Here is a 55700-nt window from a genome sequence, read left to right on the forward strand (position 1 = left end):
CTCTGGGGCGACTTCGCGGCTGCGGCAATTCTGTCAGGCCTGCCCATCACAGTAGTCTTCTTGATCGCGCAGAAATATCTCGTTTCAGGTCTCAGTGACGGCGCGGTCAAGGGCTGAAGCCGCCAACAACCGCACCCTGACAGGATGCCGCTGACGGTACATAAACCGCCCGTAGGCTGCATAAATGGGCGTCGTCCATCCGGCATCAATCTCTACACGGTCGGTCAGGACCGATCCCGTCGCCGTCTCTGTGACAGTCAACGTATGGTTCCACGACTTCACCGCACCGCCATATTCGTGGCTTTCAAAACGGTGCGCTTCGGGTTCAAAGACGACCAGTTCCATGTGGTAAGGCTGCGGCGGCAACTTCCCAAACAGGCGGAACGTCACATCGATCTTTTGGCCCTCAAACATAGGCTCCGTCGGTAGACCATCGAACGTCACAAGCCGCTTCGTCGCTTCAACAAATGCGTCAAAATCGGTCGCCACATCCCAAACAGCTTGCGGCGGGTGATCGTAATGGTGTGTCAGCGTGATAGTTTTGGGCATGGACGCCCTCCAACTTTACGGTGCCTTCGCGCTAAATGTGAATAGCTGCTGACCGTCCACCCGATACCCGTTGATCAACTGCGCCGCCTCTTCACCCGTCAACCAGTTCTCAAGTTCGGCGATGGCAGCCGCCGGAATATGATCAAATTTGCTGGGGCGGATCGGCAGGAAACTATATTGATTGAACAACGCCGGATCCCCTTCGAACAACAAAGCAAGATCGCCCTTGTTGCCAAATTTGATCCAACTGCCGCGATCCGACAATGTATAGGCATTCAGGCCGGATGCCGTATTCAGTGCCGCCCCCATGCCAGCGCCTACTTCCTGATACCAATCGCCAAAATCAGCCACGGACAACCCTGCCTCAGCCCATAACCCTTGTTCGGCCTTATGGGTCCCGCTGTCGTCCCCCCGACTGACAAACGGCGCTTGCGTCTGCACAATTGCGGCCAGCGCCGCCGTGGCGGTGGCCGCACCTGACACAACCGCAGGATCGGCGCTGGGGCCAATCACCACGAAATCATTATACATGATTTCCCGCCGATGCGTCGCATGTCCGTCGGCTACAAATGCTTCTTCAGCAGCCTTCGCATGCACCAAAACGGCGTCAACATCGCCCGCCTGCCCCAACCGCAAAGCCTGCCCCGTCCCTACAACCAAAAGCTGCACTTCAATATCAAGCGCCTCGTAAATGGCAGGCAGTAAAACGTCGGCCAGACCAGAGTTTTCAAACGACGTTGTCACAGCCAATTTCACGACTTCGGCCTGCGCCACAGGGGCCATCAATGCAATAAATGCAGCCGTTAAAGCTTTGCGGATCATGTCAGTAGTTCTCCGTTTAAGAATGCAGTTAATTCAGGTGTTTGCGGCGACGACATCATTGCATCACGTCCGCCCATTTCCACGACGCGCCCCCCGACCAGCAACATAACAACTGTCGCAAGCCGCCGGACTTGGCCCATGTCATGCGTGACCAAAAAGATCGTCGTGCCCGCATCATGGGTCGCCTGCAACAAACTCTCGATCTCGCGTGTCGCCGGACCGTCCAAGTTAGCGCAGGGTTCGTCCAAGAACAGAACATCCGGATCGCGGATCAACGCACGCCCCAACGCCAATTTCTGCCGCTCCCCACCAGACAATCGCGTCGCTTGCGTTTGCAAAGATGCAGTCAGGCCAATGCGGTCGGCCCATTCTGCAACCAATCGGTCACGCGCGGCCTGTTCAGTGCCAATAAGCCGCAACGGATAGGCAAGGTTTTCGGCCACACTGCGCCGCAACATGATCGGTTGTTGAAACACATAAGCTTGGCGCGCGCGCGCTGCGGCCTGTTCAATCGCCCAATCCGCCGATCCCGCACTGATCCGTTCGACCCCATGCATGATCCGCAGCAGCGTCGTCTTGCCAGCCCCATTCGGCCCGATAATAGCAGTGAAACCACCACGCGGCAGCGACAGATCAACCGGTCCCAACAAACGCTTGCCGCGCCGCCGGACCTCTGCACCCTGAAGGGTTAAAGGAAACATCTCGGCTACCATCGACGATCCCTTTCCGTGCCAGACAGCCAATGGATTGCGATATTTACGGCCAGTGCCAATCCGATCAGGACAAAGCCCAACCCAAGCGCTAAAGCAAAATCACCCTTCCCCGTCTCAAGCGCAATCGCCGTCGTCAAAACCCGCGTCGCGTGATCAATATTGCCACCGACAATCATGATCGCGCCCACTTCGCCAATCGCACGACCAAAACCAGCCAGCGCGGCGGTCAGCAAATTGCGACGACCGTCCCAAAGCAAAGTCCGAATCCGCTGCGCCTTTGTCGCGTTCATCGAAATCAGCAAATCATGATATTCCGCCCACAGATCGCGCATCGACTGATGGGTGATGGATGCAATCAAAGGGGTGATAATGATCACCTGCGCGATGATCATGGCGGACGGCGTGAACAGCAACCCAAACACACCAAACGGGCCGGATCGGGACAGCAAAATATAAACCACCAACCCCACAACAACGGGTGGCAATCCCATCAGCGCGTTGATCACCGAAATCAGCAAACGCCGATAGCGGAACCGCTGCACGGCCAGAAACGCACCAAAGGGCATCGCGATCAGACATGCAATTGCAGCGGCCGTCAGGCTCACACGCAGGGACAGAAAGCTGATTTCAAGCAGCTCCGCGTCCAACCCCACGATCAACCAGAACGCGGATGCGATGCCCGACCAAATATCAACCATTTGGTCGCTTCAGGTGATATTGTCGCATCCTACGCATCGCTTTTTGATTTCCCGCTCTTTCGGTCATCCAACTGTCTAACAGGCGCAGGCGCGTGCAAAAGCCAAGATGCGGCAAAAGAAGGCACATTTACGCTTAGGGGATCAAAATTTCGGACCTGTCGAACTGGGCAAAGTCGGTCGTGCCGTCGTCAAACACGATCTCGATATAGACACTTTCAACGGAATCGAGCGGCAATGTTGCGTATATTGGGAAATTGATCACATCGGTCAGGCCATTGGGTTGGGCGGTGTCATCATGGCACGGCTCCATCGCGACAACCGTGTCCGCAGGCGCGCCATTCACGCCATAACGGATATCCCATAGGCCACAGCGCCAGGCCAACAGATGCGAAAAGTAGAGCAAATCCTGCCCTTCGTATGCACGCACAGCGACCCAATTCGCTTTGGTCATGCCCAGAATGGGTTTAACCTCTACGGCCGTGGTGAATTGACCTGTCGGCACTTGTGGCTCGGGTTCGCGCAAGGCCGCTTCATCGCCCGACCCGTCCTCAACAACTGGCGGCAAAAGGCTGGTGGCCACGTCAGCTGGCGCATTGGGCTCAATCCCGATGGCAAGCCCGATCACATAAGGCAAAACAAGTCCAAACATCACACTACCTCATTCGTTCTTTACCGCCCAATCATCAGGCTGTCCCACATCTGCGTTCTAGGCTAAGAAGATCGAAAGACGCAGATGTGTAGGTTTATTATGGCGCAGTCACAGGCATCAGGCCAGCCATTCAATATCATGATCGTCGGGCAATCCGGGCGGCTAGAATATGAAGCGCTGTTATTTGTGGCCTCGCTGCGCGCGATGACGCCCGATTTCGCAGGTAAGATGATCGTCGTCGAGCCACAACCGGGCGACAAATGGGACCACGACCCACGGATCAGCGACGATGTACGTGCGCGTTTGATCGAACTGGGCGCAGAAGTCCGGCCGTTTGAAAGCCGCCATTTCGGGCAATCCTATCCCTACGGCAACAAAATCGAAGGCCTGCAAGCCATGCCTGCGGGCGAACCGTTTGTGTTCTTCGACACGGACACATTGGTCACAGGCGATCTGATGCAGATCCCGTTCGATTTTGATCGTCCCGCCGCGTCGATGAAACGCGAAGGCACATGGCCGCAAGAAGAGTTGTATTGGGACGGCTACACCGCGATCTGGAAATCGCTTTACGACAAATTCGGGCTCGATTTCGAAAGCAGCCTCGATCTGTCACAACCGGATGAATACTGGCAGCGGTACATGTATTTCAACGCGGGCTGGTTCTTCGGTGCGGATGCAAAGGCCTTCGGCGACAGGTTCCTCGAATATGCGCTTGCGGTGCGTGATGACGCGCCAAAACAGTTAGAAGTCCAGTCGCTGGACCCATGGCTCGACCAAGTCGTATTGCCCTTGGTGATCCATTCCTTTGGCGGCGGGCGACCGGGTCCTGAATTGAACGGCCTCGATGGCGATGCGACCTGCCACTACCGCCTGTTGCCGCTGTTCTATGCACGCGAAAGCGACCATGCGGTCGAAGTGATGGAAGCCGTTGCCGCCCCGAACAAGATCAAGAAGCTGCTCAAGCAATACGAGCCCTACAAGCGGATGGTCTTCCAAAAACGGGGCCACAAAGTACGGGCTATGTTTGACCGCAACAACCTGCCCCGCAAAGAACAGCAGATCCGCAACAAGATTAAGTCTGCAGGATTCTGGGTCCGATAGTTTGACCTTAAGGCGCGGCTGCGCCGCAATCTATATTTAGCTTTCAACGGACGCCGCGATGCGGTCCGCAGTCGTGTGTTGCGCGCGCTGCAATGCTGCATGGGGGCCAGCCCCCAAACCCCCGAGATATTTATGACCAAAAGAATTAAACCCGGATTATATTGACTCAATTAAATCCGGATAATAAAAGACATTTCAGGGAGACTTGAAATGACCACTTATACTGCATTCGACCATCATGCCGTTGTTGCCAACGGCGATATGGCTGCGATGATTGCCGCACAGCGCGAAGCCATGCCGCGCGGTGTAAACCTATTGATTTATGATGATTTGACTGGACAGGTGCGCGACGTTGATTTGCGCGACGCCCCGCCCCCATCACGTGGCCGTCCCAAGCTAGGCGTCAAGGCCCGCGAAATCACCCTTTTGCCACGCCATTGGGACTGGCTTGCCGGTCAAAAAGGCGGCGCATCTGCTGTCCTGCGCCGCTTGGTCGACGCCGAAGTACAACGATCCGCAGGCACCCGGTCCGATCACACACGGCAGACAACCACCTATGCGTTCATCTCATCAATCGGCGGCGATCTGCCGGACTTTGAAGAAGCGTCGCGGTGTTTGTTTGCCAATGACTGGATGGGGTTCGCCACGAAGATCGCTGCGTGGCCAAAAGACGTCCGCGACTACGCATTAATGCTCGCCCGCGAACAGACCTGACTTATCAGCAAAGCCTTTGATTTCAATCGGATTACCTGACGGATCCCGAAAGAACATCGTCCATTGTTCCCCCGGTTCACCCTTAAAACGGACCGAGGGGGCAATGATGAAATCGGTCTGCCGGTCTTCCAATCGTCCCGCCAACGTCGTCCATTCATCCAACGGCAAGACGATTCCGAAATGTGGCATCGGCACCAGATGATCGCCGACCTTACCCGTCGCAGCGTTGGCAAAGGGTTCGCCCAAATGCAGTGACAATTGGTGCCCGAAGAAATCGAAATCGACCCACGTGCCTGTTGACCGCCCTTCGACTGCCCCCAGTGCGCCAGAATAGAATTCTCAGGCCTCATCTAAATCCAGAACATGGAACGCCAAGTGAAATGGATGAGGCATAATTTGGTCCTTCTTTGCAGGGTGCCGTTGCGAAATCGTACATTTCACGATTAGGTGAACACAACATGATTTAGGGGAGAAAACCATGACCGACGGCCCAACATACGGCTTTGACACACTACAAATTCACGCAGGCGCACGCCCTGATCCGGCAACCGGTGCCCGCCAAGTGCCGATCTATCAAACAACCGCCTACGTGTTTCGCGATGCAGATCACGCAGCCGCATTGTTTAACCTGCAAGAAGTTGGCTACATCTATTCCCGCCTGACCAACCCGACTGTGGCCGCACTACAAGAACGTATCGCGACCCTAGAAGGCGGTGTTGGCGGCGTTTGCTGTTCATCCGGTCACGCGGCCCAGTTGATGGCGCTGTTCCCGATCATGGGGCCGGGGCTGAACATCGTCGCATCGTCCCGCCTATACGGTGGCACGATCACCCAGTTCAGCCAAACCATCAAGCGTTTCGGCTGGTCCGCGACATTCGTCGATATGGATGATCCAAAGGCAGTCGCTGCTGCCATTGACGACAACACGCGCGCGATCTTCTGCGAAGCAATTGCCAACCCCGGCGGTCACATCACTGACCTGCGTGCGATTGCGGACGTGGCCGACGATGCAGGCATTCCGCTGATTGTCGACAACACCACAGCGACACCATACCTGTGCCGCCCGATCGAACACGGTGCAACGCTGGTCGTGCATTCAACGACGAAGTACCTGACAGGGAACGGCACTGTGACTGGTGGTTGCGTTGTCGATTCTGGTAAATTCGACTGGGCTGCAAACGACAAATTCCCGTCGCTCAGCCAACCAGAGCCAGCTTACCACGGCTTGAAATTCTCGGAAACCTTCGGCCCGCTGGCGTTCACCTTCCATGGCATCGCCATTGGCCTGCGTGATCTCGGCATGACAATGAACCCGCAAGCCGCCCACTATACGCTGATGGGGATCGAAACGCTTTCCCTGCGGATGGAGCGTCACGTTGAAAACGCAATGAAGGTCGCGACGTGGCTCGAAAACGATCCGCGCGTGGACTACGTGACTTATGCGGGTCTGAAATCATCGCCATATCAGCATCTTGTCGAAAAGATCTGCCCACGCGGTGCCGGTGCATTGTTCACCGTTGCCGTCAAAGGCGGTTACGACGCCTGCATCAAGCTTGTCGATTCGCTCGAAATATTCAGCCACGTCGCCAACTTGGGCGATGCGCGGTCTTTGATTATCCACTCTGCGTCGACCACACACCGCCAGCTAACGGCTGAACAGCAAGAAGCAGCTGGTGCCGGTCCGGGTATCGTTCGTTTGTCTATAGGTATCGAAGACGCGAACGACATCATCGCCGATCTGGATCAGGCACTGGCCAAAGCCACCGCCTAACCCAATAGCCAGCCCCGCATCGTGCGGGGCTGGCTATTCGATGGCTGTCACGACCGTGATTTGGGCAGTGACATCCAACGTTCCTGCCGCGATCGGCACGCTCCGCGCTTCGGCCATTGCCATGACTTGGCCACGCTCAAATCCGCCACCGCCAGTCGCTTCAGAGATCGAAATGATCGCACTCGGCTTCACGTTCGCCGCGTCGGCATAAAGCGCCGTTTTGGAAATCGCATCGGCAACTGCAGCAATCCGCGCTTGTTCAAGCAACGGCGCTTTATCTTCAACATCGAACTGTAAGCCACTGATCTGATTGACACCTTCAGACACCAACCGATCCAGAATGCCCCCAGCTCGATCCAGGTCGCGCACGATGACCGTGACGTTGGATTGCGCGGTAAAACCGATCACTTTTGGCGGTTCGTCGTATTCGCGATTGTTGCTGTACCGCTCTGACAACCGCAGACTACTGGTCTGTATATCAGCGGGCGGCAGACCTTCGTCGGACATCACAGCCAGGACTTGGGACAAATCATCGCTCATTTCGCGAACCGCTTCACTGGCCTGATCCGCGTGCGCGACGACACCAATCATGATCCGCAAAATATCCGGTTTTGCAGTCACTGTTCCATGGCCCACCACCGTGATCTGGGGGCGTTCTTGGGCCGTCGCATGCCCCGAAAATCCAACAACCAGCAGCATCGCCGCCACAACATACATTAATCCACGCATGGAAAATCCTCTCCAAATTAGGGTTTCATTCACCCCTTGGACGTATTTGATACCGCATTCCTTGGCGCGGCTAGGCCCCGCACTTGGATTTGGCGGAATTTCGCGATAGATAGCGCGGGCGGGATAATTCCCCTTCTCGCGTATGTTGTGAACCTGTTAAGACTTTCATATGACGCCAAATTTCGCGCTTTCACTCTCCTTCGAAGGAATTCGCCTGCTGCACCGCGTAGCGGACGGCTGGGCACTGGCCGGAGAGGTGTCATTAGAAGCGCCTGATCTTGCAAGCGAAATGAAGGCCTTACGCGACACCGCTTTGAGTCTCGAACCGGACGGGTTACGCACAAAACTGCTGCTGCCGAACGACCAGATCAAATACATCGAAATCGATACGACCCGTACGTCGCTCGAGGATATTCACGGCGCAATTGATCAGGAAACACCGATCCCGCTGAATGAACTCGTGATCGATTTTGAACGGACCGGTGGCCGCACCCAGATTGCTGCGGTCGCACGTCAAACCCTTGAAGAAGCAGAATCTTTCGCAAAGGAACACGGTTTCGAACCGATGACGTTTGTCGCTGTGGCGGAGCCGCTGACATTCAGCACCGAAGTCTTCTTTGGACCGACGAAGCATTGCGTCAGCGTGGTCGGGCCCGACGTGGAAATTACCCGCGACGATAGTCCCGCTGTTTTGACAAACGTCGGCACGCTGCCCGGTTTCATGAAAACGCCAAGCCCGGCAATTCCTGATCCCACACCATCCGAAGAACCCGAACCTGCGCAAGCAGAACTGCCAATCGACGAGCCGGACTCACCGGATGCGAACGAAGACGACGTGGCAGCCCCCACGACAGACGAACTGTCCGATCAAACGGATCTGAACCCCGAAACTACCGAATCTGACGGTGTTGAACCCGAAGCAGAACCCGTGTTCAGCCGTGACAAGAAAGCCCCGCCAAAGGCAGATACCCCCACGCCCGAAGACGACGGTCCGTCTCCAGAGACAACAGACGACAAACCGGAAACGACGCCCGACGCAGAAACCGCGGACACCGAAACCGAAGAACCGGTTTTCGCCAGCCGCAGCCGGGCCGTCGAAATAACCGGAGCGCGTCGCGTACCGGACCCGACGCCTGAACCGCCAGCCTTGGCCGCACCGGACGCTAAAACGGGCGAGCAATCGCGCCCAGCGACGTCACCCAATCCTGATAAAAGCCCCATCGCGTTCTTTGCCCGCAGCGGGACTAAGAATAAAACCGATGACGTTTCAACCTCGGAACCAGATGCGCCAGCGATACCCAAACCGCTGAAGGCCGCGGATGAAACAGCCGCAACACCCGTTCCAGTAGTGGCACCCATCGCGGCTCGCCCTGCGGGCAATGCGGTTGTGACCGAACCGAAAGAACCGCGTTCAAACCCAATTGCTCCGCTTCTCGCGATGATTAAACGTCCGCAAGCCGCGCCTCCTAGCAAGGCCGACTTGGCATTGGGCGGGGCCAAAGGCAAAAAGGGTGGTGCTGCCGCGGTTGGCGGCAAGCCCAAGCATCTCGGCCTGATCATGACAGCCGCCCTTCTGGCATTCATGTTGATTGCGGCCGTGTGGGCCAGCAGCCGAATGGAAAACGGGATCGCGGGCCTCTTCAGGACGCCAACGGTTGCGGACGTGGACGAAACACCGCCTGTCGTCGTTGCGGCCCCCGCGATTGTTGATGTCGCCGCCGTTACACCGACGGAAGACGTGCCCGCAACGCCAGAACCAGCTGCTCAGCCTGTTTTCACGACGCCACCGGGAACTGTGCTAAGCCCATCAGAGGCCGCGCGCATCTACGCCGCGACAGGCGTTTGGCAACGCGCCCCACGGCTCCCCGATGAAGCACAGGCAGGCACCCTAGACGGTCTCGTTAACATTGCGACACTGCCTGCCATCACGCCAAATACGCAGCCTGCAGGCCCCGACCGCGCGGTCGCGGCACCAGACCGCACAATTCTAGCGCCAATCAACCCAACCGCACCGGACCGCAATGTCCAACGCGACGAAAACGGATTTATCCTTGCAGCTGCGAACGGCACCATCCTTCCAACAGGCGTCTGGATTTACGGTCGCAAGCCCGCGATTACGCCGCCGCTTCGGCCCACGCCAGAAGTCACGCCAGCCGCCGCCGTTGTACCTGCTGACGATGGTGCGACTGAAACAGATGTTGCAGATGCGGACACATCGGATGCTGAAACCGCAGAGCCTGTTCCGGAAACAGACGAGGCTGCCCAGCCTGAAGCCGATACTGGCGTCGCAGAGCTAGCGGATGATCAGACAACGACCTCAGAGATTGAAACGGCCAGCGTTGATCCCGAAATTTCTGCGCCCGAAGCCGACGAAACCGAAAATACCACATCCCCCGAAATTGACGAAGCCGCTGACGGCACGGTCGTTATCGCAGGTCGCCCTGCCCTGACACCGCCGCTGCGTCCGGGATCAGCGCCACCAGACGCCACCCGCGAAGACGGCGATTTGCTCGGCAACGATCCTGCACTCGCATCGTTCCGCCCGTCATTGCGTCCTGATGGCTTGGTCCCGCCACCACCACCTGAACCGTTTGCTGATCCCGCTCTTGCTGGTCTGCGCCCATCCGTGCGCCCTGCCGATCTCGCGCCCCCCGTTGTCGAAGAAGATCCTGTCGTCGCCGAAGAAACGGCGCCAGAAGTCGTACCAGAAAACCCCGATATCAGTTCAATCGTTGCGTCCATCGCCGCGGCCGCCCCGCCAAGCCAAATCGTCAACCCGACCCGCAACGCCATCGTCGCATCACCGCGTCCGGATTCGCGGCCGCGCAACTTCAGCAGCGTCGTCGCATCCGCCCAAACGCTGGCAGCACGTCAGCAACAACGCAACGCCGCAGCAGCAACTGCAGCAGCGGCCGTCCCCGCAGCACCCGTCGCCACCGCACCTGCCCGCGCGTCTGGACCAACGACTGCCACAGTTGCGCAAGCCGCGACCGTGTCGAACGCGATCCGGTTGCGCGATATGAACCTGATCGGCGTCTACGGGCGTCCGGGCAATCGGCGGGCTTTGATCCGTCTGGGTAGCGGGCGCTACGTCAAAGTCGAAGTCGGCAGCAACCTTGACGGTGGCCGCGTGACAGCGATCGGCGATAGCGCGCTGAACTTCGTTAAACGCGGGCAAACCTACGCGTTGCAGATGCCTTCGGGCTAAACCTGCAACCGCGCTGCGTCCAATCGGGCAAACCATAGAAAATCCCAGCAATCATCAACCCCATGTTCATTGGGGACTGGCATAAACGGACCGATCCCGTTAGCTCTCGAAATACATCTGATCATCTGTCCAAACGCCCGCTTGGCCCTTCACCCGCCAATCGTCCGGCCAAAATCCGTAAAGCAAAACTATGGAAAGTTTCCTGTTTCAAGCCACAATTTACCTCGGCGCAGCCGTGATTGCGGTGCCCTTTGCGGCACGCATGGGGCTTGGGTCGGTGTTGGGATATCTGGCAGCGGGCATCTTTATCGGCCCAATCACCGGTCTTGTCGGCACAGAAACCCAAGACCTTCAGCACTTTGCCGAATTCGGCGTGGTCATGATGCTGTTCCTGATCGGCCTCGAACTGGAACCGCGGGTCCTGTGGAACATGCGTGACAGGCTTATCGGCCTTGGTGGATTGCAGATCACTGTGACTACAACGCTCATCATGGGCGGCGCGATGGCGATGGGTTATGCGTGGAACGTCGCATTCGCAATCGGGATGATATTTGCTTTAAGTTCGACAGCTATCGTTTTGCAAACATTGTCTGAAAAAGGATTGATGCAAACCAACGGCGGACGCTCGACATTCTCGGTGTTGCTGACCCAAGATATCGCCGTCATCCCGATGCTCGCCATCTTGCCGCTTTTGGCGATCACGGCGACGGCAACAATTGCGCCAGACGGATCGCTGGTCCGCACCGCCGATCACGAAGACGCGCACCACGCGATGAGCCTTGTAGACGGCCTACCCGGTTGGGGCGTCACGCTTGTCACTCTCGGCGCCGTCGCGGCTGTCATCCTGACGGGAATCTTCCTAACGCGCCCTGTGTTCCGGTACATTCACCATGCGCGTCTACGCGAAATGTACACCGCTCTTGCGCTGCTCATGGTCGTATCAATCGCTGTGCTGATGTCCCTTGTCGGCCTCTCCCCTGCGCTTGGTACATTTCTGGCGGGCGTCGTGTTGGCAAACTCCGAATTCCGCCATGAACTGGAAAGCGATCTTGAACCGTTCAAAGGCCTGTTGCTCGGCCTGTTCTTTATCACCGTCGGTGCCGGCATCGACTTTGGTCTGTTTTTCCGCGAACCGGTCTTCATTCTGTCCCTCACCGTCGGGGTCATGCTGATCAAAGGCATCGTGCTTTACGGCCTTTCCGTCCTGTTCAAAATCAAAGGCAAAGACCGCTGGTTGTTCGCACTGGGCCTCGCGCAAGCAGGCGAATTTGGCTTCATCCTGATCTCGTTCTCGGGCCAACAAGGCGTGCTTAGCCCCGGTTTATCCAGCCAACTTTTACTCATCGTCGCCCTGTCGATGCTGATCACGCCGCTACTGTTTATCATCTACGAAATCGCCAGCCGACGGATCACAGACGGGCATGACATGGCCGATGATGACGTCGACGAACAAGGCACCGTAATCATCGCGGGCATCGGTCGTTTTGGACAGATCGTGAACCGACTGGTGCAATCCGCAGGCTTTTCGACGGTCGTCATCGACAACGACCTGAGTACCGTCCAGATGATGCGTACCTTCGGGTTCAAAGGATATTTTGGCGATCCAACGCGCCCCGACCTCTTGAAAGCCGCCGGTTTGGACGACGCGCGCGTTCTTGTCGTAGCCATCGATGACAAAAAAATGGCCAACACGCTGGTGACATACGCCCGTAAAACGCGGCCCGACCTGCATATCATCGCCCGCGCACGGGACCGCGTGCATGCCTATGAACTGAATGCGGCAGGTGCCAACGACATCGTGCGCGAACTCTTCGATTCGTCGCTGCGTGCGGGGCGCTATGCGCTTGAAAATCTGGGGCTGTCGGAATTCGAAGCCAACGAGGCAGAGACGTTCTTCTACGAACATGACCGCGCTGCAATTCGCGAACTGTCTGAATTCTGGAAACCGGGTGTGGCGCTGCGCGACAACGCTGAATACGTGGCGCGCGCGAAAGAACTGAACAACGATCTGGAAACCGCGCTCGCTGAAAAACAACAATCCGGCGAAGAAACCCGCGACGCCAAAAAGCGCCGCGGTGGTCGTTAGGTCTTAGGCCTCGCCTGCCGCAACGCCCGCTTCCGCGAATGTCGCCATGCCCGAATGACAGGCAATCGCACCTTTCAGAACACCAATGGCAAGGGCCGCGCCCGATGCTTCGCCTAACCGCAAACCAAGCTGCAGCAGCGGCTGTTTTCCGATACCGTCCAGCATCTTACGGTGCGCATCTTCCGCACTCAGGTGACCCGCAACCGCATGGTCCAGCGCCCCCGGCACCGACTTTTCCAACGTCGCAGCCGCCGCCGTACAAATGAAACCATCCAAGATCACGGGAATACGGTGCGCACGCGCCGCCGCAATCGCACCCGCCATCGCAGCCAATTCGCGACCGCCCAAACAGCGCAACGCCTCAAGTGGATCAGACACATCATGCAACGCCAAGCCGCGTGCAACGACATCGGTCTTACGCACAAGACCTGCATCATCAACACCCGTCCCGCGCCCCGTCCATTCAGCCGCATCGCCGCCCATGATCACCGCACCAATGGCCGCGGCTGATGTCGTGTTACCAATGCCCATCTCGCCCGTGACAAGCAAATCAGCATCCGGATCAACCGCATCCCACCCTGTGCGCAACGCCGCGATGACTTCGTCTTCGGTCATTGCAGGTGCCACCGTAAAGTCAGCCGTCGGATTATCCAGATCGAGCGCATGCACGTCCATCTTCGCCCCAAACGCTTGAGACAACTGGTTGATCGCAGCACCGCCATGTTCAAAATTTGCAACCATCTGCACGGTCACTTCCGGCGGGAACGCCGACACGCCCTGCGCACAAACGCCGTGGTTGCCAGCAAAGACGATGACTTGCGGCTTTTCAAGCGACGGCTTGTCTGTGCCGCGCCATCCCGCATACCAAATCGCAAGATCTTCAAGCCGCCCCAATGCACCTGGCGGCTTGGTCAACTGACCATTGCGGTCCTGTGCCGCCGCCGTTGCAGCGGGGTCCGCATCAGGTGCTGCCGCCAAAACAGCGCGAAATTCAGCAAGGGTAGAAAAAGAAGCGGACATGAGGACCTCGTTGCAACATCGTTTGCATCTGTCTAACGATCACGGGGCAGATGGAAAGATCGTAAAAGGAACATACCGTGGCAAATCGCGACATGAGCCTCATTCACTGGCATGACGTTCCGGCAGCTGCGGGGCTTTTGACACGGGTACCTGTGCAGGTGAACACCGATCTGGCGATACAGCGCGGGCCATTGGCGGCATGGGCTTATCCCATCGTCGGATTGAAGATCGCGGTTGCCATGGTGGTCTTGGGCCTATGCGCTGGTTGGGTCGGCATCGCGCCACCCATCGCGGCGGGCCTTATGCTCGCGCTCAGCGTCATTCTGACAGGTGCGATGCACGAAGACGGTCTTGCCGACAGCGCCGACGGCCTGTGGGGCGGTTGGGACAAAGCCAAGCGGCTCGAAATCATGAAGGACAGCCGCAATGGGGCCTACGGTGTTCTGGCACTGGTGTTGTCGATGATCATTCGCTGGGCCGCACTTACAGCAATCGTGCAAACCGACCACTGGATTGCGGCATTGATCGCTGTGGCCATGCTCAGTCGTGCGGCGATGGTCGCGTTGATGACCGGCCTGCCCAACGCGCGCGACACCGGCCTAAGCCAATCCGTCGGACGCCCTAAACCTGTCACGGCGTGGCTGGCCATCGGCGTCGCGACACTGGGCGCGTTCTTCGCCTTGGGTCTAACGGCGGGCACGTTACTGATCGTCGCGGGTATCACCGCCAGCCTATGGGCCGGTATCGCGCACCGCAAAATCGGCGGGCAAACCGGTGATATCTTAGGGGCAACTCAGCAACTGACCGAAATCGCTTTGCTGATCACATTGTCCGCTATCCTTTAGCAGCCCATCGCAGCGGCAAAACTGTCGCGACCGGCATGCGGCCCGATATCCGTTGCCGTCAATTCACCGTCAAAACGCACCGCCAAAAGCCGCGACCAATTGCCCGTCGCCACGATCATTTCGGGGCCATCACCACAGTCACGGATACCGCCCGCGATATCAGCTTCACCGATCCGGTGGTTGGTCATGTCAGCGGCTGCGGCCACTTCGGTGAAATCACCATTATCATACCGCCAAACACGTAACGTCTTGGCCAGATGGGGACGGTCGATAAAGGCAACTTCGACCAATCCGTCGCCGTCTATATCAGCAGCCCCGACAGGGGAATACCAACGGTTCGACCGACCAATATGCGGGGTCGCAGCAACCAATTCACCCGCACCGTCGTAAATCGAAATCCGGGCGCCTTCGGTCATCTTCGTCTCGACGACCATCACTTCATGCGTGCCGTCCATATCAATATCAATAAGGCGTGGAGCGACGTCTTCAAAAACATGCGTTTCCGGCAACCGCAGCGTCACCTCCGCCCCGTCAACAGTCATGACCAATGCGCCGAATTCAATCGCATCGCCCAGAATGCCGTGGGCATAGCGGGTGGTCGGTTCTGTGTAGCGGGCGGCAGTCACGTCGGCGTTTGCGGCCCCTGAAAGGGCCGCAAGACATGCTGCAATGGTCAGACGACCCAGCATTTAGATCTGCTTTTCTGGCATCTGCACACGCAGACCGTCCAAAGCATCCGTCACCTTGATTTGGCAAGTCAGACGCGATGTTTCTGCGTTCGGTTCATACGCGAAATCAAGCATGTCTTCTTCCATCGCGTCCTTTGCAGGCACCTTTTCGACCCAAGCAGGGTCAACATAAACGTGGCAAGTTGAACAGGCACATGCACCGCCGCAATCGGCCTCAATCCCTGGAATGCCGTTATCACGGGCACCTTCCATCACGGTCAGACCGTTTGCCACGTCAACGACATGCTCTTTGCCGCCGTGCTCAACATAAGTAATTTTCGCCATTCGTTCCTCAACAAGTCTAGTGCGTTGCGTTATATCTAGGTCAGCTTGCCCCATAGGACCAGTCACAAAAAACCCAACACATGTGGAGGTGACGCGACACACCTAGCCAAGTTTTGCGCGGTCCGCAGATTGTCCATTTTGGATTGGGACAACTCCGGCTACTATCCCCCAAACAACGCGCAGAGCAGCCGATGAAACTACGACCTATTCTGACCGCGCCACTTTTGTGCGCTGCATTGGCATGCACACCTGTGCCGCCACCATCGGAACCAGTGCCAGCGCTGCCACCCGTGCAGAACCTGATCACGGACGGTGAAATCGAAACGACCGTGTCAGGGCAGTGCTTTGCCCGCACAGCGCCGCCCACGCGCACGCGCATTATCGAAGAACAGGTGCTCGTAACACCAGGCGTCAGGGGCGAAGACGGGACGTTCACATCGCCACCAATCTTCCGCAACCAAACGCGTCCTGTCACCGAACCCATTGGCGAAGGCACGCGGTTCGAAACATTATGCCCGCCGGAATACACGCCCGAACGGGTCGCCACGTTGCAACGCGCGCTCAAAGCACGGCTCGCCTACAACGGCCCGATCACCAGTGTGCTGGATGCGGGGACGCGGGCGGCAATACAGGCGTTTCAGGCCCCCCAAGGTTTCGACAGCCCCCTGATCCAACGTGGCATTGCAGAAACGATGGGCATTGTTTCGCTGGACCGCGCATCCCTGTAACGCAAAAAGGCGACCCATTTCTGGGCCGCCCTCTTAATTCGTTTGTTGTCTGCTTACTCTGCCAGCGACAATGCGACGAACCGTGGATCACCACCGCGACGCACGAGCAGCAGCAGGGACTTGCGACCCGCCTCACGTGCTTCGCTAATACGGTCTTCGAAATCGCCTACGCTTGTGACCTTCTGCTGGCCAGCTTCGGTGATCAGATCACCTTCAACCAGACCTTTGGATGCTGCTTCGCTATCCGCATCGATGCCAGTAATCACAAGACCTGTGTCAGCTGTAATTGAATACTGCTCTGTCAAGTCCGGCGTGATCTCTGACAATGTCAGGCCAAGCAGGCTCTTCTCTTCAGGTGCTTCCGGTTCTTGGACGTCTTCGTCTTCAGGGAAAGCAACCGCTTCGGATGTCTCGCGACGGCCCAGAACAACAGTCAAGTCTTCGGTACCACCGTTACGCAATACGGTGACTGGCACCTCTTTACCAACAGGCGAATTACCAACGATGCGGACCAGTTCACGTGTGTTTTCGATCTCGATCGTATCAAACACAGTGATCACATCACCCGCCAGCATACCCGCATCTTCCGCAGGACCAGCAGGCACATCGGTGACCAACGCGCCACGTGCATCTGTCAAACCTTCGATGGCATCAACCATGTCCGGTGTGACGTCTTGGATGCGAACACCCAACCAACCACGACGGGTTTCGCCGAATTCCTTCAGCTGATCCACAACATTGGTCACAACGTCAGACGACATCGCAAAACCAATCCCGATAGACCCACCGTTTGGTGACAGGATCGCAGTGTTCACACCAATCACGTCGCCGTCCATGTTAAACAACGGCCCACCAGAGTTCCCGCGGTTAATCGCAGCATCCGTCTGAATGTAGTCATCATAGGTCCCCTGCAGCGCTCGGTTACGGGCGGACACAATCCCTGCGGAGACCGAGAACCCCTGCCCCAGCGGGTTACCCATCGCCATGACCCAATCGCCAACGCGTGAACCCACGGCGTTGCTGTCGCCAAACTCGACGAACTGCAGATCAGTCTCGTATTCGACCTTGAGAACCGCAATATCTGTGTTCGGATCAGTCCCGACCAATTCAGCCTTCAACAGTTCAGTTGGCTGACCTTCGCCCGGGAAGAATTCGATTTCGATCTCGTCGGCACCTTCGATCACGTGGTTGTTCGTGACGATATAGCCGTCAGCAGAAATCACGAAACCGGACCCAAGCGCGGATGACCGGCGGGCCTGATCACGTTCGTTGTCGTTTTCCAGATCGTTGAAGAAATCCTCGAACGGGGAACCTTCAGGCACGATCCCTTGTGGACCAGTGCGGCCTGCAACAACGGTGGACGTGGTGATGTTCACCACGGATGGGCTGACCTGTTCGGCCAAATCGGCAAAGGTTGCGGGGCGTTCTTGGGCAAACGCGGGGCTGGCCTGTGCAAGGGCAACGGCCCCAGCAAGGGCCAGCGCTGTCATTAGACCTTTCACCATATTGCGGGCCGCAGAATATTCCTGCGAAAGTGCAATTGCTTTTGATGTCACGAGTCTCTCCCTCTCAAGCATGACGTCAGAAATGACCTACACCGAATGCAGGTTATTCCTTTTCACTAACACTCTATGTAGGGCGGCAAATACACAACACAATTTATCCTCCTTTATCATCACGCGGCTGTGATTTGCGGCCCGCTTTTCGTGAACTGGAAACGATCCCGCCACGCGCCTTTGATTTTCCACGATTTTGAAGAATCGATCTGCGTGAACATCAAAAAAAGCGTCGCAACGGCGGCGGTTTTTCGCTAAAACATGCGCAGCAGATCGCCGGGTCCACGGCGCTGTTCATCTGAAAGTTTCTCTATGACACTGATGTCGTTTGCTGCCTACGAGCAGCCGATGAAATGGGTGGCGTTTGTCCTTGGATTTTGCAGCACAATCTGCGTCGTCCAAGGCTGGCACCTAGGGGCCATGTTATTTAGCCTGCCCTTCTGTCTAATCTGGATTTATTGCGGCTGGTTGCGCACCGAACCGCAGCTCAAATGGATCAACGTGATGTTTGCTGTGCTCTATATCTTCGGAATCGGACGGTATGTGCTGCTGGCCTAATCCTTACGCCAGACAGACACATGACTGGGGCTTGTGGCCGTAAACGGTGATTTGTCCCAGTCGGCCCAACGGTCCACCAATCGCATCCCCGCCATTCGCGCCATCAGATCAAGCTCTGCGGGCCACGCGTAGCGAAATGGCACCGTGTTTTTGACGCAAACCTCCCCTTCTAGCCGCACATGGTGGGAGGCATAGTTTTGCGTGACCACATCAAATTCGTCGATCCCCCAATGGGTATCCGACCGATTAAACGCGCGCATTGTTTCACCAAACGGGATTTTCTGGATCGGGGGCACAAGTGTTTCGATCACGAAATGACCGCCCGTTGTCAAATGGGCCGCAGCATTCGCAAAACATGCGACCTGCGCGTCCTGCATCGTCAGGTTGTCGATGGTATTATACACAAAGAAAACAAGGGAAAACGCGCCGTCCACTCGTGTCGTCGTCATGTCCCCGACGACCGCCGAAATGTCCGCGCCTTCCGGCTTTTGCCGCAGTTGATCTACCATGGCGGCCGACAGTTCAATCCCCTGCACGCGCACACCCGCATGATGCAACGGGACCGCGATCCGGCCCGTGCCAATCGCAAATTCAAGAGCCGTGCCATCAAACGCCAGTTCACGCAAAACCGACGCGACACGCCTTTCAGCGGCAGAACGACCATCCCCGTGAATACGGTCATAGCTTTCCGCAATGGCTTGATCAAAAACGCCGTCGTCGTGCATTAATCTCGTCCTTCTTCAGCGCAGGATTTTGCCCATTGCGCGTCCTTTGGCCAATTCATCCACCAATTTGTCCAGATAACGGACCTGCTGGATCAGCGGATCGTCAATATCCTCAACACGGTCGCCACAGATAACGCCTGTAATCAGGCCGGCGTTCGGGTTCAAATCGGCATGGTCAAACACGGTCTCAAACGTCGCACCTTCATTGATCAGGCCTTGGATCTGATCGTCATCATACCCCGTCAGCCACGTAACAACGGCATGTAATTCATCCAGTGTCCGACCTTTCTTTTCAACCTTTTGCAGGTACATCGGATAGACTTTCGCAAACGACATCTTCGCAAACGTCTCGCGCGTCGATTTCGTGCCGGCCATTGTCATCCCCTTCGTTTTCAATGGATCATATGCCATCCGGGCAAAGCCACAAACGAAAAATGGCCAGCGTCTCCGCCAGCCATTCATCAATCTCAATTCCGCAAAACTTAGTTTGCAGCAGCGCCCTGATCGGACTTCAGGTAGTTGAAGAATTCGTTGTCAGGCGACAAAACCATGGACGAATTGCCAGACTGCAAGGCCCGTGTGTAGGCTGTCATAGACCGGTAGAATTCAAAGAATTCTGGGTCAGAACCGAATGCTTCGGCGAAAATCGCGTTGCGTTCTGCGTCTGCTTCACCGCGTGTGATCTCGGACTGACGCGTCGCATCAGATACAAGTTCCACAACAGTACGATCCGCACCCGCACGAACCCGCTGCGCGGCCTCGTTACCACGGGCGATTTCGTCCGCCGCTTCGCGTTCACGTTCGGCTTTCATCCGCTCGTAAGTCGCGTTGAGGTTTTCAGACGGCAAATCAGTCCGCTTCAAACGTACGTCAACCACCTGCAAGCCCAGCGCATTCGCTTCGGCAATCGCAGAATTCCGGATACGCAGCATCAATGCCGCACGATCAACAGACAAAATGTCGTTGGATGAAACGGAACCCAGAACCTCACGTGTTTCGGCACGCAGAATGGAATCAAGACGACGCGCAGCGGCTTCTTCACCACCACCACCAACAGCCTGACGGAAGCGTTCTACGTCAGCGATACGGTAACGCGCGAAGGCGTCAACGATCAAACGACGATCATCAGACGGCGTAACCTCAAGCGGATCAAGATCACGGCTAAGGATACGGTCATCGTAACGCACGACTTCTTGGATCAATGGCAATTTGAAGCTGAGACCAGGCTCTTCTTCAACACGCACGATCTGACCAAATTGCAGGACAAGCGCCTTCTGGCGTTCATCAACGATGAACACAGACGACAAAAGACCAACGACAACAACCGCAACGGCTGGCAAAAGAAATGCTGACTTATTCATCAGTTGGACCCTCCATCAGTGGTTCGGCGCAATTCGTTCAACGGCAGATATGGGACAACACCGCTGCTGCCGCCTGCCCCATCGTCGAGCAGGATAATATCCACGCCACCAAGAACTTCTTCCATGGTTTCCAGATACAGACGTTTGCGTGTCACCTCTGGTGCCTTTTCATATTCAGCCAAAACCGCAGTAAAGCGTGACGCCTCACCCTGCGCTTCGTTCACAACCTGTGACCGGTACGCTTCGGATTGTTCGATCAACTGGGCCGCTTCACCACGGGCACCCGCAACCACTTGGTTCGCATAGGCATCCGCGACGTTCTGCAAACGGTCACGTTCTTGTTCGGCATCCTGAACAGCGCGGAAGGCCGCGATAACAGGTTCAGGCGGATCGGCCTTGTCAAAGTTGACACGGACGATGTTCACACCGGATTCGTAGCTGTCCAATGTCGACTGGATCAGATCCCGCAAACGATCTGCAATTGCACCACGGTCGCGGTTCAAAATCGGAGCCAGTTCAGACTGCGAAATAATCTCGCGCATCGCGGATTCAGCAACAGCGGCAATCGTCTGTGGTGGATCAGCAAGGTTGAACAAATACTGTTGCGGATCGGTAATGTTCCAAACAACTTGGAAATCGATGTCCACGATGTTTTCATCACCAGTCAGCATTAGACCCGCGTCCATACCGGACCGGCTTGTGCCGATATCAATGTTCCGCTCGGTCGTCACGGCAAGGATTTCTTTCGTCACAAGCGGCCATGGGGCAAAATTCAGACCCGGACCACCGGTCGATGAATAGCGGCCCAACATCAGCTCAACCGACTGTTCCTCGGGCTTCACTGTGTAAAACGATGACGCCAGCCAAAGACCAACAGCTGCCAAAGCGCCAAGACCAATCATCCCGCGTGAAATCTGCGGGCCACCGGCACCGCCGCCACCTGAGCCGTTCGGACGCCCGCCATTGCCGCCGCCCATAAGAACGCGCAATTGTTCGCGGCCTTTGTTCATCAGCTCATCAATTTCCGGGATTTGCGGCCCGTCGTTGTTGCCGGGACGCCGCCCGCCATTGTTGCTGCCGCGATTATCGCCACCATTGTTGGAACCGTTATTTCCACCGCCGCCCCAAGGGCCACCGTTATTCCCTGCCATCGTGCTTCCTATGCTGCTGCCCGCATCTTCCGGGCTGTCATATCATATGTGTAGGCAAAACCCGCAAAATCAAGTCGATCTGACGGGTTCCTTCATTGTCACAAGTTCTTCGGCCATTGTGGGGTGAACTGCAACCGTCGCGTCGAAATCTTCTTTAGTTGCACCCATTTTCACGGCGATTCCGGCCATTTGGATCATTTCACCTGCGCCATCTGCGACAATATGCACACCCAGCACCTTACGGTTGGCTTTTGACACAACCAACTTCATCAACACGCGATCGGGACGACCAGCGAAGGAATGGTTCATCGGTTTGAACGTTGTAGCGTAAACTTCGATCGGTTCTTGGGCTGCGGCTTCTTCTTCGGTCAGACCAACTGTGCCGAACTCCGGCTGGGTAAAGACCGCAGACGGCACCAGATCGTGGTCCACCTTCGTCGGGTTGCCTTTGAACACGGTCTCGACAAACGCCATGCCTTCGCGGATCGCAACAGGGGTCAGCTGGATACGGTTCGTCACATCACCAATCGCGTAGATCGAAGGCACACCAGTGGCGCTGTAGTCATCGACAACGACTTCGCCGCTTTTGCCCAGCGCAACACCCGCATCCTCAAGACCAAGCCCGTCGGTATTCGGGCGACGGCCTGTTGCATACATCACCTTCTCGAACGTTTCTTCCGATCCGTCCTTGAACGTCACACAGAACGTGTCAGCAACTTTTTCGATCTTCGCAACGTCGGTGTTCAGACGCAGATCGACACCCTTCTCGACCATGCCTTCGGCAATCACCTTGCGGGCTTCGTCGTCAAAACCGCGCAAAATCTGATCGCCGCGATAGGCCTGTGTCACCTCAACACCCAACCCGTTCAGGATACCTGCAAATTCCGACGCGATGTAGCCACCACCGACAATCAGAATCTTGTTCGGCAGTTCTTCCAACAAGAAAATATCATTCGACGTGATCGCATATTGTGACCCTTCAAAATCAGGGACGACAGGGTGACCACCGGTGGCCACCAGAATTGTCTTCGCAGTCACTTCATGACCGTCACGCAGAACAACCGTATGCGCATCTTTCACAACAGCGCGGCTGTCATAGACGGTCACGTCGTTATTCTTCAGCAGATTGCGGTAGATGCCTTCGAGCCGATCAAGTTCGCCGTGCATTTTCGCGCGAAAATTCTTCCATTCAAAGGTCGGATGGGTCGGGACATCCCAACCGTATGATTTCGCGTCAATAAAGCTTTCGGAAAACTGCGACCCGAACACCATCAGCTTCTTCGGAACACAGCCGCGAATAACGCATGTGCCCCCCATCCGGAATTCTTCGGCCAACGCGACCTTAAACCCGTTCTGCGATGCAACGCGACCAGCACGCACGCCGCCCGATCCACCACCGATGACAAACAAGTCAAAATCAAAAGCCATCATGTATTCCTTCGCCGCATTTCTATTTCAGCGTCAAACTATGTCCGCATGGGCCAGACTACAACGGTGCGCGACTGTAACCTTTGTCACGAAGACGTACGTGGTTGCTTGACTCTCAAATTGAACAATCGTTCAATTACGAAATCGGGGGGAGGACAGCATGTTACAAAAAGCGGACAGCATTGCAGCACTGCGCGACAATTTCGCGTGGGACATTCCCGACCGCTATAACATCGGCGTTGATGTCTGTGACCGGATCGCGGACCAGACACCCGACGCCCCCGCCATCATCGACGTTGCTACCGACATGTCGCACATCACCTACAGCTTCAGCGATCTGCGTGCGATGTCGAACCGCTTTGCCAATGTCCTGTCAAGCATGGTCGATATTGGTGACCGCGTCGCGGTGCTTTTACCTCAATCAATCGAAACGGCCGTCGCACACATCGGTGCGCTAAAGGCAGGCTGCATTTCGATCCCGCTCTTCACGCTTTTTGGTCCCGATGCGCTGCTCCACCGCCTGCGGGATTCCGGAACAAAGGTTGTCGTGACCAATTCCGAAGGTGCCGCCAAGCTCGAATCCATCCGGTCAGAGCTTCCCGCGCTGGTGCACGTGTTGTGCACGGGTTGTGCACGTGAATCACACCTCGATTTTCACGCGCTCTGCGCCGATCAACCCGACACATTTACGCCCGTTGATACCGCAGCCGACGACCCCGCATTTATCATCTACACCTCCGGTACGACGGGCAATCCAAAAGGCGCGTTACACGCGCACCGCGTGCTACTCGGCCATCTGCCCGGCGTCGAAATGAGCCATGATTTCTTTCCCCAAGAAGGCGACAAAATCTGGACGCCTGCCGATTGGGCTTGGATCGGCGGGCTGCTTGATGTGCTTATGCCTGCGCTCCATCACGGGGTGCCTGTCGTGGCGCATCGCTTTGCAAAATTCGATGCAGAACAAGCAGTTAAGCTGATGAAAACCCACAATGTCCGCAACACGTTCCTGCCGCCAACGGCGCTCAAAATGCTCAAAGCGGCAGGCATTTCGGATGTTCCGATGCGGTCCGTCGCGTCTGGCGGTGAAACGCTCGGGGCCGCGCTGATCGACTGGGGCCGCGACACATTCGGGGTGACAATCAACGAATTCTACGGGCAAACCGAATGCAACATGATCGTGTCATCTTGCGGGGCAATAACCCCCGCAGAACCCGGCGTGATGGGTTTCGCAGTGCCTGGCCATGACGTTGTTATCATTGACGAAAACGGCGACCCAACCACCGACGAAGGAGCGATTGCGGTGCGCAGCCCCAATCCGGTTATGTTCTTGAATTACTGGAATAATCCAGACGCCACAGCCGCAAAATTCCACGGTGATTATTTGCTCACAGGCGACCGCGGCCAGCAAATGCCGTCGGGCCGGATCAAGTTTATCGGGCGCGACGACGACGTGATCAGCTCAGCCGGATACCGCATCGGACCCGCCGAAATCGAAGACTGCCTAATCACCCACCCCGCCATTCGGCTTGCCGGCGTCATCGGCACACCGGATACCGTGCGGGGCAGTATCGTGACCGCATTTCTTGTTTTGAATGAAGGTGTTACTCCCAACGATAGGCTGACCCAAGACATCACAACTTACGTCAAATCGCGCCTCGCTGCTTACGAAGCACCGCGCAAAGTCCACTACATCACCGACATGCCCATGACGACAACAGGCAAAATCATCCGCACGAAACTACGCGATATGGCAAAGGAAATGACATGACCGACACCGTTCTTTTCGACGTCCAAGACGATATCGCGATCATCACGCTCAACCGTCCCGAACAACGCAATGCGATCAACCCCGACGCTTGTACCGCACTGCGCGAAGCCGTAGATCGCCTTGAAAACACACCGGAATTACGTGTCGGCATCTTGCGCGGCGCAGGTCCGGTTTTCTGCGCGGGCATGGATTTGAAAGCGTTTCAGGCAGGGCAAGCAAACGACATATTGCTGGGCGAACACGGCTTTGCAGGATTTGTGAAACGGAACCGCAGCAAGCCGATCATTGCGGAAGTTCAAGGCGCCGCGCTTGCTGGTGGTTTCGAATTGATGCTGGCCTGCGACCTGATCATCGCGGCCGACGATGCCGTCTTCGGATTGCCCGAACCAACGCTTGGTATTGTGGCTGGTGCCGGTGGGGCCGTCCGGTTGGGCGCCCACCTGCCGCCAGTCATCGCCAACGAAATTTTGTTGACAGGTCAGGTCTTTAGCGCTGGCAAAGCAGTGGACTGGGGTTTGATCAACCGCGCGGTTTCGACATCTGACTTATCAGATACGACGCTTGAGCTTGCCAAAAACATCGCAAGAAATGCGCCCATCGCGATTGCAGAAACCCTAAGGCTGACGGCGCTGCGCGGGCGTGCCGATGACGCCATGTGGGACGCGAACGACCAAGCGATCAAACAGATCAGCGCAACACAAGACGCGCACGAAGGCATCGCCGCATTCTTGGAAAAACGTAAACCAAAGTGGTCGGGGCGTTAGTCGGCGATATCCGCAAAGATGTTGTCTTTTTCGACAAAATCAAAACGGGTTTCTTCGACTGATCCTTCGTGAATATCCGTCACTTCGACACGCCCATCGCCATACCCCACGACAATGGCGTCGCAGATATCAAGGAATAGACCATTCTCGACCACGCCCGGTATCTGATTGATAATCATACTCAATTGGCGGGCATCACCGATACGGTTGAGGTGCAGATCAAGGATGTGGTTGCCCTCGTCGGTATGAAATGGCGCGTCACCATTCATGCGCAGACTGGTCGTCCGGCCCAACACATCTAACCCAATCAATGTTTCCTCGATCAGCGCCTTTGTTGTCTGCCAACCAAACGGGATGACCTCAACCGGCAACGGAAATGCGCCAAGCGTTTCCACCCTTTTGGACGCGTCTGCGATGACAACCATGCGTTCGGACGCAGTCGCGACGATCTTTTCCTGCAGCAGCGCCCCACCACCGCCTTTGATCAAGTTCAGCTTGCCGTCATATTCATCGGCGCCATCAATCGTCAGATCCAGCGTCTGCGCTTCGTCGAGCGAGATGACATCGATACCAACATCTCGGGCCAGTTGCGCGGTGCGGCTGGAGGTCGGAATGCCCTTAATCGCAAGCCCTTCATCGCGCACCCGTTCACCCAAGCATTGCACTAACCACGCAGCGGTCGATCCTGTCCCAAGACCGACTTTCATGCCACTTTGCACAAACTGAGCCGCCCGCTTCGCAGCCACAAATTTTGCTTTGTCGATGGGGGACAGATCAGACGACATGGTGGCAGCTCCGCGCAATTCCATTTTCGAAATGTATAGGCCGCATCGCGTCATGAAGAAACGGAAAAATGCAGGGCATGTTGCGACCTGCGCCGCGACCCATTAGCGTTTTGACATGAAACAGTTCCTGATCCCGTTGGCCGTCATCGCCAGCCCAGCCATCGCACAAGATAACGCCGAAGTCGCATTGGCCAAAGCAACTCTTGAAGCGCTTCAAGGCCCATCTTTTGCGGCCAATCGCGAATATTGCGGCTACATCGTGATCGACGCTGACGGCGAACTGGCAGCAACCCCTGCCGTCCAAGGTGCAATCGGCCACTGCGAAGCAGATGAGCCACCCGAAGACAGTGTACCAATCGCGTCTTACCATACGCATGGCGCGTTCGATTATGACACGCCAGCCGAATTTCCATCTGTTGGCGATCTGGAAGCGGATGAAGCCGAAGGCGTCGATGGCTACATTTCCACACCGGGCGGACGACTTTGGTATGTCGACGGCGTCGATCAAATCGCAAGCCAACTGTGCGGCGTCGGTTGCCTGTCCCAACACCCCGACTTTGAGGCTGGTCTCGATGGTGAATTGCAAATCAGCTACACCATAGACGAACTGCGCGCGCTTGAGGCCGAATAAGCCGCTATTGCGTCGTTTTCAGCGCGTCGGCCAAAGACGCGGGGACTAAGTTCACACCATGACTAACGATCTGGTTCTTCATTACGCGCCTGACAACGCATCGCTTTGCGTGCGGCTCTTGCTTGCCGAAACGGACATACCTCACCGACTTAGGCTGGTTGATCGCGCGGCCAAAGAACAGCGCTCTGCCGCCTATCTCGCGATGAACCCCAACGGCCTGATCCCTACGCTGGAAACGCCTGACGGTCCGCTGTTTGAAACTGCGGCAATCCTTCTGTGGCTGGCTGACCAGCGCCCCGGCACCGTCTTTCCCGCGCCGGATACAGGCCCGCGTGGTCTTGCCCTGACCCGCCTGTTTTGGCTGTCGAATACCGTGCATCCAGCGTTGCGTATGTTGTTCTATCCTGACGTTTACATGGCAAGCGATCCGGCTGGGCTGCGGCAACAAGCCCGCCCGCGCTTGGCGTCATATTTCACCCAGCTAGATACCCATTGGGACAGCGTCGCCTGTCCCGCTTTGGCCTGTTATCTGGCCCCTATGCTGCGGTGGTGCGCGCTTTACGGCGGTGACACGACTTGGTTCGTTTTGTCAAAATGGCCGACCTTGCACAACTTTACCGTAACTTTCGAAAACCGCCCGCTTGTCAGCGAAGTTTGCCAAGCAGAGGGTTTAGGACAAACGCCTTTTTCGAGACCCTGCCCTGCCCGCCCCCCAGAAGGAAGCGCTACCTAATGTTTCTGTCCGTATTCGATATGTTCAAAGTGGGACTTGGTCCTTCATCGTCCCACACCATCGGCCCGATGGTCGCTGCTGCCCGTTTCTTGGATCACCTACGGTCCCAACCTTTTGCTGTTGCTGGCGTCAAAGCATCCCTGCACGGCTCACTTGCGTTCACGGGCGTCGGGCATGCGACGGATCGTGCCGTCATCTTGGGGCTGGCGGGGTTTCGGGCGGATGATTATAACAAGGCCAAAGCTGACGCAGCCTTTGATGAAATTCTGACGTCGAAACAACTAACACCAAACGACTTGCCAGCGTTGCGGTTCGATCCTGCGACAGACCTATTGTTCGATTATGGCGCCCCCCTGCCTGGGCACGCCAATGGGATGAAATTACACGGTACAGACAGCCAAGGCGACGTCATCATCAGCCAGACCTATTATTCCATCGGCGGCGGTTTTGTCCTGACCGATAAGGAATTAGCGGACGGAAAGGACACCGATACCGGCGCGCCCGTCCCATTTCCATTCCAATCGGCGGCAGAAATGCTGACGATGGCGAATGCGTCCGGTAAATCAATCGCCGATATGAAGCGCGCCAACGAACTGAGCCGGATGGCGCATGCAGATTTAGATCGCGGATTAACCCGCATTTGGGAAGTGATGGCAGCCTGCATAGATCGGGGGCTTGCTACCGACGGGACCCTACCCGGTGGCCTGAATGTCAAACGTCGCGCCAAGGGCATCCATGATGCCCTACAAGCAGAACGCGGCATGAACCTGTCGGCCCCACATACCGTCAATGACTGGATGTCGACCTACGCGATGGCTGTGAATGAGGAAAACGCAGATGGGGGTCAGGTCGTCACGGCCCCCACCAATGGGGCCGCAGGCGTGGTGCCAGCGACGATCCGCTACTACCTAGATCATGTGCCCGGTGCCACGATCACGCGGGTCCCTGACTTTTTGCTCACGGCGGCGGCCATCGGCGGATTGATCAAATTCAACGCGTCGATCTCTGGTGCTGAATGCGGATGCCAAGCCGAAGTAGGCTCTGCCGCTGCCATGGCAGCTGCGGGTCTTTGTGCAGCGCTGGGTGGGTCACCCGCGCAAATCGAAAATGCGGCTGAAATCGCGCTGGAACATCACCTTGGCATGACCTGCGACCCTGTCAAAGGATTGGTGCAAGTTCCCTGCATCGAACGCAACGGATTAGGCGCGATCAAAGCGGTGTCTGCGGCTTCGCTGGCATTGCGCGGCGACGGCACACACCTTGTCCCGCTTGATGCGGCAATCGAAACCATGCGGCAAACAGGCGTGGATATGTCGGAAAAATACAAAGAAACCGCGCTTGGCGGTCTGGCGGTAAACGTCCCCAACTGCTGAACTATTATCAAAGGCGCGTTCACTTTTCAAGCGCGTCGCTGGTTTCTTTGACGTCTTCCAAATCCCGCCGGAGGCTCCCGCCTCCGCACCATACGCAACGCGCATTGTACCCACCGCGCATTCAAACTAGCGTTCTCTTATGTCCCAAGACCGCCCCTTTCTCGGCATCCTTCTTATGCTCGGTTTCTGCGTGCTCGCGCCGCTTGGCGACGCCATGGCAAAGGTGCTTGGCGGCACGGTTGCGCTGATGGGGCTGATCTGCGTCCGGTTCGGCGTGCAGGCGATCTTGTTGACCCCGCTCGTTTTACTGCGCGGCCAGTCCTTGCGGCCGCCCAAAGGCACGTTTCCCAAAATCCTGTTGCGGACGTGTTTGCACATCGCGGGGGTCGCACTGATGTTTTCGAGCCTGCGTTACTTGCCGCTCGCAGACGCGCTTGCGATCGCCTTTGTTATGCCGTTCATCATGTTGATACTGGGTCACTTTGTCCTGCACGAAGTTGTCGGCCCCCATCGCATTTGGGCCTGCGCCATTGGCTTCGTCGGTACGCTACTCGTGATCCAACCCAACTTTGCCGCCGTCGGGTGGCCCGCGCTTTTGCCGCTTGGGGTCGCAGTGGTCTTTGCCTTGTTCATGCTGGTGACAAGGCAAATTGCAAAATCAATTGATGCGGTTCACCTCCAAGCGATTAGCGGGCTGCAAGCCTTGGTAATCCTGATCCCCTTACTCATTGCGTTCCCGAATGTGCCTGGTTTTGATCTTTCGTGGCCTGCACAAACTGACGTGATCCTACTTTTGGTACTCGGTGTGCTTGGCACTATCGCCCACCTGATGATGACAGGCAGCTTGCGCTATGCGCCTGCTTCAACGCTGGCCCCGATGCAGTATCTTGAGATTCCTTTTGGGACCGCCATTGGATGGCTGATATTTAAAGACCTGCCGAACGGCTTGGCCGCACTTGGGATCTGCATCACGATCTCGGCCGGACTTTACATCATTCTGCGCGAACAACGGCTATCGCAGCTTGAAGCATCCCAATCGGAAGCGTCACAATAGCCGCGCCGGTCACACGGACTGTTACGATTGGCGCTTTGGTTTTGTTCGACGAACTGACACGGCCAACCGGACTAAGCGCCATGTCGTCCATGTCCCACACCAGTCCGTTTGTTGTCGCGCGCACATCCGTCATTGGTAGGATCGCGAATGGTGTGCCTTCGGGCAGTTCAATGTTCCATTGCGCTGTCGGCGACAGAAAACAGCATTCGGTGTCTGACAACAAAATCAAGCGCTTCCCGCTTGATCGCGCAAGTGCGTTGAACGACGCAAACGAATGATCCAACCGCCCCCCTAAGAATCCTGCACCGATCAGGACGGGCGCAGATACACAACTTAAAGCCTTCTCAAGGTCGGTCGTGTCTTGCTCAGGGAGATGATGTAATTGTGGCGCGAAAACCGTCCGCGCCGTTGCGGAAAGGCTGTCGAAATCGCCGATAACCGCCTTTGGGATGATCCCCGCGCGGCGCAAATGATCCGCGCCGCTGTCTGCTGCAACAAAGGTTTGGGTCAGTGTTTGCAGTATGTTAAGATGTTCTAGCCCAAGGTCCGCACCACCGATCAAAGCAATCGGTTCGGCGGCGTCAACAATCAGCTCTGTCATGGGGGTTTTGCCTTATTTGGGAAACTTGCCATATTTCAGACACGAAATAATACTGGAATAACCGCGGTGTTGTTCCGGATTGGGAACCAATTGGTGGTAAACAGACTGTCAAAGCGAATGGCAGAAAGCGAGCAATAATCATGGCTGGATCAACAAAGATTCTTACCGTCTCATATGGGACCTTCTCGTGTACCTTGGAAGGGTTCGACGACTCATTTCATTCCATGAAGGCAATTGCGGAGTATTTCCGCGATCTTGCGCAGGATGATCGGTACTTCGGTGCGGAACCACCTGCCCCGGATGCTGAAATGCTGGCGAAGATCGCCGAACGCGAGATTTCGCGCCGCGTCGAAGCAAAAATGGACGGCAAAGGTATCCGCCTGCGCGCCGAAATCGACGATGATACAGCCACGCAAGACACGGTCGCGATGCCGCCGAAAGCAGAAGCGCCTATAAACCCAGAATCACCATCCGCACTGATGCCTGCCGCATCTTTGGTTGCAGCACCCGCCGTTGAAATCGATGAAGTCGCACCAGAAGCGGCGAACGATACATTCAAACAGGACGCGCCAGCACACCCAGATGCGGAAAGCGTCGCGGCAAAGCTGCAGCGCATCCGTGCCGTCGTTGGCAAACCAGCCGCCCCCGTCGAAGAATCGTATGAGGACGGTGCAGGCGCAGAGGAACCACTACTTGGCGATGCGGAAGCCGACGTCGTGAAAATCACTGCAGAAGACATCATTGCAGATGAGCATGACGCAGAGGCTGAGGCGAAAGCGCAGGAAGAAGCACAGGCTGCTGCGGAGGCCGCTGAAGCCGAAGCAAAGGCACAGGAAGAAGCACAAGCTGCTGCTGAAGCCGCTGAAGCTGAGGCCAAAGCACAGGAAGAGGCGCAAGCTGCTGCAGAAGCCGCCGAAGCTGAAGCGAAAGCTCAGGAAGAAGCGCAAGCTGCTGCAGAAGCCGCCGAAGCTGAAGCAAAGGCACAGGAAGAAGCGCAAGCTGCAGCAGAGGCCGCTGAAGCTGAAGCAAAGGCACAGGAAGAAGCACATGCTGCTGCGGAGGCCGCTGAAGCTGAAGCAAAAGCTCAGGAAGAAGCGCAAGCTGCTGCGGAAGCTGCCGAAGCTGAAGCAAAAGCTCAGGAAGAAGCGCAAGCTGCTGCGGAAGCTGCCGAAGCTGAAGCAAAAGCTCAGGAAGAAGCACAGGCTGCTGCCGAAGCCGAAGCGAAAGCACGGGAAGAAGCGCAAGCTGCTGCCGAAGCCGCCGAAGCTGAGGCAAAAGCGCTGGAAGAAGCGCAGTCCGACTTGTCATCTGACCTGAATGACATCGACGTGCCAAATGCCGAACAAGCTGAAACACAAAAAGCGCCTGTACGTGCACGGATCGTCCGCCTGCGGAAGGACAAGCCTGCAGAGGTTGTCGCGGAACCAGTCGCCGAAGAAGCAGAAGACGACGCAGACGTCGCGCAACGTGTTGCAGCGGCATTGAAAGTCGATACACCTGAAGTTGTCGCTGACGAAGTTGAAGCCGTTATCGAAGACGCGCCAGAAGCAGAACCAACAGCTGACGTTGCCGAAATCGAGGACGTTGTTGCGGATGAAACATCCAAGCAAGACGAAATCCGCGCCGCGGTAGCAGCAGCGATCCCGTCGGGCAGCCTTTCTGCTGACGACGAAGATGACCTGCAGCGCGAATTGGCCGCAGTCGCTGAAGATGTAGTATCAATCGAAGACGAAGCACCGGAAGTTGCGGAAATTGTCATCGAAGACACAGCAGCAGAAGCACCTGAAATGCCGGAAGTTGTTGAAACGCCTGCACGTGCTGGTCGCGGTGTGCTGCCGGAGCCTGATTCTGCGGTTTCTCGTATCCTGAACCAGACCGACGTCGCACTGAACGAACCAACAGGCAGCCGTCGTCGCAATGCGATTGCGCAGCTGAAAGCGGCTGTCGCAGCGACTGAAGCTGCACGTCAATTGGGCGATCAATCAGACGGCGACGCTGAAAAGCAGGAAGCGTTCCGCGATGATCTGGACCAGGTCGTGCGCCCGCGCCGCCCAGCATCCCCTGAAGATCAGGCGCTTCGCACCGAACGCCCACGTGCAGCCCCGCTGAAATTGGTGGCGTCCCAGCGTGTCGACGAAGACGAAGCAATGGAAGAAGACGTGCAGCCACGCCGCGTTGCGACACAGCCAGTAGATGCCAAAGACACAGGCGGTTTCGCAGAATTCGCAGCCCAAATGGGTGCGTCCGACTTGCCAGACCTTCTGGAAGCTGCGGCTGCCTACACATCCTTCGTGGAAGGTGTCGAAGACTTCTCGCGTCCGCAGATCATGAAAAAGGTCCAGTTGACAACAGACGAAGAATTCAGCCGTGAAGATGGTCTGCGGTCCTTCGGCACATTGCTGCGCCAAGGCCGGATCAGCAAAGTCCGCAACGGTCGTTTCCAAGTGTCTGAACAGACACGGTTCCGCCCCGATGCGCGGTCTGCATAAACGATTGATAAACGAACCAAACGGGCGGGGATTTCCCCGCCCGTTTGCGTTTGTGACCATCAAAAGTTAGCCATTCACAATCGCCCGCAAAGAAAGTGAAAAGATGATCAGGCCTCTGCAACCTCACGACGCAAGTCGTGCCGTCTTGGTTTTCTACGACGCGATCATGAACGGCGCGGCTGACGCCTATAACTTGGATCAACGCCGCGCGTGGGCTGGCCCTGTGCCGGATACCGAAGGGTGGCAGAATCGCTTTCATGGCGTCAGCGGATTTGTCGCGGAACATGGCGACCAGATGCTTGGCTTCATGACCATTGATAACTCTGGCTATATCGATCTCGCCTTTGTCCATTCCGATCACATCGGGACCGGGGTCGGATCGCAGCTATATGCAGCCGTTGAAGGGTGGGCCGTCGCCCGTCAAATCCCCCGATTGACCAGCGACGCCAGCATCAAGGCCGAACCATTCTTCATGCGCCAAGGCTGGGTCATAAACGCAAAACAGGATGTCACTAAAAACGGCGTCACCCTGTCCAATTTCCGTATGTCGAAAGACCTTGCGCCGCTTATGCGTCCGGATCAGCCTGCCCGATCCCTTTGAAGATTGCCTTCAACGGAAACGCCCAAAGCACGCCCAGCCCGATGTAAACGCCCACTTCAACCAGCACGGACGGCCGGTTGAGCGGATCAGGATACAGCCAGTTCATGATGGTCACCGCCATAACAATGTACAGCGGTATCCCAAAAATCAGTACGAACAATGCCCAGCGTTTGCGGGCCTTATAGCTAAGCGCCATCAGTCACACCTTTAGTCGGCGAACGGGTCGGTTACCAAGATAGTATCGTCGCGTTCAGGTGATGTGGAAAGTAGCGCGACGGGACAGTCGATCAACTCTTCCACGCGGCGCACGTATTTGATGGCCGCGGCTGGCAGATCCGCCCAGCTGCGCGCACCTTCGGTAGTTTCGGACCAACCCGGCATCTCTTCGTAGATTGGAACACAACGCGCTTGTTGATCGGCGGCTGTTGGCAAATAGTCCAAACGCTCGCCGTCCAATTCGTAGCCCGTACAAATCTTCAGCGTTTCGAAACCGTCCAAAACATCAAGCTTTGTCAATGCGATACCGGTCACACCTGATGTGATACATGTCTGGCGCACCAGTGTTGCATCGAACCACCCACAGCGGCGTTTACGCCCTGTTGTCGTCCCGAATTCATGACCGCGTTCGCCCAGCATTTGACCGTCGGCATCATCAAGTTCAGTCGGGAACGGGCCTTCGCCCACACGGGTTGTGTAGGCTTTCACGATGCCCAGAACGAAATCAATCGCGTCCGGCCCCATGCCTGTGCCCGCAGCCGCTTGGCCCGCGATCACGTTGGAAGACGTCACAAACGGATATGTCCCGAAGTCGATGTCCAGCAACGCACCTTGCGCCCCTTCGAACAAAATCCGTTTACCGGCTTTGCGTTTTTCGTTCAGCACTTTCCAAACGGGTGCCGCATAAGCCAACACAGCTGGCGCGATTTCACGCAGATCAGCCAGCAACGCGTCGCGGTCGATTGGCTCAAGACCAAGACCATTGCGCAGCGCATTATGGTGAACCAAGGCACGGTCAACACGCAGTTCCAGCGTCGCATCGTCGGCGAGATCAGCGACGCGGATGACGCGACGGCCAACTTTATCTTCGTAGCAAGGACCAATACCGCGGCCAGTGGTGCCGATTTTCGCGACCGAATTCTGGCCTTCGCGCGCCCGGTCAAGTTCACCGTGGAACGGCAGGATCAGCGGTGTATTCTCAGCAACCATCAGGTTTTCAGGCGTGATATCAACGCCCTGAGCGCGGATTGTTTCGATCTCTTTGACCAGATGCCATGGATCAAGCACAACGCCGTTGCCGATCACCGACAGCTTACCGCCACGCACCACACCAGATGGCAGCGCATGCAGTTTGTAGACCTCTTCGCCGACGACCAATGTGTGGCCTGCGTTATGACCACCCTGAAAGCGCGCAACCACATCGGCCCGCTCGGACAACCAATCTACGATCTTGCCTTTGCCTTCATCGCCCCACTGAGCGCCCACGACGACTACGTTTGCCATGATATCTGTCCTTTTGGAATCCCGTGCCCCCTATAGCCATGCGAACCGCCCTGTGAAACACCAAAGTTCTAGACAGGCGTGGATGGGTCTGGTCAAAGTCCACCAACACCAAGTTAAGAGGCGAGTTTCATGGGATTTCTTTTACGCTGGGCCTTTGCCTTTTTGCTATTGGCCGCGACCTATAACCCGACAGAATGGAACGTCGTGCGCTGGGGCATGGCCAATTACGCCACACAGATCCCGCTGACGATCCTCGCCTGTCTGATCTTGTTGGTCGGCTACATTATCTATTTGCGGGCAACATTGCGGTCGATTGGCCTGTTCGGGATGCTGCTGATTCTGGCAGTGGCGGGCACATTGATCTGGGTGCTGTTCGATTTCGGGTGGATCAGTCTGGCCGATCCGACCTTCAACACATGGCTAGGTCTAGTTGTGTTATCGCTGGTGCTGGCGATCGGCCTGTCGTGGTCGATTGTGCGGCGCAAGTTGTCAGGGCAAGCGGACGTGGACGATGTGGATGGATAAGTGGGATCATCTGGCTTCGCGCTGAATAGCAGCTCGGCGGACGAAGCGGGCCTTTAATCAACTGCAAGCAATGTCCGTTCCAGCTAACTTACGGTTGAAGTTTTCTACGAGGCCCTGAGCCTGAGAAAGTCAGCTAGAGCATCAGATGGCCCAATCACTTCGCGTGTTTCATGAGCTTTCTTAACACCTGAAAAGACAACCTCTACTGTTACATCGTTAAATGAAATCGTCCAAAAACGAGGTAGCAAGGCTTTCCATTTGATTGTGCGCTCACTGCCGAACACTTCTGTGAAGTCCCATGGTTTGGTGGGATATGGGGCGTCCCTCAACCCTTCAGCATTAATGGGATTTTGTTCGAAGTGGATCACGTCAGAAAATCTAAGAATAGCGATACCACCGCCTGCCGCTGGCGCAATGTCGTAACTCAGAAGAAGGTCGCGACCGTCACTAAACAAGGCTGGATTTTCAATCGTTCCAATTAGAGGAAAGGACTCTTTAGGTGGTATGCCCTCCATGTATTCCTCGCGATGTCACAGTTGATCTTAGAGTAAGCGTATCGAACCGCGCAAACTGCAACAAGCTCGCATTGCTGTCATTTATGCAAACCGCAGCATCGGCCAAAATGGGCTCAAACCGGACCTTAGCGTTCTAACCTTGCACTCCTTCTATCGCCCCGAATCTCAAACCACGCGCCCTTTCCGCATTCCACCCTTGCGACAAGCCGGACAAACCCCTAAATACCCCCAAACACAACTGATCGCAGGCACTGTACCCCCTATGGAAAACGTCATCCTCGTTATTCACCTGATTTTGGCGTTGTCCTTGATTGGCGCTGTGCTGATGCAGCGCTCTGAGGGCGGCATGGGGAGCATGGGCGGCGGTGGCGGCGGCGGCGGTTCTGCCGGTAGCCGTGCCCCTGCTACAGTGATGGGTAAATTCACGTGGATTCTGGCAGGTGCATTCATCGCCACATCCATCGCGCTGACAATCGTGGCCGCACAGCAATCCGCTGGTGCATCTGTTGTTGACCGTTTGGGCGATGTTCCAGTGGCCGAAGATGGTGTTGCGACGCCTGATCTGGGCGAAAGCCTGCTGCCACCATCATCCGATGATGCGCCGCTGGTTCCGTCAGGAAACTAACCACTTGGTATCTTTATAGTAACGCACTGACCCAAGCACATTCTTGGGTCAGCTGTCGTTCTACGGGTTGCGGGCGCGGGCCGAATCCGAGTATTCTTAAATCCCGTGATGATGCGATTTTTGATGATCGTGATTCCAAGAAAAATACTCACGGGGGACAGCCGGGCATGGCGCGTTATATCTTTATTACTGGTGGTGTTGTTTCGTCGTTGGGCAAGGGCCTTGCGTCTGCCGCACTTGGTGCGTTGCTACAGGCACGGGGCTTTTCGGTCCGCCTGCGCAAGCTTGATCCATACCTGAATGTTGATCCGGGCACGATGTCCCCGTTTGAACATGGCGAAGTGTTCGTGACAGACGATGGTGCTGAAACCGATCTTGATCTGGGCCACTACGAACGCTTCACCGGTGTTCACGCGCGCAACACTGATTCTGTATCCTCTGGCCGGATCTATTCCACCGTGTTGGAAAAAGAACGGCGCGGCGATTACCTTGGCAAGACCATTCAGGTAGTTCCGCACGTCACCAACGAGATCAAAGATTTCATCAACATCGGCGATGACGAAGTTGATTTCATGTTGTGCGAAATCGGTGGTACCGTTGGTGATATCGAAGGCCTGCCATTCTTCGAAGCAATCCGCCAATTCGCCCATGACAAACCGCGCGGTCAGTGTATCTTTATGCATCTGACGTTGCTGCCCTACTTGGCTGCATCCGGTGAACTGAAAACGAAACCAACCCAACACTCTGTCAAGGAACTGCAGTCCATCGGCCTGTCCCCTGACGTGTTGGTTTGCCGGTCCGAACACCCGATCCCTGATCGCGAACTCGAAAAGATCGCCCTGTTCTGTAACGTGCGCAAGAACTGCGTTGTGCCTGCTTACGATCTGAACTCCATTTACGAAGCGCCACTGGCCTACCACAAGCAGGGCCTTGATCAGGCCGTCTTGGATGCCTTTGATATCTCGCCTGCCCCGATGCCGAAACTGGATGTGTGGCACGACGTTTACGACCGTATCCACAATCCTGAAGGCCGCGTGAAAATCGCCATCGTTGGCAAATACACGCAGCTTGAAGATGCCTACAAATCCATCGCAGAGGCACTGACGCATGGCGGCATGGCCAACCGTGTGAAGGTCAAAATTGAATGGGTCGATGCAGAGGTCTTCGATAAGGGTGACGCCGCCCCGCATCTGGAAGGCTACCACGCGATCCTTGTCCCTGGTGGATTTGGCGAACGCGGTACCGAAGGCAAAATTAAAGCCGCGCAATATGCCCGCGAAAACAACGTGCCTTACCTCGGCATCTGTCTGGGCATGCAAATGGCTGTGGTCGAGGCCGCACGCAACGTGGCTGGCATGAAAGATGCAGGGTCCGAAGAATTTGACCACGAGGCAGGCAAGAAACGCTTTGAACCTGTCGTTTACCACCTCAAGGAATGGATTCAGGGCAACCACGCTGTGACCCGCAAAGCCGACGACGACAAAGGCGGCACAATGCGTTTGGGCGCTTACGACGCGACGCTGGTCGAAGGATCGAAGGTCGCCGAAGTTTACGGCACCACAGCGATCGAAGAACGCCACCGTCACCGCTATGAAGTCGACACGAAGTACCGTGAAAAACTGGAGGCCGTTGGTTTGACGTTCTCGGGCATGTCCCCTGATGGGAAATTGCCGGAAATCGTCGAATGGAAGGACCACCCGTGGTTCATCGGTGTGCAGTTCCATCCAGAACTAAAGTCGAAACCTTTCGCACCGCACCCTCTGTTTGAAGGGTTCGTGAAAGCCGCGGTTGAGAATTCGCGGCTGGTTTAGAGATTAAGATCAGGGGGCTTCGGCCCCCTTTTCTATATGTGTTGAAAATGGTGGACCCAGCACGCCACGACGAACTTTTCCATGCCATCCGGAATATGCACCTTTGACCAATCCGAGCCTATGAAATCAGTCAGGCTCTGTGCGTCAGACCAATGAGAGATCATGGCATATTCGTCCGGTGTGTCTGCCGTTGGACCACCTACGATGACGTCAGTACAGCCCGCCACACCCGCCACTGAACCGCGCGCCACGGTCTGGAACAGTGGTTCAAATGCGTCGCGCAAATCTGGTTTGATCTGGACCCGATAAATCCGCGTGATCATCTGACAATCCCCTCCATTCGAATTGTCCTTGGCGTCACGTGCCCAGTCCCATAGGACAGGCTCAACCCAAGGAGACGCCGATGCTGTCCTATCAACACGCCTATCACGCAGGTAACATGGCCGATGTCCACAAACACGCGATCCTTGCGTGGATACTGGAATACATGACCCGCAAGGACAAGCCGCTGACCTACATGGAAACCCATGCGGGACGCGGCCTGTACGACGTGACAGATGAAATGGCGGCAAAGACGGGTGAAGCCGCCCAAGGCATTGCGATTGCACGCAAATGGTTCGCCGCAGATCATCCGTACGCTTTGGCACTGGACAAAGTTAACGCAGATCACGGCCCGAACGCCTACCCCGGATCACCAATGGTGGCGGCCAATGTGTTGCGCCCGTCAGACCCGTTGTTCCTGACAGAGCTGCACCCACAGGAATTCGGCCATCTACGCGAGAATATGAAACCGCATGCTGCGATCTGCCAGCAACGCGACGGTTGGGAAATGGCGTTGTCGCAGTGCCCGCCTGATCCACGGCGTGGGATGTTGCTGATTGATCCGTCGTTCGAGGTCAAAACCGACTACGAAACGATCCCAGACACGATCCGCAAGATCAATCGCAAGTGGTCGGTCGGAGTTATCGCGCTTTGGTATCCGATTCTGACAGACGCGCCGCATCTTCCGATGACGCGTGCGCTAAAACGCAATCATCCAGATGCGTTGTGTCACGAAGTCCATTTCCCGCCTGCCCGCGCGGGTCACCGGATGGTCGGTTCAGGCATGTTCGTGATCAATCCGCCTTATGGTTTGGAGGAAGAAGGCAAGTGGCTTTCAAGCCAATTCCGAAAGCTCCTGTAACGCAAAAAGAGTGGACTGCTGACGCAATCCACCCTTTTCTTTAGCATTCTTCGGTTGGTTATTCGTCGGCGGTCAACATGCCCGACTTGAACAAAACCCCAGCCAAGGTTGCACCGATGATAGGTGCGACGATGAACAGCCAAACCTGACCGATTGCAGTAGCACCCGCAAACAATGCAGGCCCGATTGACCGTGCTGGGTTAACTGAAACGCCAGTCACATTGATGCCCACAAGGTGAATCACAACCAACGCAATACCAATTGCCAGACCGGCCATGTTGGCGGTCGGACCAAAACCGGTGGCCCCAAGGATCACGACCATAAACAGGAACGTCGCCACGACTTCGAACACGAATGCTGATACCATCGAATATTCGCCCAAGTATCCAGCGCCCCAACCGTTCTGTCCCAAACCGTTCTCGGCCACGCTATAGTCTGCTTTGCCTGACGCGATCAAAAGCAGGATCAACGCGGCGACGACAGCACCGGCCACCTGTGCGATGATGTACTTAATTGCTTCCGGCATTGTCATGCGCCCTGCGGCGACCATCCCAAGCGATACTGCGGGGTTGATGTGGCAACCGGACACGGACCCGATCCCGTAGGCCATACCGATCAAGGCAAAGCCAAACGCGAAACTAATACCGGTAAATCCAATTTCTGATCCTGCGATAACGGCAGAGCCGCACCCCAGAAGCACGAGTGTAAATGTGCCGATAAATTCGGCGATTTGCTTATTCATTGTCGTCCCCTTCCATTAAGGTAGGGGCAAGCTAACGGGCAAAAACACCCGTATTTAGGGGAAAAAAGCCCGATAATTGTCTAAACGCACGATTATGGCCAGTTCCGGACTGCGATCCGTCCCTTTCATTCGGTACAGGTGCGCCCTATATCGATTGGCATGTTTGCAGATTTCCTCAAAGGCCTGTTGGCCCCCGACCCCGCCCCGCTTCCTGACACGGATGCCCGCCTTGCGCTTGGCGCGTTGCTTGTCCGTCTGGCCCGTGCGGATGGCGATTATCAAGATGTCGAAGTCGCACGTATCGATCGCATCCTGTCGAAACGTTACAATCTGTCGGACGCTGACACCGCAGCCTTACGGAGTGACTGCGAAACACTGGAATCTGAAGCCCCGGATACCGTCCGCTTCACCCGTGCGATCAAGGATTCCGTGGCCTACGAAGATCGCCGCGCCGTGATTTCTGCGATGTGGGAAATAGTGTTGGCTGATGGGGAACGCGACGACGAAGAAAACAGTCTGATGCGGATGGTTGCCCCGATGCTTGGCGTAACGGACCAAGACAGCAACGCTGCACGGCTTGCTGTCGAAGCCAATTCCTAAATCGCATCGCGCATCGTAAAGTCACGCATTGCCGAATCCTTAAAAATGCGGCCTAGTAACCGGCAAAGCAACGAAAGCGCGCGACCTGTGACATCCGAAAACGTTATTGAAATCCGTGATCTGCACAAATCCTATGGCAATCTCGATGTCATCAAGGGTGTCAGCATCGCGGCCCCTGCGGGTCATGTGGTGTCACTGATCGGGTCGTCTGGATCAGGCAAATCCACACTGCTGCGTTGTGCGAACTTGCTTGAGGACAGCCAATCAGGCGACGTTCTGTTTTGCGATGAACCCGTCACATGGAAAGGCACCGGTCACAACCGCCGCCCATCTGATCAAAAGCAGATCATCCGTATTCGCACTAACCTGTCGATGGTGTTCCAGCAGTTTAATCTGTGGGCGCATATGACAATCCTGCAAAACGTGATGGAAGCACCTGTGACGGTTCTTGGTCGTGATAAGGCCGAAGTCGAAGCCAAAGCCCGCGAATACCTTGCCAAGGTTGGGATCGGCGACAAATGCGACGTCTATCCGGCACAATTGTCTGGCGGCCAGCAGCAACGCGCCGCGATTGCGCGTGCCTTGTGTATGGAACCAAAGGCCTTGTTGTTCGATGAACCGACATCGGCGCTTGATCCTGAACTTGAACAAGAAGTTGTCAAAGTGATCAAAGACTTGGCAGCGGAAGGTCGGACCATGCTGATCGTGACACACGACATGCGTATGGCCGCTGACGTCAGTGACCACGTCGTATTTTTGCATCAAGGTCTGATCGAAGAACAAGGACCGCCCGAGACACTTTTCAAGAATCCGCAAACGGACCGGTTGCGGGGATTTCTATCCGCGACCCAACACTAACTACTCATCAACTTTGGGAGATTTCTGATGAAAAACCTGATCCTGACGACTGCAATTGCGTCGCTCGTATCAACAATGGCGATGGCAGATGGCCACGCTGTGACACGTCTTGGCACCGAAGGCGCCTACCCTCCATGGAACTTCATCAATGACGCCGGCGAAGTAGACGGTTTCGAGCGTGAAGTGGGCGACGAACTGTGCGCGCGTGCTGAACTGACATGCGAATGGGTCACAAACGAGTGGGACAGCATCATCCCGAACCTCGTGTCCGGCAACTACGACGTGATCATCGCGGGCATGTCCATCACGGACGAGCGCGACGAAGTTATCGACTTCTCTGAAAACTATTCCCAGCCTGATCCGTCTTCATTCGTTGCAGCATCAGCTGACATCGACCTGAACTCTGCTGTGATTGCAGCGCAGACAGGCACGATCCAAGCGGCACACGTTGCTGAAATGGGCGCGACCCTGCTGGAATTCGCGACACCTGACGAAACTGTAGCAGCTGTGAAAAACGGCGAAGCTGACGCTGTTCTGGCCGACGCATCCTTCCTCGCGCCAGTGGCCGAAGCCGAAGCAGACCTGTCTGTTGTTGGCGAAGTCCTGCTGGGCGGTGGTGTTGCTGCTGGTGTACGCGAAAGCGACACAGAACTGCGCGACAAGCTGACAGCAGCGATCCAGTCCATGAAAGCGGACGGGTCATTGAACGCGCTGATCGAAAAGTGGGAAATTGGCGTTACTTTCGAGTAACTCTTTTTGGCGCGCTCCAGCTTCATCGTTGGGGCGCGCTTTCCATTTCGTCTACCCAAACAATCCAATTCCCCGCTGTCGACTAGGCTGAACCCATCTTTACATATTGCGCTGATCCCGCCTCGCTCGAGGGGCTGACATGGTTGTCTTGCTACCTGACCACGGGCAAGCACATGAATATGTATTGGGCATTCGGCACAGTCCTGCTGTTGCTAGCCATCACTGCCCCTATATCGCTCGCCTTCGGATTTGGCGGTGCGTCCGCTGCCCGCAGCCAGATCGCGCCACTGCGCTGGATCGGCAAAGGCTACATGTCCGTGGTGCGCGGCATCCCTGACATCGTCTTCTTCCTGTTCTTTGTGATCGCCCTTGATCAGGGGCTGGAATACCTGCGCCACAAGATCAAATGCCCCGATTGGGATGAACCGATCCGCCAAGGCAGCGACTTTATCGTTTGTCAGGCCGCGAAACTGCCGCTTGGCAATGCCCCGCAATGGGTCCACGAAACATACGGTTTTGCCCTTGCCGTTTTGACCTTCGCCATTGTTTTTGGCGCTTTCGCCGCGAACGTCTTATTTGGTGCGATGCGCGCTGTCCCGCGTGGTCAGGTCGAGACCGCTGAGGCCTACGGCATGACCAACCGTCAGTCATTCTGGCGTATTATCGTCCCACAAATGTGGGTCTACGCCCTGCCCGGCCTGTCGAACCTGTGGATGGTCCTAATCAAGGCGACGCCATTGCTGTTCCTGTTAGGCGTTGAAGACATCGTTTACTGGGCCCGCGAATTGGGCGGTTCCAAAACGCCGAACTTCACCGACTACCCGCACCCCGATTGGCGCATGTGGTATTTCGGTGCGCTGCTCGTGTTTTACCTGTGCTTCACCAAAGTGTCCGAAGTCGTGCTGGACCGTATTATGGCCCGTCTGACCCGTGGCCAAGCCACAGCAGCTGGCGAAGCCCAACGGAAGGCCGCCGCATGAGCTGTTTTGAGACCATCGCGGCCTACGCTTTCCGGTCTATCGGGTATGGCGAACGTCTGTTGCCGCGCACCGATTTTACGCTGTGCCAGCAGTTTACGCTGATCGGTTCGGGCATGATCTGGAACATCTATTTCGGATTGTTGGCGCTGCTCGTGGGGTTTTGCATTGCGACACTTGTGGCGATGGGCAAAGCAAGTCCGCGCGCCATGCTGCGTAAACCAGCTGAATGGTTCATCTTCGTGTTTCGCGGATCGCCGCTGTTTATCCAGTTCTTCTTTGCCTACTTCTTGTTCCTGTCGCTGAAAGGCGTCTACCCGATCTTCAGCCCGCTGACGTCTGCGACCTTCGGGGCGTTGGTCGTGCTGATCTTGAACACGGCGGCCTACACCGGCGAAATTTTTTACGGTGCGCTGCAGTCCATTCCCAAAGGCGATACAGAAGCCGCCGATGCTTACGGCATGACAGGCTGGCCGCGCTTCAAACGGATCATCTGGCCGACAATGCTAAGGCTAGCTTGGCCCGCTTACACGAACGAAGCGATCTTCCTGTTTCATGCAACGACCCTTGTGTTTTTCGCAGGTTTTCCGGCATTCCAACAACGCGGCGACGCGCTGTATTACGCGAACTACTTTGCCGACAAGACGTTTAACCCGTTCATCCCATACCCAATTCTTGCGGGCTATTTCATCTTGGTAACGCTCTGCGTAATCGGCCTATTTGGATTGATCAATGCGCGTCTGAACAGGCATCTCCCATCCGAACGCCGGACTAAATTGAAGATAAAACCGCAGATCATTCGATAGCGCCGCAATCCGGCCATAGATGCGTCACGTTAATGCTTTGTTAACCCGGCAAATCAGGCGCATGTTGAGACTGTTTCGCTTTCTTCGCGGCATCAATATTTTGTGCGCTCTGTGCGTCGTTGTGGCTCTGGCCCCAGCGTCCAGTCGTGCTGCGACCTTTACTGGCGAATTCTTCAAGCTGGATTCGCCTTCGAACAACATCAACCAAGCTATCAATGCGATTGCGTCTGCCAGTCCGACGGCCACGTTTCAAACAAGCGCTATCGACTTTCCAAATGGCAACATAAACACCAATAGCAGCAACACAACACTCGCTGCATTCCTTGGCGCTGATGCCGCATCTATTGTCGGCAACGGTTTGGCCACGATCCAAACTTCCGTGTTTCGCTTTACTGGTTTCCTTGACCTGCTTCCGGGCAATCAGTCCTTTGCGGTCGGGTCTGATGACGGGTTCCGCCTGACCATTGACGACACGCAGGTAACCCAACGCGCGCGGGCGCGCAGCTTCGCGACAACCTCCCGAAACCGGAACCCCGCAGAAGGGCGCGTGGCGTTTGAGCTGATCTATTTCGAAAATTACGGCAATGCCGGCGTTGAATTCTTCATTGATGGCGCCCTCGCGAACCCCGCCCCGATCCCTGTTCCAGCTGGATTGCCATTGATCGTGACTGCGATGGCTGGGCTTGGTTTGTTGAAATGGCGGAGACGTCGCAGTTTCCCACTAGCTCAATCCCCTGACGTCCAGTAAAACAAAGGTCGGAATGCCCCTTTTGGGCTAAGGACCTAACTCCATGTCATGGCTACACGATCACCCCGAAGTCCGTAACGTCCGCTGCGGTGCAGCCGACCTGAACGGTCAAGCAAGGGGCAAACGCGTCCCCCGCCGCTTTGCTGAAAAGCTGGAAACCGAAGGTACACGTTTCCCGTTGTCCGTTCTGAACCTCGATATTTGGGGCGAAGACATCGACGATAGCCCCATGGTCTTTGAAACGGGTGATCCCGACGGATTGTTGCTGCCGACGGAACGTGGCTACGTGCCGATGCCTTGGCTGTCGGCCCCGTCGGCATTGATCCCTGTTTGGATGCACGCAGAAGACGGGACACCTTACGCAGGTGATCCGCGTCATGCGCTGGCACGGGTCGTGGATCGCTACAAGGCGCTTGGCCTGACCCCCGTTGCCGCAACCGAGATGGAATTTTATCTTGTTGACGACAGTGGCCGCGAAATCAGACAACCCATGTCGCCACGATCAGGCAAACGCCGACCGGGTGCCGAAATTCTCAGCCTGCGCGCACTTGATGCCTTCGATGACTTCTTCAACGATCTCTATGATGCCTGCGAAGCAATGGACATTCCGGCAGAGGCCGCGATTTCGGAAGCGGGCACAGGTCAGTTCGAAGTGAACCTTGAACATGTGCCCGATGCCCTAAAAGCTGCCGATGATGCGTGGCTGTTCAAAATGCTGGTGCGCGGTCTCGCTCGTAATCACGGGATGGCGGCCAGTTTCATGGCCAAGCCATACGATGATTACGCAGGCAATGGTCTACATACGCATTTCTCGGTCATTGACGCTGACGGCAACAACCTGATGGCCAATGATACGTTCGAAGGCACTGACATGCTGCACAACGCGATTGCGGGTTGCCTGAAGGGTATCCCCGACCTCGCACTTATCTTTGCACCGCACGGCAATTCATATGAACGGCTCGTGCCAAACAGCCATGCCCCGACAGGTATCTGCTGGGCTTACGACAACCGGACAGCGTCTATCCGTGTGCCCGGCGGCAGCTATAAGGCGCGACGTGTTGAACACCGCGTCGCAGGTGGCGACGTAAATCCGTATCTGTTCCTCGCCGCCGTGCTTGGGTCCGCGTTGATCGGGATCGAAGATAACCTGAAACCCGGTACGCCCATCACGGGGAACGCCTATGACCAAGACCTGCCTCAGGTACCCAGCACTTGGGCCGACGCAATCGAGGCCTTTGACAAAAGCCCGATCGCGCGCCGCATTTTCGACCCGCTTCTTGTCGACAACTTTGTGCTGACCAAGCGGCAGGAAATGATGAACTTTGACCAGCTCACACCCGAAGAACAACTGGACCTGTATCTCGACACGGTCTGACCCTTCTTTTGGTTACAAATATCCTGCGGGGGTCTGGGGGTGCAAAACCCCCATGCTTGGCTCGCCAAGCACATCGCCACACTTGCCCCAAGACCCCACGCTGGCTAGGGTTTGCATAAGTATCCATAACAGGCACAGCATGAAAATCGGCATTCTTCAAACCGGACATTCCCCAAAAGAACTTTTGGGGGAAACGGGCAATTACGCGGACCTTTTTGTCAATCTTCTGGCGGGGCAAGACTTCGAATTCGCGGCTTATAGCGTCGTTGATATGGAGTTCCCCGCCAACGCCGATGTGGCTGATGGGTGGTTGATCACCGGATCAAAACACGGCGCATATGAAGATCATCCGTTCATCGCCCCTCTCGAAACCCTGATCCGCGATATCTACGCCGCCGACCTGCCGCTTGTTGGTATTTGCTTTGGCCATCAAATCATTGCGCAGGCGCTCGGTGGGAAAGTCGAGAACTTCAAGGACGGCTGGGCCGTTGGTCGTCAAACTTACGATTGGCAAGGCGAAGACATCCATTTGAACGCGTGGCATCAAGACCAAGTGGTCGCACTGCCCGAAGATGCAGCAGTCTGCGCGCGCAACGACTTTTGCGAAAACGCGGCGCTGATCTATGGAAAGAAAGCATTCACCGTTCAGGCGCATCCCGAATTTGACGGCAACTTCATCGCTGGTCTCGCGACCCACCGCGGTCCCGGCGTCGTGCCTGACGCGCAACTTGATGCTGCGCGTGCGACGCTTGATGCGCCGGTTCACAACGCCCGCTTGGCCCGCAAGATTGGGTCGTTTTTCAAAGAAAGGTCTATCGCATGAGCTGGATTGACGCGCTACCGAATGCTGCCAAGACTTATCTCGAAGCGAACCGCTTGGATGAAGTCGAATGTGTCATCGGCGATCTGCCCGGCATTGCGCGTGGTAAGGCTGTGCCTGCCGCCAAATGGGAAAAACAACAATTCTTCCACCTGCCGGAATCAATCTTTTTCCAGACCATCACCGGCGATTGGGGCGAAGCCGCCGGACCTGCCGGTTTCACCGAACCTGACATGATCCTACGCCCTGATATGTCGACCGCGACTGCAGCCCCATGGACGGAAGACGGAACGCTGCAGGTTATTCACGACGCTTACCGCACGAATGGCGATCCTATCGGATTTTCGCCGCGCAACGTTTTGAAACACGTCGTCGCGAAATATGCTGAACAAGGCTGGACCCCTGTTGTGGCGCCCGAAATGGAATTCTTCCTTGTCGCGCGGAATACCGATCCCGCCAAGAAGATTGAACCGATGGTTGGACGTACCGGTCGCCCTGTCGCGGGGCGGCAGGCCTATTCGATGTCCGCTGTTGACGATTTTGGCCCCGTCATCGACGACATTTACGAATTCGCCGAAATCCAAGGGTTCGAAATTGACGGCATTACTCAGGAAGGCGGCGCAGGCCAGCTCGAGATTAACTTGCTGCATGGCGATCCCGTGAAATTGGCCGACGAGGTGTTCTATTTCAAACGCCTGATCAAGGAAGCCGCGCTGAAACACGATTGTTTTGCGACCTTTATGGCCAAACCGATCGAGGGCGAACCGGGCAGTGCGATGCATATTCACCATTCGGTTCTTGATAGCCAAGGGCGCAATATCTTTACCGGTGCCGACGATTCCGAAACGCCTGCGTTTATGAATTTCATCGGTGGTCTGCAGAAAAACCTGCCCAACGTGGTCGCGATTATGGCCCCTTATGTGAACAGCTATCGGCGCTACGTCCGTGATCACGCCGCACCGATTAACCTTGAATGGGGCCGCGACAATCGCACCACGGGAATTCGTGTACCGCTGTCTAATCCGGCGGCGCGACGGGTCGAAAACAGGCTCGCTGGAATGGATTGCAACCCTTATCTGTGCATCGCGGCCTCATTGGCTTGCGGGTATCTGGGTATGATGAACGGCACAAAGCCGGACGAAATTTACCGCGGCGATGCCTACGACGGTGAAGACGATATTCCGCAGGGCCTGTATGCAGCGCTTGATCTGTTCGACGAAGCGACAGACATCCACGACATCATGGGCCCCGATTTTGCTCGGGTTTATTCGATCGTCAAGCGGGCTGAATACAATGAGTTTCTTCAGGTGATCAGCCCATGGGAACGCGAACATTTGCTGTTGAACGTGTAATATGAGCGTCCTGTACCGCAACGACACCCAAGGCCAATTCCCGAACTCGTGGTACGCGGCCACGGTTGATGCGCCCCCTATTCGGCCAGACTTACGCGGCGCAAACACCGCGGACGTCTGCATCATTGGCGCGGGATACACAGGATTATCGGCTGCAAAGCTGCTGGCCGAAAAAGGTCTGTCCGTCGTCGTCTTGGAAGCCCATCGCGCGGGCTTTGGCGCATCGGGCCGCAACGGCGGTCAGGTCGCCTCCGGCTACAATGCACCGCAACGATTACTGGCGAAAAAGCTAGGGACGGATACCGCGCGCGATCTTTGGGCATTGACCCAAGAAGCGAAAGCAGACGTCGCGACGAACTGCGAAACCATCGCACCCGATGCGCAATGGAAGCCAGGCGTCGCACATGGGTGTTATTCTGCGAAAGAACGCGACGGCCATCACGCTGACGCCGCCTATTTGCAGGACACCTATGGCTACGACCAGATCAAGACGTTCACGCAATCGGAGTTTGCCGACGTTGTCGGTTCCCCTTTGTACCAAGGCGGCACGATTGATTGGGGTGCGGCCCATATTCATCCGTTACGATATGTGCTGGCGCTTGCCAAAGCTGCCGAAGATGCAGGCGCGGTGATCTATGAAAACAGTGCCGTGCATCACATAGGCAAAGGTCCCAAAATCACGTTGCGAACCGGCAAAGGCCATGTCACTGCCGACCATCTGATTATCGCGACCAACGGTTATATCAGCGGTCTTGAACGTAAAGTCGCAGCCACGATTATGCCCGTGAACAGCTTTATTTGTGCGACCGCACCATTGTCCGACACACAAGCGACTATTCTGAAGCAGGATATCGCAGTTGAGGACAGCAAGAATGATGTGAATTACTACCGTCTTTCTGATGACAAACGCTTGCTTTTTGGTGGGCGTGCGGCAGCAAAAACTACATTCCCGCAAGACATTGGCGCTATGCTGCGCCCGCGTTTTACCGCGTTGTTCCCGACCTTGGACCGGATCGGCATTGATTATGCATGGGGCGGTACGTTGGGCGTCACGATTTCGGGGCTGCCCGCGATCCAACGGATCGACAGCAACATCGTCTCTGCGGGTGGATATACGGGCCACGGGGTGGCGCTATCTGGCCTTTGCGGCAAGATCTTGGGCGAAGCCGTCGCAGGCCACGCATCACGGTTCGACACGCTCGCGACATTACCGACGCCTGCCTTCCCTGGTGGCACCGCACTGGGACGTCCATTGTTACAAATGGTGCTCGCATGGAACGGATTGCGCGAAAAACTGGGGCTTTGAGCGCGGTCATAGAATTGTCATAAGTTTCATGTTAGCTATTTCCGAAAAAGCATTTCGGAAAAGGTGAAATATGTCACAATTGCCCAACCTGACACAAGCTGAACCAATCCCCGCGGCCGCCAAGGCAGAAGTCACGCGTATCTTGGAAACCGGTGACCTGTTTCGCTACACCAACGATCAATCGCCGGTCGCACTGTTGGAAGCCGAATTTGCCGCGAAGCTTGGCAGTACCTATGCATTGGCCGTGTCGTCATGCTCTGCTGCGCTGTTCCTGTCGCTCAAGGCGCTGGGGCTGCCCCGCGACGCCCGCGTTCTGATCCCGGCGTTTACCTTTGCGGCAGTACCGTCATCCGTGGTGCATGCCGATTGCGTGCCCGTGCTGTGCGAATGCGGCGACAATTACCGCATTGATCTGGATGATTTTGCGGCCAAACTGCCATCGGTCGAGGCCGTCATCATCAGCCACATGCGCGGGCATACGTCGGACATGGATGCGATCATGACGCTGTGCGACGCGGCAGGTATTCCAGTCATCGAAGATGCAGCGCATAGCCTTGGCACGACGTGGGGCGATCGGAATATCGGGACTATCGGTAAAATCGGCTGCTTCAGTTTCCAGTCCTATAAAATGCTGAACGCGGGCGAAGGCGGGATCATGATCACCGATGACGCCGAACTTGTCGCCAAAGCGATCATCATGTCCGGCGCGTATGAACATAACTGGCGAAAACATCCGGTCCTGCATGCGCCCTTCGCGACATGGCAGAACAAGCTACCGCTTTATAACTTGCGTCTGAACACGCTGTCTGCGGCTTTGATCCGGCCACAGCTGGACGCATTGGACCAGCGCGTCACAGACGGGCGGCGCAATCATGATCATGTTGCAGACCAATTGAATGCACATCCGAATTTAGCGGTCCCTGCAAAGCTTTCCCCTGAAAATCGCGCACCGGATTCGATACAGTTCAATCTTGTCGATATGACAGATGCGCAAATCGCGGATTTCCAGAGCGCTACGCAACAGGCCGGTCTGAACGTCCAAATCTTTGGGCGTTCCACGGATAACGCGCGTGCCTTTTGGAACTGGCATTTTCTTGGGGACACACCTGAATTGCCGAAAACCCGCGCCATGCTGATGATGGCATGCGACGTGCGGCTGCCTGCACGACTGACGCAGGCGGAATGTGATACAGTGGCGCAGGCGCTGCTAACAGCGGCGACCCAAGCCACACAACAAAAGGCTGCGTAACACGACGCAATCTAGCAAAAATCGAGACTGGACGCGCGGTTACGCGCGTCCGTAAGCTTCAGCAATGGCGATCTGAACCGCATCTTTTGGACTACGGTCGGCCCATGTCACCAGTTGGATGGCTGGATAATAGCGTTCACAACTCGCGACAGCGGCCCCGATCATTGTATCGATCTGTTCAGCTGATGGTGCTTGATCGCCCGCGAGCACAAGACCGTAGCGATAAACCATCATCTGTTCATCACCCCACCACGAAAACGATCCCGCCCAGCACATGTCGTTGATCGTGTTCAGCGCTTCGTAAAGCGCCGGAATACGGTTCGCTGGCGGTTCCATTTCATACGTGCAGATCAGCCGTAGCGTCTCATCGGCCGCACACCAAGCCACAGTAATCGCATAGGTCCGCCACTGCGCTTCAACCGCCATTGCGATCTGGTCATCGTGGATGCGGTCAAATTGCCAGTCATGGTGTTCGGCGACGTATTCAACCAAATCAATCGGATGCAGGTCATCCGTCTCAAGATAATGCTCTGAAAGTGCCATATGTCGCGCCTCGCCTGTCTGGCAGCGGGACGTGGCAGCGACCCAACCGCTATGTGACTGCTCTAGGATCAGTATTTTTGTTTTCTGTCCCTACGACATATGGTGCTTTACGAGACCTTACCTGTAAAGCAATTTCTTGGGGATAAGTGGGACGCCGCCCAAGATACCTGTGGAGAACTCGCGATTATTCAAAAGGTTAACGTGGAATTGCCCCGATTTCGGCCAACAGGCCATCCCGAAAGGCTAAAAGCGCCGCGTGCCGGTCTTGCGCCATCGCAGCACCCGTCGCGGTTTGGAACCCTTCTGCAAGCGTCAGCAGCTTAGTTTCGAAATGATCAATGGCGAAGGCCTTGTCGTCCAGTTCCCGTTTTTGCGCCCTAGGATCAGCCGGATCGTACAGACCGGACCCCATGCGCCCCGCGACGTAGAAACAGCGTGCCACGCCAATCAAGCCGATCGCGTCTAAACGGTCCGCATCTTGCAGTATCTTTGCTTCAATCGTTGTTGGCGTGACATTTGCTGAAAAGCTGTGCGCGACGATCGCGTGGGATACGCGGTCAATGTCCGCTTCATCCCATTCCAGCCCCTCTAATACGCCTCGGGCCTTGTCCGCCGCCATCCGCGACCCTTGCGACCGATCCGCCGCATCCTTTTCAAGTGACACGCAGTCATGCAGCAGCGTTGCCGCACATAGCACGCGGCCATCCCCACCCTCTGCCGCGTGAATGGTGCGCGCGTTGGCCCAGACCCGCGCGATATGGGCGATGTCATGTGACCCATCGTCTGCGTTGTCACAGGCATGCGGCAAAAGCTGCGCGGCCAATGCGGTGAAAGGTGCAAAGATATCAGGTGTGGTCATCTGGGCCTCTTACGGTTTGGCCGCCTGCATACCGACAACCGGCTTGCCTTCACCACCCCCGCAGCCCACATTTATAATAACCTAAAATGACGGAGCCTTTGATGAACCTCGATCTGCTGAAAACCCTGTGCGAAACCCCCGGTGTGCCCGGCAATGAACATCGCGTGCGTGACCTGATCACATCCGAGATCGGCGGGTTGTTTGACGAGGTTACGACCGATCCGATGGGGTCGCTTTTGTGCAAACGCAACGGGACTGGCGACAACCCGAAGAAGATCATGCTGCTCTGCCATATGGACGAAATCGGGTTTCTGGTCAGTCATATCAGCAAAGACGGTTATCTGTACCTGAACCCTGTCGGCGGCTTTGACCCACGCAACCTATTCTCGCGCCGTGTCCGCGTTTGCACCGATGGTGGCGACTACCTTGGCGTCATGAACCCAGGTGGCAAGCCAGTGCATATTGCCTCGCCCGAAGATCGCAAGAAGGTGCCGGAGGTCGGCGATTTCTTTGTCGATCTCGGGATGGGCAAGAAGGCGCATGACGTCATCAAAGTCGGCGATTTTGTTGTGATGGAAGAACCGTTCATCGAAATCGGGGATAAGATCGTGTCAAAGGCGCTGGATAACCGGATCGCCTGCTGGCTCGGGATCGAAGCGATGCGGGCACTTAGTGACAAAGGGCGCGGTGCGGAAATTCACGTGGCATTTACATGTCAGGAAGAGGTTGGTCTGCGCGGCGGCAAAACAGCGGCCTTTGCCGTGAAGCCGGACATCGGGATTGGTGTGGATACGACGCTGGCGTGCGACACACCCGGCATTCCCGAAAAGGACGCGACAACAACGCAAGGCAAAGGGTTCGGACTGCATGTGCGGGACAGTTCATTCATCGCGGATCGTGATCTGGTGAAACAGATCGAGGCGCTCGCGATTGCAAACGACATCCCTTACCAGCGCACAATGCTGGCCGCTGGCGGCCAAGACGGGGCGGCGGCGCAACAGGCGGCTGCCGGCGCACGGGCTGTCGGGATTGTCGTGGGTACGCGCTATATCCACACAGTGACCGAGATGATCGAAAAGGGCGATCTACAGGCAGCGCTGGATATCTTGGTGGCGTATCTCGGTGAGTTTTAGTGCGCCTCTGGAGCCCTTTGGTTTGCTTCCTTAATGCTGCGGCACGCTTAGCTGAAGTCGCGCGCAAGTGGCTGGTCTTCCTGTGCTTTCTTGCGCTCTTGTCTCTATCTGTTGCTTCGCACACGATCGGTGCGGTAACAGATATGACGAGTAAATTCATTTTTGCCGTAAGCGGTGTTGCTACAACGACAATGCAAGCCCAAACCGCGCGCAGAAATACAGCGGACCGCAGCGATCGCCTTTTGTCTCAGCGAGAGGGCGAGCTACGACAACTTCAAACTGAACATACCGATCTGCGCGCGCGTCAATCGCGACAAACAGCGCAGATCGCTGACCTCGCCGCATCTAATCGGATTTTGCAGAGCTTAAATCAATCGCAGCTAGAGGCGATGGCACAATTGCGGTCCCAAAACAACACGCGCATTGTGCTCAATAATCATTCCACGAGACTCATTCGGTCAACGCTCTCGGACATTCAAAGCCGAACGGCAAAAACGGCTGCAGTCAACGTTGGAAGCGTTTTTGGTGAGGCGGTCCCTGTCTTCGGGATAGGCATTATTGTTGCGGCTACGACATTTGAATTGGCGGCCGCATGTGAAACGATGATTGATCTTCATGCGCTTCAATTGGCAATTGACCCCGACAGCGACGTCGACACTAGTCACGAGCAGGTTTGCGGTCTGAACGTTCCCACCAAAGAAGAACTATGGGCAGCTGTTAAATCGTCACCAGAAAAAGCTTGGGACACGTCGATGACGGCAATCAATTCAACCTCAGACTGGGCCTCTGAAATAGAGACCCCGGATTTCAGCGGGGCCTGGTCGTGGCTAGTGTCTCATTTCCGATAACAGCCGTCTCGGAGAACCCATTTCTTCGTGAAAAATTGCCCCCGCACGCGGTTTATTTCGCTTCGAGTGCTGCGATCCGTGCCGCGAGTGCTTCGTTTTCTTCGCGTGCCTTTTGCGCCATCGCCCGTACCGCGTCGAATTCTTCGCGCGTCACAAAATCACGGTCGGCCAGCCAGCGGTCCATCATCGAACTCATCGCGTTGCCCGCTTCGTCTTTTGCGCCTTGTGCCACGCCCATGGCGTTGGTCATCAGTTGCGACAGGTCGTCTAACATTTTGTTCTTGGTTTGCATGATGCAGCTCCGCTTTTGCTTGCTTTATATATGGGCACCCGCGTGCCCACGTGCAACCC

At 56.2% G+C, this 55700-nt stretch carries 59 protein-coding genes and 1 pseudogene (1 of these 60 running past the window's edge); 34 read left to right on the forward strand and 26 right to left on the reverse strand.

From position 1 onward, the window contains the following. A protein-coding gene (malG, locus tag AC0L7R_RS12350) for a maltose ABC transporter permease MalG (RefSeq protein ID WP_473657179.1) crosses the window boundary here: on the forward strand, nt 1-117 show its 3' portion. 774 nt of this gene lie to the left of the window's left edge; 117 of the gene's 891 nt are visible here — the last part of the coding sequence; its start codon lies off the left edge, out of view; its stop codon occupies nt 115-117. On the opposite strand, the gene AC0L7R_RS12355 is transcribed toward malG, so the two are convergent. From AC0L7R_RS12355 to AC0L7R_RS12375, 5 genes are all read right to left on the reverse strand, one after another. Then, nucleotides 85-549: an SRPBCC family protein gene (locus tag AC0L7R_RS12355; protein WP_473657181.1), complete on the reverse strand. Its 465-nt coding sequence runs from the start codon at nt 547-549 to the stop codon at nt 85-87. The genes malG and AC0L7R_RS12355 overlap by 33 nt on opposite strands. 15 nt (nt 550-564) lie before the next feature. Then, entirely contained in the window at nt 565-1371 is an 807-nt protein-coding gene (locus AC0L7R_RS12360) for a substrate-binding domain-containing protein (RefSeq protein WP_473657182.1), read from the reverse strand. Beyond that, complete coding sequence (locus AC0L7R_RS12365; RefSeq protein ID WP_473657183.1) at nt 1368-2084, reverse strand: ATP-binding cassette domain-containing protein; 717 nt, start codon at nt 2082-2084, stop codon at nt 1368-1370. The genes AC0L7R_RS12360 and AC0L7R_RS12365 overlap by 4 nt, the downstream gene beginning before the upstream one ends. Then, nucleotides 2078-2782, reverse strand: coding sequence for an ABC transporter permease (locus AC0L7R_RS12370; protein ID WP_473657184.1), 705 nt, complete (start codon nt 2780-2782; stop codon nt 2078-2080). The genes AC0L7R_RS12365 and AC0L7R_RS12370 overlap by 7 nt, the downstream gene beginning before the upstream one ends. A gap of 133 nt (nt 2783-2915) precedes the next feature. Further along, nucleotides 2916-3431 carry a hypothetical protein gene (locus AC0L7R_RS12375; RefSeq protein ID WP_473657185.1) on the reverse strand — a complete coding sequence of 172 codons (516 nt, stop codon included), beginning with the start codon at nt 3429-3431 and terminating at the stop codon, nt 2916-2918. 99 nt (nt 3432-3530) lie between these two features. Here AC0L7R_RS12375 and AC0L7R_RS12380 point away from each other — a divergent pair, with 99 nt between their 5' ends. Both AC0L7R_RS12380 and AC0L7R_RS12385 read left to right on the forward strand, forming a co-directional pair. Further along, complete coding sequence (locus AC0L7R_RS12380; protein ID WP_473657186.1) at nt 3531-4532, forward strand: hypothetical protein; 1002 nt, start codon at nt 3531-3533, stop codon at nt 4530-4532. 210 nt (nt 4533-4742) lie between these two features. Next, nucleotides 4743-5246 carry a DUF2239 family protein gene (locus AC0L7R_RS12385; protein ID WP_473657187.1) on the forward strand — a complete coding sequence of 168 codons (504 nt, stop codon included), beginning with the start codon at nt 4743-4745 and terminating at the stop codon, nt 5244-5246. Here AC0L7R_RS12385 and AC0L7R_RS12390 read toward each other — a convergent pair. Beyond that, a pseudogene (locus AC0L7R_RS12390) lies at nt 5220-5639 on the reverse strand (VOC family protein). The gene AC0L7R_RS12385 and the pseudogene AC0L7R_RS12390 sit on opposite strands and share 27 nt — an antisense overlap. A gap of 85 nt (nt 5640-5724) precedes the next feature. Here AC0L7R_RS12390 and AC0L7R_RS12395 point away from each other — a divergent pair. Continuing rightward, nucleotides 5725-7017: an O-acetylhomoserine aminocarboxypropyltransferase/cysteine synthase family protein gene (locus AC0L7R_RS12395; protein WP_247126396.1), complete on the forward strand. Its 1293-nt coding sequence runs from the start codon at nt 5725-5727 to the stop codon at nt 7015-7017. Nucleotides 7018-7050: 33 nt separating this feature from the next. On the opposite strand, the gene AC0L7R_RS12400 is transcribed toward AC0L7R_RS12395, so the two are convergent. Then, nucleotides 7051-7746 (reverse strand): SIMPL domain-containing protein, encoded by a 696-nt coding sequence (locus AC0L7R_RS12400; RefSeq protein ID WP_473657188.1) that lies wholly within the window; start codon nt 7744-7746, stop codon nt 7051-7053. Between the two features lie 169 nt (nt 7747-7915). On the opposite strand from AC0L7R_RS12400, the gene AC0L7R_RS12405 reads away from it, so the two are divergent. Together AC0L7R_RS12405 and AC0L7R_RS12410 are read left to right on the forward strand one after the other, a co-directional pair. Continuing rightward, nucleotides 7916-10954, forward strand: coding sequence for a hypothetical protein (locus tag AC0L7R_RS12405; protein ID WP_473657189.1), 3039 nt, complete (start codon nt 7916-7918; stop codon nt 10952-10954). Between the two features lie 190 nt (nt 10955-11144). After that, the gene (locus tag AC0L7R_RS12410) at nt 11145-13040 is read left to right on the forward strand and encodes a monovalent cation:proton antiporter-2 (CPA2) family protein (protein ID WP_473657191.1); all 1896 of its coding nucleotides are present in this window, start codon (nt 11145-11147) and stop codon (nt 13038-13040) included. 3 nt (nt 13041-13043) lie between these two features. Here AC0L7R_RS12410 and cobT read toward each other — a convergent pair whose 3' ends face one another. After that, nucleotides 13044-14060, reverse strand: a complete 1017-nt coding sequence (cobT, locus tag AC0L7R_RS12415) for a nicotinate-nucleotide--dimethylbenzimidazole phosphoribosyltransferase (RefSeq protein WP_473657193.1) — start codon at nt 14058-14060, stop codon at nt 13044-13046. 77 nt (nt 14061-14137) lie between these two features. Between cobT and AC0L7R_RS12420 the strand changes: the two genes are divergently transcribed. Continuing rightward, the gene (locus AC0L7R_RS12420; protein WP_473657194.1) at nt 14138-14905 is read left to right on the forward strand and encodes an adenosylcobinamide-GDP ribazoletransferase; all 768 of its coding nucleotides are present in this window, start codon (nt 14138-14140) and stop codon (nt 14903-14905) included. Here the strand turns inward: AC0L7R_RS12420 and AC0L7R_RS12425 are convergent. Together AC0L7R_RS12425 and AC0L7R_RS12430 are read right to left on the reverse strand one after the other, a co-directional pair. Next, the gene (locus AC0L7R_RS12425; RefSeq protein WP_473657196.1) at nt 14902-15594 is read right to left on the reverse strand and encodes an FG-GAP-like repeat-containing protein; all 693 of its coding nucleotides are present in this window, start codon (nt 15592-15594) and stop codon (nt 14902-14904) included. The genes AC0L7R_RS12420 and AC0L7R_RS12425 overlap by 4 nt on opposite strands. Beyond that, nucleotides 15595-15918, reverse strand: coding sequence for a 2Fe-2S iron-sulfur cluster-binding protein (locus tag AC0L7R_RS12430; RefSeq protein WP_247126383.1), 324 nt, complete (start codon nt 15916-15918; stop codon nt 15595-15597). 191 nt (nt 15919-16109) lie between these two features. Between AC0L7R_RS12430 and AC0L7R_RS12435 the strand changes: the two genes are divergently transcribed. Beyond that, on the forward strand, nt 16110-16646 hold the full coding sequence (locus tag AC0L7R_RS12435; protein WP_473657197.1) for a peptidoglycan-binding protein: 537 nt from the start codon (nt 16110-16112) through the stop codon (nt 16644-16646). Between the two features lie 53 nt (nt 16647-16699). Here the strand turns inward: AC0L7R_RS12435 and AC0L7R_RS12440 are convergent, their stop codons facing one another. Beyond that, the gene (locus AC0L7R_RS12440) at nt 16700-18151 is read right to left on the reverse strand and encodes a Do family serine endopeptidase (RefSeq protein ID WP_473660409.1); all 1452 of its coding nucleotides are present in this window, start codon (nt 18149-18151) and stop codon (nt 16700-16702) included. A 363-nt stretch (nt 18152-18514) separates the two neighbouring features. Between AC0L7R_RS12440 and AC0L7R_RS12445 the strand changes: the two genes are divergently transcribed. Then, the gene (locus tag AC0L7R_RS12445; protein ID WP_473657198.1) at nt 18515-18760 is read left to right on the forward strand and encodes a peptidase; all 246 of its coding nucleotides are present in this window, start codon (nt 18515-18517) and stop codon (nt 18758-18760) included. Here AC0L7R_RS12445 and AC0L7R_RS12450 read toward each other — a convergent pair. From AC0L7R_RS12450 to gor, 5 genes are all read right to left on the reverse strand, one after another. Next, nucleotides 18757-19485: a methyltransferase domain-containing protein gene (locus AC0L7R_RS12450; RefSeq protein WP_473657199.1), complete on the reverse strand. Its 729-nt coding sequence runs from the start codon at nt 19483-19485 to the stop codon at nt 18757-18759. The two genes, AC0L7R_RS12445 and AC0L7R_RS12450, sit on opposite strands and share 4 nt — an antisense overlap. Nucleotides 19486-19500: 15 nt before the next feature. After that, the gene (locus tag AC0L7R_RS12455; protein WP_473657201.1) at nt 19501-19860 is read right to left on the reverse strand and encodes a DUF2200 family protein; all 360 of its coding nucleotides are present in this window, start codon (nt 19858-19860) and stop codon (nt 19501-19503) included. Between the two features lie 107 nt (nt 19861-19967). Continuing rightward, nucleotides 19968-20846, reverse strand: a complete 879-nt coding sequence (hflC, locus tag AC0L7R_RS12460; RefSeq protein ID WP_473657202.1) for an SPFH domain-containing protein — start codon at nt 20844-20846, stop codon at nt 19968-19970. Further along, nucleotides 20846-21997 carry an FtsH protease activity modulator HflK gene (gene hflK, locus AC0L7R_RS12465; RefSeq protein WP_348107733.1) on the reverse strand — a complete coding sequence of 384 codons (1152 nt, stop codon included), beginning with the start codon at nt 21995-21997 and terminating at the stop codon, nt 20846-20848. Before hflK ends, hflC begins: the two co-directional genes overlap by 1 nt. 69 nt (nt 21998-22066) lie before the next feature. Beyond that, nucleotides 22067-23425 carry a glutathione-disulfide reductase gene (gene gor, locus AC0L7R_RS12470; RefSeq protein WP_473657203.1) on the reverse strand — a complete coding sequence of 453 codons (1359 nt, stop codon included), beginning with the start codon at nt 23423-23425 and terminating at the stop codon, nt 22067-22069. Nucleotides 23426-23585: 160 nt separating this feature from the next. Here gor and AC0L7R_RS12475 point away from each other — a divergent pair, with 160 nt between their 5' ends. Continuing rightward, on the forward strand, nt 23586-25193 hold the full coding sequence (locus AC0L7R_RS12475) for an AMP-binding protein (RefSeq protein ID WP_473657204.1): 1608 nt from the start codon (nt 23586-23588) through the stop codon (nt 25191-25193). After that, nucleotides 25190-25957 carry an enoyl-CoA hydratase-related protein gene (locus tag AC0L7R_RS12480; RefSeq protein WP_473657205.1) on the forward strand — a complete coding sequence of 256 codons (768 nt, stop codon included), beginning with the start codon at nt 25190-25192 and terminating at the stop codon, nt 25955-25957. The genes AC0L7R_RS12475 and AC0L7R_RS12480 overlap by 4 nt, the downstream gene beginning before the upstream one ends. Here AC0L7R_RS12480 and rpiA read toward each other — a convergent pair. Beyond that, nucleotides 25954-26742 (reverse strand): ribose-5-phosphate isomerase RpiA, encoded by a 789-nt coding sequence (gene rpiA, locus AC0L7R_RS12485; RefSeq protein ID WP_473657207.1) that lies wholly within the window; start codon nt 26740-26742, stop codon nt 25954-25956. The two genes, AC0L7R_RS12480 and rpiA, sit on opposite strands and share 4 nt — an antisense overlap. A gap of 115 nt (nt 26743-26857) precedes the next feature. Between rpiA and AC0L7R_RS12490 the strand changes: the two genes are divergently transcribed. The 4 genes from AC0L7R_RS12490 (at nt 26858) to AC0L7R_RS12505 (ending at nt 30533) form a co-directional block, all read left to right on the forward strand. Further along, nucleotides 26858-27373 carry a DUF4329 domain-containing protein gene (locus AC0L7R_RS12490; RefSeq protein ID WP_473657208.1) on the forward strand — a complete coding sequence of 172 codons (516 nt, stop codon included), beginning with the start codon at nt 26858-26860 and terminating at the stop codon, nt 27371-27373. A gap of 58 nt (nt 27374-27431) precedes the next feature. Continuing rightward, a complete protein-coding gene (locus tag AC0L7R_RS12495) occupies nt 27432-28106 on the forward strand; it encodes a glutathione S-transferase N-terminal domain-containing protein (RefSeq protein ID WP_473657209.1) in 675 nt (224 codons plus the stop codon). Next, the gene (locus AC0L7R_RS12500; RefSeq protein WP_473657210.1) at nt 28106-29479 is read left to right on the forward strand and encodes an L-serine ammonia-lyase; all 1374 of its coding nucleotides are present in this window, start codon (nt 28106-28108) and stop codon (nt 29477-29479) included. Before AC0L7R_RS12495 ends, AC0L7R_RS12500 begins: the two co-directional genes overlap by 1 nt. 139 nt (nt 29480-29618) lie before the next feature. Next, entirely contained in the window at nt 29619-30533 is a 915-nt protein-coding gene (locus AC0L7R_RS12505; RefSeq protein ID WP_473657211.1) for an EamA family transporter, read from the forward strand. On the opposite strand, the gene AC0L7R_RS12510 is transcribed toward AC0L7R_RS12505, so the two are convergent. Further along, entirely contained in the window at nt 30472-31134 is a 663-nt protein-coding gene (locus AC0L7R_RS12510; protein WP_473657213.1) for a thiamine diphosphokinase, read from the reverse strand. The genes AC0L7R_RS12505 and AC0L7R_RS12510 overlap by 62 nt on opposite strands. Nucleotides 31135-31274: 140 nt before the next feature. Between AC0L7R_RS12510 and AC0L7R_RS12515 the strand changes: the two genes are divergently transcribed. Both AC0L7R_RS12515 and AC0L7R_RS12520 read left to right on the forward strand, forming a co-directional pair. Continuing rightward, entirely contained in the window at nt 31275-33623 is a 2349-nt protein-coding gene (locus AC0L7R_RS12515) for a hypothetical protein (RefSeq protein WP_473657214.1), read from the forward strand. 103 nt (nt 33624-33726) lie between these two features. Continuing rightward, nucleotides 33727-34224, forward strand: a complete 498-nt coding sequence (locus tag AC0L7R_RS12520) for a GNAT family N-acetyltransferase (RefSeq protein WP_473657215.1) — start codon at nt 33727-33729, stop codon at nt 34222-34224. Here the strand turns inward: AC0L7R_RS12520 and AC0L7R_RS12525 are convergent. After that, complete coding sequence (locus tag AC0L7R_RS12525; protein ID WP_247126348.1) at nt 34190-34420, reverse strand: DUF2842 domain-containing protein; 231 nt, start codon at nt 34418-34420, stop codon at nt 34190-34192. The two genes, AC0L7R_RS12520 and AC0L7R_RS12525, sit on opposite strands and share 35 nt — an antisense overlap. Before the next feature lie 11 nt (nt 34421-34431). After that, complete coding sequence (locus AC0L7R_RS12530) at nt 34432-35724, reverse strand: adenylosuccinate synthase (protein WP_348108779.1); 1293 nt, start codon at nt 35722-35724, stop codon at nt 34432-34434. A 129-nt stretch (nt 35725-35853) separates the two neighbouring features. Between AC0L7R_RS12530 and AC0L7R_RS12535 the strand changes: the two genes are divergently transcribed. After that, complete coding sequence (locus AC0L7R_RS12535) at nt 35854-36249, forward strand: DUF6524 family protein (RefSeq protein ID WP_348108778.1); 396 nt, start codon at nt 35854-35856, stop codon at nt 36247-36249. 104 nt (nt 36250-36353) lie between these two features. Here the strand turns inward: AC0L7R_RS12535 and AC0L7R_RS12540 are convergent, their stop codons facing one another. Further along, nucleotides 36354-36764 carry a hypothetical protein gene (locus tag AC0L7R_RS12540; protein WP_473657216.1) on the reverse strand — a complete coding sequence of 137 codons (411 nt, stop codon included), beginning with the start codon at nt 36762-36764 and terminating at the stop codon, nt 36354-36356. Between the two features lie 262 nt (nt 36765-37026). On the opposite strand from AC0L7R_RS12540, the gene secG reads away from it, so the two are divergent. Continuing rightward, the gene (gene secG / locus AC0L7R_RS12545; protein ID WP_473657217.1) at nt 37027-37389 is read left to right on the forward strand and encodes a preprotein translocase subunit SecG; all 363 of its coding nucleotides are present in this window, start codon (nt 37027-37029) and stop codon (nt 37387-37389) included. Between the two features lie 167 nt (nt 37390-37556). Next, complete coding sequence (locus AC0L7R_RS12550) at nt 37557-39200, forward strand: CTP synthase (protein ID WP_348108775.1); 1644 nt, start codon at nt 37557-37559, stop codon at nt 39198-39200. 32 nt (nt 39201-39232) lie between these two features. Here AC0L7R_RS12550 and AC0L7R_RS12555 read toward each other — a convergent pair whose 3' ends face one another. Continuing rightward, on the reverse strand, nt 39233-39523 hold the full coding sequence (locus AC0L7R_RS12555) for an antibiotic biosynthesis monooxygenase (RefSeq protein WP_473657218.1): 291 nt from the start codon (nt 39521-39523) through the stop codon (nt 39233-39235). 80 nt (nt 39524-39603) lie between these two features. On the opposite strand from AC0L7R_RS12555, the gene AC0L7R_RS12560 reads away from it, so the two are divergent. Further along, on the forward strand, nt 39604-40383 hold the full coding sequence (locus tag AC0L7R_RS12560; protein ID WP_473657219.1) for a 23S rRNA (adenine(2030)-N(6))-methyltransferase RlmJ: 780 nt from the start codon (nt 39604-39606) through the stop codon (nt 40381-40383). 58 nt (nt 40384-40441) lie between these two features. On the opposite strand, the gene AC0L7R_RS12565 is transcribed toward AC0L7R_RS12560, so the two are convergent. Then, nucleotides 40442-41125 carry an aquaporin gene (locus AC0L7R_RS12565; protein ID WP_247126334.1) on the reverse strand — a complete coding sequence of 228 codons (684 nt, stop codon included), beginning with the start codon at nt 41123-41125 and terminating at the stop codon, nt 40442-40444. 159 nt (nt 41126-41284) lie between these two features. Between AC0L7R_RS12565 and AC0L7R_RS12570 the strand changes: the two genes are divergently transcribed. The 11 genes from AC0L7R_RS12570 to AC0L7R_RS12620 all read left to right on the forward strand — a co-directional run bounded on the left by AC0L7R_RS12570 (nt 41285) and on the right by AC0L7R_RS12620 (nt 51966). Further along, nucleotides 41285-41725 (forward strand): TerB family tellurite resistance protein, encoded by a 441-nt coding sequence (locus tag AC0L7R_RS12570; RefSeq protein WP_473657220.1) that lies wholly within the window; start codon nt 41285-41287, stop codon nt 41723-41725. 87 nt (nt 41726-41812) lie between these two features. Further along, on the forward strand, nt 41813-42583 hold the full coding sequence (locus AC0L7R_RS12575; RefSeq protein ID WP_247126331.1) for an ABC transporter ATP-binding protein: 771 nt from the start codon (nt 41813-41815) through the stop codon (nt 42581-42583). A 27-nt stretch (nt 42584-42610) separates the two neighbouring features. Continuing rightward, nucleotides 42611-43333 (forward strand): transporter substrate-binding domain-containing protein, encoded by a 723-nt coding sequence (locus AC0L7R_RS12580; protein WP_348108770.1) that lies wholly within the window; start codon nt 42611-42613, stop codon nt 43331-43333. A 95-nt stretch (nt 43334-43428) separates the two neighbouring features. Then, entirely contained in the window at nt 43429-44313 is an 885-nt protein-coding gene (locus tag AC0L7R_RS12585; protein ID WP_348108781.1) for an ABC transporter permease, read from the forward strand. Beyond that, nucleotides 44310-45116, forward strand: a complete 807-nt coding sequence (locus AC0L7R_RS12590) for an ABC transporter permease (RefSeq protein ID WP_247126327.1) — start codon at nt 44310-44312, stop codon at nt 45114-45116. The genes AC0L7R_RS12585 and AC0L7R_RS12590 overlap by 4 nt, the downstream gene beginning before the upstream one ends. A gap of 61 nt (nt 45117-45177) precedes the next feature. Next, complete coding sequence (locus AC0L7R_RS12595) at nt 45178-45864, forward strand: PA14 domain-containing protein (RefSeq protein ID WP_473657221.1); 687 nt, start codon at nt 45178-45180, stop codon at nt 45862-45864. A gap of 43 nt (nt 45865-45907) precedes the next feature. Beyond that, nucleotides 45908-47239: a glutamine synthetase family protein gene (locus AC0L7R_RS12600; RefSeq protein ID WP_247126324.1), complete on the forward strand. Its 1332-nt coding sequence runs from the start codon at nt 45908-45910 to the stop codon at nt 47237-47239. A gap of 139 nt (nt 47240-47378) precedes the next feature. Further along, entirely contained in the window at nt 47379-48062 is a 684-nt protein-coding gene (locus AC0L7R_RS12605) for a glutamine amidotransferase-related protein (protein WP_473657222.1), read from the forward strand. Then, nucleotides 48059-49411, forward strand: coding sequence for a glutamine synthetase family protein (locus AC0L7R_RS12610; RefSeq protein WP_348109582.1), 1353 nt, complete (start codon nt 48059-48061; stop codon nt 49409-49411). The genes AC0L7R_RS12605 and AC0L7R_RS12610 overlap by 4 nt, the downstream gene beginning before the upstream one ends. A gap of 1 nt (nt 49412) precedes the next feature. After that, on the forward strand, nt 49413-50717 hold the full coding sequence (locus tag AC0L7R_RS12615; RefSeq protein ID WP_473657224.1) for an FAD-dependent oxidoreductase: 1305 nt from the start codon (nt 49413-49415) through the stop codon (nt 50715-50717). A 70-nt stretch (nt 50718-50787) separates the two neighbouring features. Next, nucleotides 50788-51966 (forward strand): aminotransferase class I/II-fold pyridoxal phosphate-dependent enzyme, encoded by a 1179-nt coding sequence (locus AC0L7R_RS12620; protein ID WP_473657225.1) that lies wholly within the window; start codon nt 50788-50790, stop codon nt 51964-51966. 39 nt (nt 51967-52005) lie between these two features. On the opposite strand, the gene AC0L7R_RS12625 is transcribed toward AC0L7R_RS12620, so the two are convergent. Further along, nucleotides 52006-52509 (reverse strand): type III secretion system chaperone family protein, encoded by a 504-nt coding sequence (locus AC0L7R_RS12625; protein WP_247126316.1) that lies wholly within the window; start codon nt 52507-52509, stop codon nt 52006-52008. Between the two features lie 196 nt (nt 52510-52705). Beyond that, entirely contained in the window at nt 52706-53368 is a 663-nt protein-coding gene (locus AC0L7R_RS12630) for an HD domain-containing protein (RefSeq protein WP_473657227.1), read from the reverse strand. Between the two features lie 101 nt (nt 53369-53469). Here AC0L7R_RS12630 and AC0L7R_RS12635 point away from each other — a divergent pair, with 101 nt between their 5' ends. After that, nucleotides 53470-54501 (forward strand): M20/M25/M40 family metallo-hydrolase, encoded by a 1032-nt coding sequence (locus tag AC0L7R_RS12635; RefSeq protein WP_473657229.1) that lies wholly within the window; start codon nt 53470-53472, stop codon nt 54499-54501. 17 nt (nt 54502-54518) lie between these two features. Beyond that, on the forward strand, nt 54519-55349 hold the full coding sequence (locus tag AC0L7R_RS12640; protein ID WP_473657230.1) for a hypothetical protein: 831 nt from the start codon (nt 54519-54521) through the stop codon (nt 55347-55349). Nucleotides 55350-55401: 52 nt separating this feature from the next. Here the strand turns inward: AC0L7R_RS12640 and AC0L7R_RS12645 are convergent, their stop codons facing one another. Continuing rightward, nucleotides 55402-55641 (reverse strand): accessory factor UbiK family protein, encoded by a 240-nt coding sequence (locus AC0L7R_RS12645; protein ID WP_348109590.1) that lies wholly within the window; start codon nt 55639-55641, stop codon nt 55402-55404. Nucleotides 55642-55700 lie beyond the last annotated feature (59 nt).

This window comes from Yoonia sp. D2-7 (genome assembly GCF_055809435.1).

Bases quoted from the DNA above. Each gene is read 5' to 3' on its own strand.
- AC0L7R_RS12565 (WP_247126334.1), bottom strand. From the start codon at position 41,125: ATGAATAAGCAAATCGCCGAATTTATCGGCACATTTACACTCGTGCTT.
- AC0L7R_RS12560 (WP_473657219.1), top strand. From the start codon at position 39,604: ATGCTGTCCTATCAACACGCCTATCACGCAGGTAACATGGCCGATGTC.
- AC0L7R_RS12475 (WP_473657204.1), top strand. From the start codon at position 23,586: ATGTTACAAAAAGCGGACAGCATTGCAGCACTGCGCGACAATTTCGCG.
- AC0L7R_RS12395 (WP_247126396.1), top strand. From the start codon at position 5,725: ATGACCGACGGCCCAACATACGGCTTTGACACACTACAAATTCACGCA.
- gor (WP_473657203.1), bottom strand. From the start codon at position 23,425: ATGGCTTTTGATTTTGACTTGTTTGTCATCGGTGGTGGATCGGGCGGC.
- AC0L7R_RS12620 (WP_473657225.1), top strand. From the start codon at position 50,788: ATGTCACAATTGCCCAACCTGACACAAGCTGAACCAATCCCCGCGGCC.
- AC0L7R_RS12405 (WP_473657189.1), top strand. From the start codon at position 7,916: ATGACGCCAAATTTCGCGCTTTCACTCTCCTTCGAAGGAATTCGCCTG.
- AC0L7R_RS12530 (WP_348108779.1), bottom strand. From the start codon at position 35,724: ATGGCAAACGTAGTCGTCGTGGGCGCTCAGTGGGGCGATGAAGGCAAA.
- hflC (WP_473657202.1), bottom strand. From the start codon at position 20,846: ATGAATAAGTCAGCATTTCTTTTGCCAGCCGTTGCGGTTGTTGTCGTT.
- AC0L7R_RS12380 (WP_473657186.1), top strand. From the start codon at position 3,531: ATGGCGCAGTCACAGGCATCAGGCCAGCCATTCAATATCATGATCGTC.
- AC0L7R_RS12505 (WP_473657211.1), top strand. From the start codon at position 29,619: ATGTCCCAAGACCGCCCCTTTCTCGGCATCCTTCTTATGCTCGGTTTC.
- AC0L7R_RS12635 (WP_473657229.1), top strand. From the start codon at position 53,470: ATGAACCTCGATCTGCTGAAAACCCTGTGCGAAACCCCCGGTGTGCCC.
- AC0L7R_RS12510 (WP_473657213.1), bottom strand. From the start codon at position 31,134: ATGACAGAGCTGATTGTTGACGCCGCCGAACCGATTGCTTTGATCGGT.
- AC0L7R_RS12555 (WP_473657218.1), bottom strand. From the start codon at position 39,523: ATGATCACGCGGATTTATCGGGTCCAGATCAAACCAGATTTGCGCGAC.
- AC0L7R_RS12360 (WP_473657182.1), bottom strand. From the start codon at position 1,371: ATGATCCGCAAAGCTTTAACGGCTGCATTTATTGCATTGATGGCCCCT.
- AC0L7R_RS12595 (WP_473657221.1), top strand. From the start codon at position 45,178: ATGTTGAGACTGTTTCGCTTTCTTCGCGGCATCAATATTTTGTGCGCT.
- AC0L7R_RS12385 (WP_473657187.1), top strand. From the start codon at position 4,743: ATGACCACTTATACTGCATTCGACCATCATGCCGTTGTTGCCAACGGC.
- AC0L7R_RS12500 (WP_473657210.1), top strand. From the start codon at position 28,106: ATGTTTCTGTCCGTATTCGATATGTTCAAAGTGGGACTTGGTCCTTCA.
- AC0L7R_RS12375 (WP_473657185.1), bottom strand. From the start codon at position 3,431: ATGTTTGGACTTGTTTTGCCTTATGTGATCGGGCTTGCCATCGGGATT.
- AC0L7R_RS12370 (WP_473657184.1), bottom strand. From the start codon at position 2,782: ATGGTTGATATTTGGTCGGGCATCGCATCCGCGTTCTGGTTGATCGTG.
- AC0L7R_RS12400 (WP_473657188.1), bottom strand. From the start codon at position 7,746: ATGCGTGGATTAATGTATGTTGTGGCGGCGATGCTGCTGGTTGTTGGA.
- cobT (WP_473657193.1), bottom strand. From the start codon at position 14,060: ATGTCCGCTTCTTTTTCTACCCTTGCTGAATTTCGCGCTGTTTTGGCG.
- AC0L7R_RS12615 (WP_473657224.1), top strand. From the start codon at position 49,413: ATGAGCGTCCTGTACCGCAACGACACCCAAGGCCAATTCCCGAACTCG.
- AC0L7R_RS12515 (WP_473657214.1), top strand. From the start codon at position 31,275: ATGGCTGGATCAACAAAGATTCTTACCGTCTCATATGGGACCTTCTCG.
- AC0L7R_RS12425 (WP_473657196.1), bottom strand. From the start codon at position 15,594: ATGCTGGGTCGTCTGACCATTGCAGCATGTCTTGCGGCCCTTTCAGGG.
- AC0L7R_RS12480 (WP_473657205.1), top strand. From the start codon at position 25,190: ATGACCGACACCGTTCTTTTCGACGTCCAAGACGATATCGCGATCATC.
- AC0L7R_RS12570 (WP_473657220.1), top strand. From the start codon at position 41,285: ATGTTTGCAGATTTCCTCAAAGGCCTGTTGGCCCCCGACCCCGCCCCG.
- secG (WP_473657217.1), top strand. From the start codon at position 37,027: ATGGAAAACGTCATCCTCGTTATTCACCTGATTTTGGCGTTGTCCTTG.
- AC0L7R_RS12605 (WP_473657222.1), top strand. From the start codon at position 47,379: ATGAAAATCGGCATTCTTCAAACCGGACATTCCCCAAAAGAACTTTTG.
- AC0L7R_RS12495 (WP_473657209.1), top strand. From the start codon at position 27,432: ATGACTAACGATCTGGTTCTTCATTACGCGCCTGACAACGCATCGCTT.
- AC0L7R_RS12645 (WP_348109590.1), bottom strand. From the start codon at position 55,641: ATGCAAACCAAGAACAAAATGTTAGACGACCTGTCGCAACTGATGACC.
- AC0L7R_RS12600 (WP_247126324.1), top strand. From the start codon at position 45,908: ATGTCATGGCTACACGATCACCCCGAAGTCCGTAACGTCCGCTGCGGT.
- AC0L7R_RS12550 (WP_348108775.1), top strand. From the start codon at position 37,557: ATGGCGCGTTATATCTTTATTACTGGTGGTGTTGTTTCGTCGTTGGGC.
- AC0L7R_RS12540 (WP_473657216.1), bottom strand. From the start codon at position 36,764: ATGGAGGGCATACCACCTAAAGAGTCCTTTCCTCTAATTGGAACGATT.
- AC0L7R_RS12525 (WP_247126348.1), bottom strand. From the start codon at position 34,420: ATGGCGCTTAGCTATAAGGCCCGCAAACGCTGGGCATTGTTCGTACTG.
- hflK (WP_348107733.1), bottom strand. From the start codon at position 21,997: ATGGCAGGGAATAACGGTGGCCCTTGGGGCGGCGGTGGAAATAACGGT.
- AC0L7R_RS12365 (WP_473657183.1), bottom strand. From the start codon at position 2,084: ATGGTAGCCGAGATGTTTCCTTTAACCCTTCAGGGTGCAGAGGTCCGG.
- AC0L7R_RS12610 (WP_348109582.1), top strand. From the start codon at position 48,059: ATGAGCTGGATTGACGCGCTACCGAATGCTGCCAAGACTTATCTCGAA.
- AC0L7R_RS12580 (WP_348108770.1), top strand. From the start codon at position 42,611: ATGAAAAACCTGATCCTGACGACTGCAATTGCGTCGCTCGTATCAACA.
- rpiA (WP_473657207.1), bottom strand. From the start codon at position 26,742: ATGTCGTCTGATCTGTCCCCCATCGACAAAGCAAAATTTGTGGCTGCG.
- AC0L7R_RS12630 (WP_473657227.1), bottom strand. From the start codon at position 53,368: ATGACCACACCTGATATCTTTGCACCTTTCACCGCATTGGCCGCGCAG.
- AC0L7R_RS12520 (WP_473657215.1), top strand. From the start codon at position 33,727: ATGATCAGGCCTCTGCAACCTCACGACGCAAGTCGTGCCGTCTTGGTT.
- AC0L7R_RS12440 (WP_473660409.1), bottom strand. From the start codon at position 18,151: ATGGTGAAAGGTCTAATGACAGCGCTGGCCCTTGCTGGGGCCGTTGCC.
- AC0L7R_RS12590 (WP_247126327.1), top strand. From the start codon at position 44,310: ATGAGCTGTTTTGAGACCATCGCGGCCTACGCTTTCCGGTCTATCGGG.
- AC0L7R_RS12455 (WP_473657201.1), bottom strand. From the start codon at position 19,860: ATGGCCGGCACGAAATCGACGCGCGAGACGTTTGCGAAGATGTCGTTT.
- AC0L7R_RS12535 (WP_348108778.1), top strand. From the start codon at position 35,854: ATGGGATTTCTTTTACGCTGGGCCTTTGCCTTTTTGCTATTGGCCGCG.
- AC0L7R_RS12490 (WP_473657208.1), top strand. From the start codon at position 26,858: ATGAAACAGTTCCTGATCCCGTTGGCCGTCATCGCCAGCCCAGCCATC.
- AC0L7R_RS12445 (WP_473657198.1), top strand. From the start codon at position 18,515: ATGACACTGATGTCGTTTGCTGCCTACGAGCAGCCGATGAAATGGGTG.
- AC0L7R_RS12625 (WP_247126316.1), bottom strand. From the start codon at position 52,509: ATGGCACTTTCAGAGCATTATCTTGAGACGGATGACCTGCATCCGATT.
- AC0L7R_RS12355 (WP_473657181.1), bottom strand. From the start codon at position 549: ATGCCCAAAACTATCACGCTGACACACCATTACGATCACCCGCCGCAA.
- AC0L7R_RS12430 (WP_247126383.1), bottom strand. From the start codon at position 15,918: ATGGCGAAAATTACTTATGTTGAGCACGGCGGCAAAGAGCATGTCGTT.
- AC0L7R_RS12435 (WP_473657197.1), top strand. From the start codon at position 16,110: ATGAAACTACGACCTATTCTGACCGCGCCACTTTTGTGCGCTGCATTG.
- AC0L7R_RS12410 (WP_473657191.1), top strand. From the start codon at position 11,145: ATGGAAAGTTTCCTGTTTCAAGCCACAATTTACCTCGGCGCAGCCGTG.
- AC0L7R_RS12450 (WP_473657199.1), bottom strand. From the start codon at position 19,485: ATGCACGACGACGGCGTTTTTGATCAAGCCATTGCGGAAAGCTATGAC.